48 protein-coding genes and 1 tRNA gene (2 of these 49 only partly in view) are annotated in these 57,298 nt (G+C 66.3%); 26 read left to right on the top strand and 23 right to left on the bottom strand.

Going from position 1 to position 57,298, the window contains the following annotated elements:
* The 3 genes in view from leuS to holA are tightly spaced (each overlapping or abutting the next) and all read left to right on the top strand, a layout consistent with a single transcriptional unit that may run on beyond the window.
* Positions 1-2,123 carry the 3' portion of a leucine--tRNA ligase gene (gene leuS, locus GRI42_RS10685; protein ID WP_160608478.1) on the top strand. Its footprint begins 415 nt before the window's first position, so only the last 2,123 of its 2,538 coding nucleotides appear in the window; its start codon lies beyond the left edge, outside the window; the stop codon is at positions 2,121-2,123.
* Complete coding sequence (gene lptE, locus GRI42_RS10680; protein WP_160608477.1) at positions 2,123-2,608, top strand: LPS assembly lipoprotein LptE; 486 nt, start codon at positions 2,123-2,125, stop codon at positions 2,606-2,608. Before leuS ends, lptE begins: the two co-directional genes overlap by 1 nt.
* Positions 2,605-3,642 (top strand): DNA polymerase III subunit delta, encoded by a 1,038-nt coding sequence (holA, locus tag GRI42_RS10675; RefSeq protein WP_160608476.1) that lies wholly within the window; start codon positions 2,605-2,607, stop codon positions 3,640-3,642. The genes lptE and holA overlap by 4 nt, the downstream gene beginning before the upstream one ends.
* Here holA and GRI42_RS10670 read toward each other — a convergent pair.
* From GRI42_RS10670 to GRI42_RS10655, 4 genes are read right to left on the bottom strand one after another with little or no spacing between them, the layout of a single operon-like run.
* Positions 3,639-4,784 carry a nucleotidyltransferase family protein gene (locus GRI42_RS10670; protein WP_160608475.1) on the bottom strand — a complete coding sequence of 382 codons (1,146 nt, stop codon included), beginning with the start codon at positions 4,782-4,784 and terminating at the stop codon, positions 3,639-3,641. The genes holA and GRI42_RS10670 overlap by 4 nt on opposite strands.
* On the bottom strand, positions 4,784-5,338 hold the full coding sequence (locus GRI42_RS10665; RefSeq protein WP_160608474.1) for an LptA/OstA family protein: 555 nt from the start codon (positions 5,336-5,338) through the stop codon (positions 4,784-4,786). Before GRI42_RS10665 ends, GRI42_RS10670 begins: the two co-directional genes overlap by 1 nt.
* The gene (gene lptC / locus GRI42_RS10660; RefSeq protein WP_160608473.1) at positions 5,335-6,003 is read right to left on the bottom strand and encodes an LPS export ABC transporter periplasmic protein LptC; all 669 of its coding nucleotides are present in this window, start codon (positions 6,001-6,003) and stop codon (positions 5,335-5,337) included. Before lptC ends, GRI42_RS10665 begins: the two co-directional genes overlap by 4 nt.
* An 18-nt stretch (positions 6,004-6,021) precedes the next feature.
* Positions 6,022-6,645, bottom strand: coding sequence for a ribonuclease D (locus GRI42_RS10655; protein ID WP_160608472.1), 624 nt, complete (start codon positions 6,643-6,645; stop codon positions 6,022-6,024).
* 80 nt (positions 6,646-6,725) lie between these two features.
* Between GRI42_RS10655 and GRI42_RS10650 the strand changes: the two genes are divergently transcribed.
* Positions 6,726-7,406, top strand: coding sequence for a uracil-DNA glycosylase (locus GRI42_RS10650; RefSeq protein ID WP_160608471.1), 681 nt, complete (start codon positions 6,726-6,728; stop codon positions 7,404-7,406).
* Between the two features lie 282 nt (positions 7,407-7,688).
* A complete protein-coding gene (locus GRI42_RS10645; RefSeq protein ID WP_160608470.1) occupies positions 7,689-8,009 on the top strand; it encodes a WYL domain-containing protein in 321 nt (106 codons plus the stop codon).
* A gap of 10 nt (positions 8,010-8,019) precedes the next feature.
* Here GRI42_RS10645 and GRI42_RS10640 read toward each other — a convergent pair whose 3' ends face one another.
* The 4 genes from GRI42_RS10640 to GRI42_RS10625 all read right to left on the bottom strand — a co-directional run bounded on the left by GRI42_RS10640 (position 8,020) and on the right by GRI42_RS10625 (position 16,391).
* Positions 8,020-9,456, bottom strand: a complete 1,437-nt coding sequence (locus GRI42_RS10640) for a glutamate synthase subunit beta (protein WP_160608469.1) — start codon at positions 9,454-9,456, stop codon at positions 8,020-8,022.
* Entirely contained in the window at positions 9,456-14,117 is a 4,662-nt protein-coding gene (gene gltB, locus GRI42_RS10635) for a glutamate synthase large subunit (protein ID WP_160608468.1), read from the bottom strand. Before gltB ends, GRI42_RS10640 begins: the two co-directional genes overlap by 1 nt.
* 260 nt (positions 14,118-14,377) lie before the next feature.
* Positions 14,378-15,142, bottom strand: a complete 765-nt coding sequence (locus GRI42_RS10630) for a hypothetical protein (RefSeq protein ID WP_160608467.1) — start codon at positions 15,140-15,142, stop codon at positions 14,378-14,380.
* A 22-nt stretch (positions 15,143-15,164) separates the two neighbouring features.
* Positions 15,165-16,391 carry a TIGR04063 family PEP-CTERM/XrtA system glycosyltransferase gene (locus GRI42_RS10625; RefSeq protein ID WP_160608466.1) on the bottom strand — a complete coding sequence of 409 codons (1,227 nt, stop codon included), beginning with the start codon at positions 16,389-16,391 and terminating at the stop codon, positions 15,165-15,167.
* Positions 16,392-16,494: 103 nt separating this feature from the next.
* On the opposite strand from GRI42_RS10625, the gene GRI42_RS13860 reads away from it, so the two are divergent.
* The 5 genes from GRI42_RS13860 (at position 16,495) to GRI42_RS10605 (ending at position 20,590) form a co-directional block, all read left to right on the top strand.
* The gene (locus GRI42_RS13860; RefSeq protein ID WP_170289993.1) at positions 16,495-16,683 is read left to right on the top strand and encodes a hypothetical protein; all 189 of its coding nucleotides are present in this window, start codon (positions 16,495-16,497) and stop codon (positions 16,681-16,683) included.
* A complete protein-coding gene (locus tag GRI42_RS10620; RefSeq protein WP_160608465.1) occupies positions 16,676-18,070 on the top strand; it encodes a DUF5935 domain-containing protein in 1,395 nt (464 codons plus the stop codon). The genes GRI42_RS13860 and GRI42_RS10620 overlap by 8 nt, the downstream gene beginning before the upstream one ends.
* A 114-nt stretch (positions 18,071-18,184) precedes the next feature.
* On the top strand, positions 18,185-18,634 hold the full coding sequence (locus GRI42_RS10615; protein WP_160608464.1) for a MaoC family dehydratase: 450 nt from the start codon (positions 18,185-18,187) through the stop codon (positions 18,632-18,634).
* Positions 18,635-18,728: 94 nt separating this feature from the next.
* Entirely contained in the window at positions 18,729-19,907 is a 1,179-nt protein-coding gene (locus GRI42_RS10610) for an acetyl-CoA C-acyltransferase (RefSeq protein WP_160608463.1), read from the top strand.
* Positions 19,908-19,978: 71 nt separating this feature from the next.
* Complete coding sequence (locus tag GRI42_RS10605) at positions 19,979-20,590, top strand: DUF4126 domain-containing protein (RefSeq protein WP_160608462.1); 612 nt, start codon at positions 19,979-19,981, stop codon at positions 20,588-20,590.
* On the opposite strand, the gene metW is transcribed toward GRI42_RS10605, so the two are convergent.
* Together metW and metX are read right to left on the bottom strand one after the other, a co-directional pair.
* Positions 20,580-21,167 (bottom strand): methionine biosynthesis protein MetW, encoded by a 588-nt coding sequence (metW, locus tag GRI42_RS10600; protein WP_160608461.1) that lies wholly within the window; start codon positions 21,165-21,167, stop codon positions 20,580-20,582. The genes GRI42_RS10605 and metW overlap by 11 nt on opposite strands.
* Positions 21,164-22,255 carry a homoserine O-acetyltransferase MetX gene (gene metX, locus GRI42_RS10595; protein ID WP_160608460.1) on the bottom strand — a complete coding sequence of 364 codons (1,092 nt, stop codon included), beginning with the start codon at positions 22,253-22,255 and terminating at the stop codon, positions 21,164-21,166. The genes metW and metX overlap by 4 nt, the downstream gene beginning before the upstream one ends.
* A gap of 69 nt (positions 22,256-22,324) precedes the next feature.
* Between metX and hisC the strand changes: the two genes are divergently transcribed.
* The gene (hisC, locus tag GRI42_RS10590; RefSeq protein WP_160608459.1) at positions 22,325-23,443 is read left to right on the top strand and encodes a histidinol-phosphate transaminase; all 1,119 of its coding nucleotides are present in this window, start codon (positions 22,325-22,327) and stop codon (positions 23,441-23,443) included.
* On the top strand, positions 23,440-24,345 hold the full coding sequence (locus GRI42_RS10585) for a prephenate/arogenate dehydrogenase family protein (RefSeq protein WP_160608458.1): 906 nt from the start codon (positions 23,440-23,442) through the stop codon (positions 24,343-24,345). Before hisC ends, GRI42_RS10585 begins: the two co-directional genes overlap by 4 nt.
* On the opposite strand, the gene GRI42_RS10580 is transcribed toward GRI42_RS10585, so the two are convergent.
* Genes GRI42_RS10580 through ftsE form a run of 4 tightly spaced genes read right to left on the bottom strand, consistent with a single transcriptional unit; the run spans position 24,346 to position 27,221 of the window.
* Positions 24,346-25,026, bottom strand: coding sequence for a lysophospholipid acyltransferase family protein (locus tag GRI42_RS10580; protein ID WP_160608457.1), 681 nt, complete (start codon positions 25,024-25,026; stop codon positions 24,346-24,348).
* 4 nt (positions 25,027-25,030) lie between these two features.
* The gene (locus tag GRI42_RS10575) at positions 25,031-25,561 is read right to left on the bottom strand and encodes a YdcF family protein (protein WP_160608456.1); all 531 of its coding nucleotides are present in this window, start codon (positions 25,559-25,561) and stop codon (positions 25,031-25,033) included.
* Positions 25,558-26,490: a cell division protein FtsX gene (locus GRI42_RS10570; RefSeq protein WP_160608455.1), complete on the bottom strand. Its 933-nt coding sequence runs from the start codon at positions 26,488-26,490 to the stop codon at positions 25,558-25,560. Before GRI42_RS10570 ends, GRI42_RS10575 begins: the two co-directional genes overlap by 4 nt.
* On the bottom strand, positions 26,487-27,221 hold the full coding sequence (ftsE, locus tag GRI42_RS10565) for a cell division ATP-binding protein FtsE (protein ID WP_160608454.1): 735 nt from the start codon (positions 27,219-27,221) through the stop codon (positions 26,487-26,489). The genes GRI42_RS10570 and ftsE overlap by 4 nt, the downstream gene beginning before the upstream one ends.
* Before the next feature lie 159 nt (positions 27,222-27,380).
* Between ftsE and GRI42_RS10560 the strand changes: the two genes are divergently transcribed.
* Both GRI42_RS10560 and GRI42_RS10555 read left to right on the top strand, forming a co-directional pair.
* On the top strand, positions 27,381-28,247 hold the full coding sequence (locus GRI42_RS10560; protein ID WP_160608453.1) for a zinc-ribbon domain-containing protein: 867 nt from the start codon (positions 27,381-27,383) through the stop codon (positions 28,245-28,247).
* Positions 28,248-28,360: 113 nt separating this feature from the next.
* Positions 28,361-28,447, top strand: a tRNA-Leu gene (locus tag GRI42_RS10555).
* Between the two features lie 114 nt (positions 28,448-28,561).
* On the opposite strand, the gene GRI42_RS10550 is transcribed toward GRI42_RS10555, so the two are convergent.
* Both GRI42_RS10550 and GRI42_RS10545 read right to left on the bottom strand, forming a co-directional pair.
* A complete protein-coding gene (locus GRI42_RS10550) occupies positions 28,562-29,407 on the bottom strand; it encodes a hypothetical protein (protein ID WP_160608452.1) in 846 nt (281 codons plus the stop codon).
* A 104-nt stretch (positions 29,408-29,511) separates the two neighbouring features.
* Positions 29,512-30,732, bottom strand: a complete 1,221-nt coding sequence (locus tag GRI42_RS10545) for a S8 family serine peptidase (RefSeq protein ID WP_160608451.1) — start codon at positions 30,730-30,732, stop codon at positions 29,512-29,514.
* Between the two features lie 129 nt (positions 30,733-30,861).
* On the opposite strand from GRI42_RS10545, the gene GRI42_RS10540 reads away from it, so the two are divergent.
* Together GRI42_RS10540 and GRI42_RS10535 are read left to right on the top strand one after the other, a co-directional pair.
* Complete coding sequence (locus tag GRI42_RS10540) at positions 30,862-31,305, top strand: RNA polymerase sigma factor (protein WP_234033934.1); 444 nt, start codon at positions 30,862-30,864, stop codon at positions 31,303-31,305.
* Entirely contained in the window at positions 31,302-32,000 is a 699-nt protein-coding gene (locus GRI42_RS10535; protein WP_160608450.1) for an anti-sigma factor family protein, read from the top strand. The genes GRI42_RS10540 and GRI42_RS10535 overlap by 4 nt, the downstream gene beginning before the upstream one ends.
* Positions 32,001-32,132: 132 nt before the next feature.
* On the opposite strand, the gene GRI42_RS10530 is transcribed toward GRI42_RS10535, so the two are convergent.
* Positions 32,133-32,477 carry a hypothetical protein gene (locus GRI42_RS10530; RefSeq protein ID WP_160608449.1) on the bottom strand — a complete coding sequence of 115 codons (345 nt, stop codon included), beginning with the start codon at positions 32,475-32,477 and terminating at the stop codon, positions 32,133-32,135.
* A 168-nt stretch (positions 32,478-32,645) separates the two neighbouring features.
* On the opposite strand from GRI42_RS10530, the gene GRI42_RS10525 reads away from it, so the two are divergent.
* Together GRI42_RS10525 and GRI42_RS10520 are read left to right on the top strand one after the other, a co-directional pair.
* On the top strand, positions 32,646-33,221 hold the full coding sequence (locus tag GRI42_RS10525; RefSeq protein ID WP_160608448.1) for a PAS domain-containing protein: 576 nt from the start codon (positions 32,646-32,648) through the stop codon (positions 33,219-33,221).
* On the top strand, positions 33,221-36,625 hold the full coding sequence (locus GRI42_RS10520; protein ID WP_160608447.1) for a chemotaxis protein CheB: 3,405 nt from the start codon (positions 33,221-33,223) through the stop codon (positions 36,623-36,625). Before GRI42_RS10525 ends, GRI42_RS10520 begins: the two co-directional genes overlap by 1 nt.
* Before the next feature lie 6 nt (positions 36,626-36,631).
* On the opposite strand, the gene GRI42_RS10515 is transcribed toward GRI42_RS10520, so the two are convergent.
* Both GRI42_RS10515 and GRI42_RS10510 read right to left on the bottom strand, forming a co-directional pair.
* Positions 36,632-36,988 (bottom strand): response regulator, encoded by a 357-nt coding sequence (locus GRI42_RS10515; protein WP_160608446.1) that lies wholly within the window; start codon positions 36,986-36,988, stop codon positions 36,632-36,634.
* Between the two features lie 84 nt (positions 36,989-37,072).
* On the bottom strand, positions 37,073-38,470 hold the full coding sequence (locus GRI42_RS10510) for a patatin-like phospholipase family protein (protein WP_160608445.1): 1,398 nt from the start codon (positions 38,468-38,470) through the stop codon (positions 37,073-37,075).
* A 101-nt stretch (positions 38,471-38,571) separates the two neighbouring features.
* Here GRI42_RS10510 and GRI42_RS10505 point away from each other — a divergent pair, with 101 nt between their 5' ends.
* Positions 38,572-40,167 carry an FAD-binding oxidoreductase gene (locus GRI42_RS10505; RefSeq protein WP_160608444.1) on the top strand — a complete coding sequence of 532 codons (1,596 nt, stop codon included), beginning with the start codon at positions 38,572-38,574 and terminating at the stop codon, positions 40,165-40,167.
* 3 nt (positions 40,168-40,170) lie between these two features.
* Here the strand turns inward: GRI42_RS10505 and GRI42_RS10500 are convergent, their stop codons facing one another.
* Positions 40,171-42,945, bottom strand: a complete 2,775-nt coding sequence (locus GRI42_RS10500) for a phosphoenolpyruvate carboxylase (RefSeq protein ID WP_160608443.1) — start codon at positions 42,943-42,945, stop codon at positions 40,171-40,173.
* A gap of 246 nt (positions 42,946-43,191) precedes the next feature.
* Here GRI42_RS10500 and mtnP point away from each other — a divergent pair, with 246 nt between their 5' ends.
* The 4 genes from mtnP (at position 43,192) to GRI42_RS10480 (ending at position 49,345) form a co-directional block, all read left to right on the top strand.
* Positions 43,192-44,064: an S-methyl-5'-thioadenosine phosphorylase gene (mtnP, locus tag GRI42_RS10495; RefSeq protein ID WP_160608442.1), complete on the top strand. Its 873-nt coding sequence runs from the start codon at positions 43,192-43,194 to the stop codon at positions 44,062-44,064.
* On the top strand, positions 44,061-45,545 hold the full coding sequence (gene glpD, locus GRI42_RS10490) for a glycerol-3-phosphate dehydrogenase (protein ID WP_160608441.1): 1,485 nt from the start codon (positions 44,061-44,063) through the stop codon (positions 45,543-45,545). Before mtnP ends, glpD begins: the two co-directional genes overlap by 4 nt.
* 85 nt (positions 45,546-45,630) lie before the next feature.
* A complete protein-coding gene (gene putA / locus GRI42_RS10485) occupies positions 45,631-48,768 on the top strand; it encodes a bifunctional proline dehydrogenase/L-glutamate gamma-semialdehyde dehydrogenase PutA (RefSeq protein ID WP_160608440.1) in 3,138 nt (1,045 codons plus the stop codon).
* A gap of 49 nt (positions 48,769-48,817) precedes the next feature.
* Positions 48,818-49,345 (top strand): hypothetical protein, encoded by a 528-nt coding sequence (locus GRI42_RS10480; RefSeq protein WP_160608439.1) that lies wholly within the window; start codon positions 48,818-48,820, stop codon positions 49,343-49,345.
* On the opposite strand, the gene GRI42_RS10475 is transcribed toward GRI42_RS10480, so the two are convergent.
* Positions 49,342-50,412 (bottom strand): AI-2E family transporter, encoded by a 1,071-nt coding sequence (locus tag GRI42_RS10475; protein WP_160608438.1) that lies wholly within the window; start codon positions 50,410-50,412, stop codon positions 49,342-49,344. The genes GRI42_RS10480 and GRI42_RS10475 overlap by 4 nt on opposite strands.
* Before the next feature lie 19 nt (positions 50,413-50,431).
* Positions 50,432-52,960 carry a DNA topoisomerase (ATP-hydrolyzing) subunit B gene (gene gyrB, locus GRI42_RS10470; protein ID WP_160608437.1) on the bottom strand — a complete coding sequence of 843 codons (2,529 nt, stop codon included), beginning with the start codon at positions 52,958-52,960 and terminating at the stop codon, positions 50,432-50,434.
* Positions 52,961-53,064: 104 nt separating this feature from the next.
* Between gyrB and GRI42_RS10465 the strand changes: the two genes are divergently transcribed.
* Together GRI42_RS10465 and GRI42_RS10460 are read left to right on the top strand one after the other, a co-directional pair.
* Positions 53,065-54,492 (top strand): M20/M25/M40 family metallo-hydrolase, encoded by a 1,428-nt coding sequence (locus tag GRI42_RS10465; protein WP_160609181.1) that lies wholly within the window; start codon positions 53,065-53,067, stop codon positions 54,490-54,492.
* Positions 54,493-54,540: 48 nt separating this feature from the next.
* The gene (locus GRI42_RS10460) at positions 54,541-55,926 is read left to right on the top strand and encodes an L-serine ammonia-lyase (RefSeq protein WP_160608436.1); all 1,386 of its coding nucleotides are present in this window, start codon (positions 54,541-54,543) and stop codon (positions 55,924-55,926) included.
* Between the two features lie 25 nt (positions 55,927-55,951).
* On the opposite strand, the gene GRI42_RS10455 is transcribed toward GRI42_RS10460, so the two are convergent.
* Positions 55,952-56,845, bottom strand: a complete 894-nt coding sequence (locus GRI42_RS10455) for an alpha/beta fold hydrolase (protein ID WP_325065325.1) — start codon at positions 56,843-56,845, stop codon at positions 55,952-55,954.
* A 174-nt stretch (positions 56,846-57,019) separates the two neighbouring features.
* On the opposite strand from GRI42_RS10455, the gene GRI42_RS10450 reads away from it, so the two are divergent.
* Positions 57,020-57,298: the 5' portion of a PilZ domain-containing protein gene (locus tag GRI42_RS10450; RefSeq protein ID WP_160608434.1), read on the top strand. It continues 87 nt past the right edge of the window; 279 of the gene's 366 nt are visible here — the first part of the coding sequence; its start codon is at positions 57,020-57,022; its stop codon lies beyond the right edge, outside the window.

Below are 57,298 nucleotides of genomic sequence, written 5' to 3'. Positions count from 1 at the left end.
CGCTCTTCATCGACCTGTACGAAGCGGGCCTCGTCTATCGCAAGGAAAGCGAGGTCAACTGGGACCCGGTCGACATGACCGTGCTCGCCAACGAGCAGGTGATCGACGGCAAGGGCTGGCGTTCGGGCGCGGAGGTCGAGAAGCGCAAGCTGAACCAGTGGTTCCTCAAGATCACCGACTTCGCCGAGGAACTGCTCGAAGGCCTCGGCAGCCTCGAGAACTGGCCCGACAAGGTCCGGCTGATGCAGGAAAACTGGATCGGCAAGTCCAAGGGGCTGGAATTCAGCTTCGACCTGTCGAACGGCGAGAAGCTGCCGGTCTATACCACGCGCCCCGACACGATCTTCGGGGCGAGCTTCGTCGCCGTTGCGGCCGACCATCCGGTCGCGCAGGGTATCGACAGCGCCGAGGCGCGCGCCTTCATCGCGGAATGCAAGAAGGGCGGGACCACTGCCGCCGAACTCGAAACCGCCGAAAAGCTGGGCTTCGACACCGGCATTACGGCCAGGCACCCGTTCACCGGCGCGGACCTGCCGGTCTACATCGCGAACTTCGTGCTGATGGATTACGGCACCGGTGCGATCATGGCCGTGCCGGGCCATGACCAGCGCGATTTCGAATTCGCGACCAAGTACGGCCTGCCGATCCCGCGCGTCGTCGCGGCGAGCGCCGAGGATGCCGGCAAGCCCTTCGAGGGCGAGGCCGAAGCGGGCGAGGGCGTGCTGGTGAACTCCGGCTTCCTCGACGGCATGAATGTCGAGGATGCGAAGCGCGAGATCATTGCCCGCATCGAGGCCGAGGGTCGCGGCACGGGCAAGACCGTCTGGCGCCTGCGCGACTGGGGCGTCAGCCGCCAGCGTTACTGGGGGACGCCGATCCCCTTCATCCATTGCGGCACCTGCGGCGTGGTCCCCGCGCCCAAGGACAGCCTGCCGATCACCTTGCCGGAAGATGTCGATTTCCAGACGCCCGGAAACCCGCTGCTGCGCCACCCGACCTGGAAGCATGTCGATTGCCCCAAGTGCGGCGGCAAGGCTGAGCGCGAGACCGACACGCTCGACACCTTCGTCGACAGCTCGTGGTATTTCCTGCGCTTCGCCAGCCAGCCGGCTGACCGGCCCTTCGATCCCGAAGAAGTCGCCAAGTGGATGCCGGTCGAACAGTACATCGGCGGGATCGAACATGCGATCTTGCATCTGTTGTACGCCCGTTTCTGGACCCGCGCGCTCGCCCACATGGGCCAGATCGAGGTAAAGGAGCCCTTCGCCTCGCTGTTCACACAGGGCATGGTCACGCACGAGACTTATCGAGTTTTCATTCCAGACGATAAGGGCAATACCAGTGCACCGCGTAGCTACTTTGTCTCACCTGACGAGGTCGAGCGCCGCGACGGCAAGGTGTTTGAAATCTCTAGCGGCCTTGAAGTTGACGTCGGCCGCGTCATCAAGATGTCGAAGTCGAAGAAGAACGTCGTCGACCCCGACACCATCATCGACACCTACGGCGCCGATGCGGTCCGCTGGTTCATGCTGTCCGATAGCCCGCCCGAACGCGACCTGCCGTGGTCGGAAGCGGGGATCGAGGGCTGCTCGCGCTTCGTCCACCGCCTGTGGCGCCTGTTCTCGGCCTATGAGCCGCAAGCCGGGGGCGAGGACAAGGCGCTCGATCGCAAGACGCACCAGACCATCGCCGCCGTGGCGCAGGACATCGAGGCGCTTGGCTTCAACAAGGCCGTCGCGCGCATCTACGAGCTAACCGGTGCGGTCGAGAAAGCGAAAGGCTCTGCCAGCCGCAGCCAGGCGATCCGCACGCTGGTCCAGCTTGTCGCCCCGATGATGCCGCACCTCGCCGAAGAGGCCTGGGCTGCGCTGGGCGAAGGCGGAATGGTCGCAGATGCCGCATGGCCGGCCGTCGATCCCGCCCTGCTGGTGGAGGACGAAGTTACCATCGCCGTCCAGCACATGGGCAAGCTGCGCGACACGCTGACCGCTCCCAAGGGGGCGTCTAAGGAAGACCTCGAGGCCATGGCGCTGGCGTCCGAAAAGGTACAGCGTTCGATCGACGGGGCAGAAGTACGCAAGGTCATTGTCGTGCCCGACAGATTGGTGAATATCGTCACCTGATGCGCATTCTCGCCGCCACTTTCGCCTGCCTCGCGCTGTCCGCCTGCGGCCTGGCGCCCATGTATGCGGGCGGCGGCAGCGGCGAGGTCGCGCGCGGTCTTGCCGCCGTCGACGTTCCGCCGATCGCGGGCCGGGCAGGCTGGCTGGTTCGGGGCGAACTGAACGACCGTTTCGGCGCGGCAGGAGACAGCACGCCGCGTTACCGGCTCGACGTCAGGCTCGACGACAATCTCGAAGCGCTTGGCATCCTTGCCGACGATACCGTCAGCCGCGAACGCCGCACGCTGCGCGCCCGCTACCAGCTGGTCGATGCCAGCACGGGCGAAATCCTCCTCGATGCGACCGAAGGCGCCGATGCGGGTATCGACGTGGTGTCGAGCGAATATGCGACCATTGCCGCCGAACAGACCGCGCTCGAAAACCTCGCCCGCGAAATTGCCGACAGGATCGTCACCCGCGTGGCGCTGACGCTGCGCCAGCAGTGAAGGTCAAGGGCAACGAATTCGCCGCAAAGGCACGCGGTATGGCGCAGGATTGCGCTATCTTCTTCTTCTGCGGGCAGGACGAGGCCGGGGCGAGCGCTGCAGCCAGCGATCTCGTGACCATGCTGCCCGAGCCGGGCGAACGGGTTGAAATCTCCGGCGCCGACCTCAAGGCTGATCCCGCCCGGCTGGGCGACGAGGCGCGTTCCACCTCGCTGTTCGGCGACAAGCGCCACATCTGGTGCCGCGTGGCAGGTGACGAGGCGCATGACGCGCTCCAGACGCTGATCCAGACCGGCGAAGCCGGCGCGGGCGAAGCTTGTCCCGTGATCGTCGTGGCGACCTCCGCCACCGACAAGTCGCGCACGGCCAAGCTGCTCGAAAAGCGCAAGGACGCGGTCGTCGCCATGTTCTACCCGCCGGACTTGCGTTCGGTAACCCAGGCCGTTCGCGGGATGGGCGATGCGTCCGGCATCCGGCTCGACGGTGCGGTGGCCGAGCGGATTGCCCGCGCGGCCAATCTCGACGTCCGGCTGGCGCAGAGCGAGGTGACCAAGCTCGCGACCTATCTCGATGCCTCGCCGCAGTCGCCCAAGCCGGCAACGATGGAACACCTCGACGCGATCGGCGCGGCGAGTGAGGAGGACGGCTTCGCCAGCCTCGTCAACGCGGTGCTGGGCGGTCAGGCCAACCGCGTCGGCCCCGAAATCGCGCGGATGAAGCAGATCGGCCTCAACCCGGTCGGCACCCTGCTGGCCTTCGAGCGACGCGCGGCCCAGCTGGCGCGGATTTCGGCGGCGCTGGGCAACCGGCGCTACCAAGACCTCGACAAGGGCCAGAAGGCCCGCCTCGGCATCTTCTGGAAGGAAGAGCGCGACATTGCCGAACAGCTCCAGCGCTGGCGCGGTCCGAAACTCGACCGGCTGACGCACGGCCTGACGCGCCTGCACCGCGACCTGCTGACGAACAGCCAAGCCTCGGAACTGCTGCTCGCGCAGGGCCTCACCAGCATCGCGCAGATCGCGACCCGCCGCTAGTCTCCCCGCAGCCAGCGCGCCGTGGCCGCGGTGGCTAGGCCATCGCGCCGGGTCGGTCCGTCAAGGAGGCTTCCTGCGACCGACAGGCCGCGCCGGGCCAGCTGGCCGGCACGGGCAAGGCCGCCCGCACTTCCTTCCGCCTCGTCGAGCGGGTGCTGCGCCATCCGGTCCGCCCCGCCGCCCAGCGTCAGCCCGGCAATGGCATTGATGTCCCTGCGGGCGGCGGGTTGCTGGACCAGCAACGCCTCGGCCCGCTCGACCTCCTCTGCCGGGACGGCCACCGGGCATCCGCTCGCATCCACGAGCCCCGGCCGGAACCAGCTGTCGGTAAGCGCCAGCACGAGCGCAGCGGCGCGCTCATACCCTTCGCGCTGCGCCGCTTTCCAGAACCGCGGCCAGTCGATGACGCGCTTGCGGGTGAGGTAGTCGATGTCGGCCAGTGCGAAGGGGCCGACATTGAACAGGTGCGAGCAGGCGCAATGCACCACGAGATGCGCCAGCATGTCCTGCGCTGCGGGCACCCGCATATCCAGCACCTCGTCGAAGACTGACCGCTCAAGCAGCCCCGCATCGTCGCAGCGCGGCATGTCGAGGCCTGCGAGCGGTGCGCTCGCCCAAGCACGGGCGTGCAGTTCGCACAGCACGCCGTCGGGCGAGACGAGGAGCGGCAGATGCGTTTCCTCGCACGCCAACCGGTCGAGCAGTTCCGGCGTCGCCGCCGGTCCCTGCCAGCCCGCATCGCGCAGGGCTTTGTAGGCTTCCACCGCGCGGTCCTGCGGAACCAGCAGGTCGATGTCGCGCATGACCCGTTCTGCAGGGGACGGCCAGACGCTCCACGCAAGCGCCGATCCTTTCAGCGCGACCGCCTCGATGCCGAGACCTCCAAGCAGCGTTGCCGCCTGCGCCAGGGCCCGCCGCTGCGCGAGCACGGCGATGGCGTTCGCCCGGTGCGCCGTTCGCCAGCCCTCGGCGATGTCCTGCGGCACCTCGACCGGCATCTCGCCGCGCGACAGCCGTCCGTGGAGATGCGGCCCCAGCCGGTGCGCTTCGGCGAGCGCATCCAGCGCCCGCCATTCGGTCGGCGAAAGCGCGCCCAGTTCGCCCGCGCGGCAGCCGGCCAGCGCGAGCAGGCGCGGCTGCATCAGTCCTGCGGGACGGAGAAGGTGCCGGTCACGCGTCCGCCGGACTCGCCCGTCTGGCCGGTGACCGAGGACGAGCCGCTGGCGCGCCCGTCGACGCTCGACACGCCGCTGGCGAGATCGATTACGAGACGCCCGCCATTGAGCGTGTCACTGCCGCGATTGAGGCGAACGTTGCCGGCCATGGTGATGATGCGGCGGTTGAAGTCGTAGACCGCCGTGTCGCCGCTCGCCCGCTCGTTGCCGCGCGCCACGGTCACGCCGCCGGTCGCAAGGATGCGCTGGATTTCGAGCGTGCCCTGGTCCGAATAGTCGATCACCGTGCGCGCCGCATTGAGCGTGAGGCCGGCCTGCGTGATCCGCACATTGCCCGACAGCACCACGCGGTCCTGCCGGTCCTGCAGCTCGATCCGGCCTGCGTCGAAGGAGACGGGCGCGTTCGAATTGTGGCTGGCGATCGCCTGGGCGTTCAGCTGGATGCCGCCGAGCGCCGCGCAGGTCAGCGCGAAACCGGCGACCAGCGACTTGGTCATGGCGGGCAGGTGGTGCTTGATCATGGCATTCTCAGCTTTCCGGGTTCCATGCGCAGGCGCGCATTGCCCACGAGGGTTACTGTTCGCTCGGCAAGGTCGGCTTCGAGCCGGTCGGCGCGGAACGTGCCTGCAGGCACCGCCCCTTCGACGCCGCCCGCGCCGGTGACCTGCTTGGTAGCAAGGTCGACCGACACGCCGGTGGCGCGCATGCGATAGCCGTCGGCGGCCTCCATGCGCATGGTGCCGGCCACGTCGATGCGCTGCTCGTCGATATCGTACTGCCCGCCCTCGGCGCTGATCCGCGCCGGACCATCGGCCATCAGCAGGCGGGCGACGATATCGCTCATGCGCACGATCCCTTCCGCGCTCGACCGCTGGACGGCCTCGTCGGCGGTGAGCGAGAACGGGCGGCCCTGCGCGTCCTGTCCGCGGTAAAGCGCATTGTCGACGCGCAGGCGTTCCTGGATCACGGCCACGTCGTTGCGGTCGAGCAGGAAGCTGATCTCGCCGCGCGGGCTGAGCGGGGTGATCAGCATGAGCGCGGCAATTACGCCCACGCCCATAGGCAGGGCACGGGCAAGGAAGTGGACCAGCTTGTCATGGCTCCCGCCGGGCGCGGCGAAGTGCTGGCGGCGCGAGCGGAGCTGCTGCGCCTCCTGCGTTTCGATCCTGCGCTTGCGGAACACCATGGGTGCGGATTGCCCTTCCTAGGCTGACGCGTGGCTGAAGATGTCGTGGTCGTCCCAGCCGAGGATATCGAGGTGGGCGCGTGCAGGAAGGAAATCGAAACAGGCCTGCGCCAGTTCCGTGCGGCCTTCGCGTTCCAGCCTGCGGTCGAGCTCTTCCTTGAGGCGGTGGAGGAAACGCACGTCGCTGGCAGCGTATTCGCGCTGCGCGTCGTTGAGGACCGGGCCGCCCCAGTCGCTGCTCTGCTGGACCTTCGACATGCTTTCGCCGAGCAGTTCCTCGACGAGGTTCTTGAGGCCATGGCGGTCGGTGAAGGTGCGCACCATCTTGCTGGCGATCTTGGTGCAATAGCAGGGCGCCGCGGTGACACCGAGATAGTACTCGATCGCCGCGAGGTCGAAGCGGGCGAAGTGGAACAGCTTGAGCCGTTCGGGATCGCCGAGCACCGCCTTCAGATTGGGCGCGTCATAGGTGCTTTCGGGACCGAAGCGCACGAGATGCTCGTCGCCTTTCCCGTCGCTGATCTGGACGACGCACAAACGGTCGCGAATGGTGACGAGGCCCATCGTCTCGGTATCGACTGCGATCGGCCCGTCGGCGAGGACGCCTTCGGGGAGGTCTTCTTCGTGGAAATGCACTGCCATGCCCCGCGCCTTAGGCTGATTGGGGATTGTAGGGAAGGGCGGACTGGTCCGCGCTGCGCACTCGCGGCAGGGTGGGGCGCATGAGCGAGAGCGTCCCCGAAAGCTGGAAACCGGTCCTCGACCCCGTGCTGGCCACGGCCGAGGCGCGCCAGCTGGGCGGCTGGCTGCGCGCCGAAGAGGACGCGGGCAAGACCGTCTATCCGCCGCGCGGGTGCCGGCTGAAGGCGCTGGAGCTGACCGCGCTCGAGGATGTGAAGGTCGTGATCCTCGGGCAGGATCCCTATCACGGGCCGGGCCAGGCGATGGGTCTGTGCTTTGCCGTGCCCGAAGGCGTGCGCGTGCCGCCGAGCCTGGTGAACATCTACAAGGAGCTGGAGGCCGATCTCGGCATCCCGCGCCCGGCGCATGGCGATCTCAGCAAGTGGGGCCGGCAGGGTGTGCTGCTGCTCAACAACACGCTGACGGTCGAGGCGGGACAGGCGGGCAGCCATGCCGGGCGCGGCTGGGACGCGGTGACCGATGCCTGCGTGGCGGCCGTGGCCGCGCGCGAGGAGCCTTCGGTGTTCATCCTCTGGGGCAGCCATGCACAGGCCAAGGCCAAGCGGATCGAGGGCCTGCGCAGCGGCCCCCACCATGTGATCGAGAGCCCGCACCCCAGCCCGCTGTCCGCCCATCGCGGCTTCTTCGGATCGCGGCCGTTCAGCCGGTCCAACAGCTTCCTTGCAGCGAAGGGGCGTGGGGCCATCGACTGGGCCTTGTAGGACGCGCGTTGAACCTGCCGTGGGCGGGCCTACAGGATGGAACGCTTGGAACACGGTCCAGGTGGAAATGTTCTCAGGCGGCTCGCAAGCCTCTGCATAGCTATTCAGAGTTGGAGAGTGGGGCTGCGGGCATGAGCCGGATGTGGCACGGCTAAGCTTCTGTAGGAAAACGCTTTCCCGTCCTGAGATCTGCTTTCGGCAAAGCGCTCGACGTCGCTTGGCGATTGTGACACGCGCTTTTGTCAATTTCGCGTTCAGTCGGCTGCATGCCATTATGGTGCAATGCAACACGATCTTCCCGAGAACGACGGGCGCGCGCTGATCGCCGCCGCCATCGCCTCGCGCCGCATGATCCGCGCGCGCTACAATTCGAGCGAGCTCACGCTGGCTCCGCACCAGATCATCCTGCGCAACAATGCGCTCTATCTCGGCGCGCTCAATCCGGCCAAGGCGCGGCGCTCGGACGAGCTGCCTTCGCTCGGCCATTTCAAGATCGACGGTCTTTCAGATATCGACATGACCGAAGAATCATTCGTCGCCCTGCCGCCCGAATTCTGCGTGCCGCCGCGCGAAGGCGACCAGCTGATCTTCGACGGCGGGTGAAGCGGGCCGCCTAGCGCGGCAGCTCGCTCTTGCCCATCAGCGCCTCGTCCACCGCGCGCGCCGCCTGGCGGCCTTCGCGGATGGCCCAGACGACCAGGCTCTGGCCGCGCCGCATGTCGCCGCAGGCAAAGACGTTCGGCTCGCTGGTGGCATAGCGGTTGGTGTCCGCCTTGACGTTGCCGCGCGCATCCAGCTCCACGCCCGCCCGGTCGAGCAGGCCGCGGCGCTTGGGTCCGGTGAAGCCCATGGCGAGCAGGATCAGGTCGGCCTTCAGCGTGAAGCTGCTGCCTTCCACTTCCTGCATGCGCCCGTCCTTCCATTCGACACGCACGCATTCGAGCCCGGCGACATCGCCATTCTCCTCGACCACGCGCTTGGTCAGGACGGCCCAGTCGCGGTCGACGCCTTCCTCATGGCTGGAAGAGGTGCGCAGCTTCAGCGGCCAGTCGGGCCAGGTCAGCGCCTTGTCTTCCTTTTCGGGCGGCTTGGGCATGATTTCCAGCTGGGTCACGCTGGCCGCGCCCTGCCGGTTGGACGTGCCGACGCAGTCGCTGCCGGTGTCGCCGCCGCCGATCACGATGACGTGCTTGCCGGTCGCGGTCAGGCTGCCGCGCGGGGCGGCGCGCACTTCGTCGTCGCCCGCATTGCGCTTGTTTTGCTGGGTCAGGAATTCCATTGCTAGCCTGACACCCGAAAGTTCGGAGCCGGGAATGTCCAGCTTGCGCGCTTCCTCCGCGCCGCCTGCCAGCACCACTGCGTCGAAATTCTCCTTCAGCGCCTCGAAGCTGACTTCCACGCCGACTTCCGACGAGGTGCGGAATTGCACGCCTTCAGCCTCCATCTGCACCGCGCGGCGGTTGATGAGGTGCTTTTCCATCTTGAAGTCGGGAATGCCGTAGCGAAGCAGGCCGCCGATGCGGTCGGACTTCTCGAACACGGTCACGGCATGGCCGGCGCGCGCCAGCTGCTGCGCGGCAGCCAGGCCTGCGGGGCCCGACCCGATCACGGCGACGGCCTTGCCGGTCTGCCGTTCGGGGACCTGCGGCTTGATCCAGCCTTCCTGCCACCCGCGATCGACGATGGCGCATTCGATCGACTTGATGGTGACCGGGCTGTCGACGATGTTGAGCGTGCAGGCCGCCTCGCACGGGGCGGGGCAGATGCGACCGGTGAACTCGGGGAAGTTGTTGGTCGAGTGCAGGACCTCGAGCGCGTTCTTCCAGTCGTCCTCGTAGACGAGGTGGTTCCAGTCCGGGATGATATTGTTCACCGGACAGCCGTTGTGACAATAGGGAATGCCGCAATTCATGCAGCGCGCGGCTTGCTTGCGCAGCGCCTCGCGGTCGTGCGGGACGACGAATTCCTTGTAGTTCTTCAGCCGCTCTTCCGGCGGCAGGTAGGTGCGATCCTCGCGTTCGTATTCGAGGAAGCCGGTTTCCTTGCCCATTATTCTGCAGCCTCCATTGCCGCAGCCTCGCGTTCGTCCTCGAGCGCCTTCAGCGCCCGGGCGTAGTCGCGCGGCATCACCTTGCGGAAGTTCTTCAGTTCGCCTGCCCAGTCGGCCAGCAGCGCCTTGGCGCGCGCCGAGCCGGTGTGGAGGAAGTGGCGTTCGACCAGCACCTTCAGGCGCTCGGCATCGTGGTAGAGCGGATCGCCCATGCCGGGATTGTCGACCGTCTGGGCGCGCTGCTGCGGGTGGCCCCAGCTCTTTTCCGCGCCCTCGCCGTCACCCGGCTTCACGTCGAGCAGGTCGACCTGCGCGTGGTTCACCAGCTTCTCGAACGAGCCGTCGGGATCGTAGACATAGGCGATGCCGCCGCTCATCCCGGCGGCGAAATTGCGGCCGGTCTTGCCGAGCACGCAGACCACGCCTCCGGTCATGTATTCGCAGGCATGGTCGCCCGTGCCTTCGACTACCGCGACCGCGCCCGAGTTGCGCACCGCGAAGCGTTCGCCCGCGACGCCGGCGAAATAGGCCTCGCCCGCGATCGCGCCGTAAAGGACGGTGTTGCCGACGATGATGTTCTCGGTCGGCTCGCGGCCGGTGCCCTGCGGCGGGCGCACGGCGATGCGGCCGCCCGACAGGCCCTTGCCGACATAGTCGTTGGCATCGCCCGTCAGGCTGAGCGTGACGCCGTGGGCGAGCCAGGCGCCGAAGCTCTGTCCGGCCACACCGGCAAGGTCGATGCGGATCGTGTCCTGCGGCAGGCCCGAATGGCCATAGGCTTCCGCGATCCGGCCCGACAACATGGTGCCCACGGTTCGGTTCACATTGCGGATGGTGCGGCTGATCTGGACCGCCTGACCGCTTTCGATGGCGGGCTTGCAGGCCTCGATTAGCTCGACGTCCATGGCCGAGCCCAGCGCGTGGTCCTGCTCTTCCGTGTGGTGCAGCGCCTTGCCTTCTTCCAGCGGGACCGCGTGGAGGATGCGCGACAGGTCGACGCCATGCGCCTTCCAGTGGCGGCGCACGCGGCGCATGTCGATGCGGTCCACGCGGCCGACCATTTCCTCGACCGTGCGGAAGCCCATCTCGGCCATGATCGCGCGCAGTTCCTCGGCGACGAAGAAGAAGTAATTGATGACGTGCTCGGGCGTGCCGGTGAAGCGCTTGCGCAGCACCGGGTCCTGCGTCGCCACGCCGACGGGGCAGGTGTTGAGGTGGCACTTGCGCATCATGATGCAGCCCGCCGCGATCAGCGGGGCAGTCGCGAAACCAAACTCGTCCGCGCCCAGCAGCGCGCCGATGGCGACGTCGCGGCCCGTGCGCAGGCCGCCGTCGACCTGCACCGCGATACGGCTGCGCAGATCGTTGAGCAGCAGCGTCTGCTGCGTTTCGGCAAGCCCGATTTCCCACGGGGATCCGGCATGGGTGAGGCTGGTCAGCGGCGATGCGCCGGTCCCGCCTTCATAGCCCGAAATGGTGATATGGTCGGCCTTGGACTTGGAGACGCCCGCGGCCACCGTGCCGACGCCGACTTCGGACACCAGCTTCACCGAGATGCGCGCTTCGGGCTTCACGTTCTTCAGGTCGTGGATCAGCTGCGCGAGATCTTCGATCGAATAGATGTCGTGATGCGGCGGCGGCGAGATGAGGCCCACGCCCGGCGTCGAATGGCGCACCTTGCCGATGCGCTTGTCGACCTTGTGGCCGGGCAGCTGGCCGCCTTCGCCGGGCTTTGCGCCCTGCGCCATCTTGATCTGGATATCGTCCGAATTGACGAGATATTCGGTCGTCACGCCGAAGCGGCCAGAGGCGACCTGCTTGATGCGGCTGCGCATCGAATCGCCATTGGGCAGCGGCAGGAAACGCTCCGGCTCCTCGCCGCCCTCGCCCGTGTTCGAACGGCCGCCGAGGCGGTTCATCGCGATGGCGAGGGTCGAGTGCGCCTCGTGGCTTATCGAGCCGAAGCTCATCGCGCCGGTGCTGAAGCGCTTGACGATATCGACCGCCGGTTCGACTTCGGACAGGTCGAGCGGGCGCTCGGCCTTCTTCAATTCCATCAGCCCGCGGATCGTCAGCAGGCGTTCGGACTGCTCGTTGATCGAGGCGGCGAATTCCTCGTAATTCTTCGGGTCGTTACCGCGCACCGCGTGCTGCAGGCTGGCGATGTTCTGCGGCGTCCAGGCGTGGTCTTCGCCGCGGATGCGGTACTGGTAGATGCCCCCCACATCGAGCATGCCCTTGTACAGCGGGCTGTCGCCGAAGGCCTGCGCGTGGCGGCGCACCGCTTCTTCCGCGACCTCGGCAAGGCCGATGCCCTCGATGGTGGTCGCCGTGCCGGTGAAATAGGTGTCGACGAAGTCGCTCGACAGGCCGACCGCATCGAAGATCTGCGCCCCGCAATAGGACTGGTAGGTCGAGATGCCCATCTTGGACATGACCTTGAGGATGCCCTTGCCGACCGCCTTGACGAAGTTCTTCTGCACTTCATCGGGCGTGAGGTCGGGGAACTTGCGCGCGCGCAGGTCTTCCAGCGTCTCGAAGGCGAGATAGGGGTTGATGCCTTCCGCGCCGTAACCGGCCAGCGCGCAGAAATGGTGCACTTCGCGCGCTTCGCCCGTCTCGATGACGAGGCCGGTCTGCATGCGCAGGCCCTGGCGCACCAGCTGGTGATGCACGGCGGCCGTGGCGAGCAGGGCCGGCATGGCGATCCGGCCCGGGCCCTGTTCGCGGTCCGACAGGATCAGGATGTTGGCATCGCCGAGCACCGCTTCGGTCGCCGCCCAGCACATTTCCTTCAGCGCCATGGCGAGGCCGTCGGCGCCGGTGCTGGCATCCCAGGTGATGTCGATGGTCGCGGTGCGGAATGCGCCGTCCAGCGCCACTTCGACCGAACGGATCTTCGCCAGCTCGGTATTGGTGAGGATCGGCTGCTTGACCTCGAGGCGCTTGTGCGTGCCGCCGTCACGGCCGAGCAGGTTCGGACGCGGGCCGATCATCGACAGCAGGCTCATCACCAATTCCTCGCGGATCGGATCGATCGGCGGGTTGGTGACCTGCGCGAAGTTCTGCTTGAAATAATCGTAGAGCAGGCGGCTCTTTTCGCTCAGCACCGCGATCGGCGTGTCGGTGCCCATCGAACCGATCGGGTCCTCGCCCATGGAGGCCATGGGTTCGAGGAAGCGGCTGATGTCTTCCTGCGTGTAGCCGAAGGCCTGCTGGCGGTTGAGCAGCGCGATGTCCGACTGCGGGATTTCCGACAGGTCGGGCTCGATATGGTCGAGGTCTTCCAGCTTGTACTGGGCCTTTTCGAGCCATGCCTCGTAGGGCTGGTCGGCAGCGAGGCCGGCCTTCAGTTCCTCGTCCTCGACGATGCGGCCTTCCTCGAGGTCGATCAGCAGCATCTTGCCCGGCTGGAGGCGCCACTTGCGGGTGATTTCCTCTTCCTTGAACGGCAGCACGCCGCTTTCGGAAGCGAGGACCACGAGGTCGTCCTTGGTCGTGCACCAGCGCGCAGGGCGCAGGCCGTTGCGGTCGAGGCACGCGCCGATCTGGCGGCCGTCGGTGAAGCACACGGCGGCCGGGCCGTCCCACGGCTCCATCAATGCGGCGTGGTATTCGTAGAAGGCGCGCCGGGCGGGATCCATCAGCTCGTTCTTCGCCCAGGCTTCGGGCATGAGCATCATCATCGCATGGGCAAGGCCGTATCCGCCGGTCAGCAGCAGCTCGAGCGCATTGTCGAGGCAGGCAGTGTCCGATTGCCCGTGCGGGATCAGCGGCCACATCTTGTCGAGGTCGGCGCCCAGCAGTTCGCTTTCCATCGTGCGGCGGCGCGCTTCCATCCAGTTCACATTGCCGCGAACCGTGTTGATTTCCCCGTTGTGCGCCATGAAGCGATAGGGGTGAGCGAGCCGCCAGCTGGGGAAGGTGTTGGTGCTGAAGCGCTGGTGCACGAGGCCCAGCGCCGACACGCAATCGGGATCGCGCAGATCGTCATAGAAACTGCCCACCTGGTTCGCCAGCAGCAGGCCCTTGTAGACCACGGTGCGGCTGGAGAAGCTCGGGATATAGGCTTTGCTGAGGCCCGGGATGCCGTGCTTGGCTTCCAGCGCGGCGAGCGGGTTCAGCGTCTGCTTGCGGATGACCACCAGCTTGCGCTCGAAAGCGTCGCGGTCTGCGCAGTTCGGCCCTCGCGCGATGATGCACTGGCGGATGACCGGCATGGAATCGACCACTGCCTTGCCCAGCCCGTCGAGCGTGGTCGGCACGTCGCGCCAGCCGATGACGCGCTGGCCTTCCTTGGCGGCGAAGCGTTCGAGCTGGCCTTCGACGAATTCGCGCGCTTCGTCCTGCTGCGGCAGGAAGCACATTGCGATGGCATAGTCGCCCTCGTCCGGCAGGTCGTGGCCTTCGGTCTTCGCCCACTTGCGGATCAGCGGGTCGGGGGTCTGGATCAGTATGCCCGCGCCGTCGCCCAGCAGTGGGTCCGCGCCGACCGCGCCGCGATGGTCGAGATTGGCGAGGATGGTGAGCGCCTGTTCGACGATCGCGTGGCTCTTCTTGCCCTTGATGTGCGCGACCATGCCGACGCCGCAGGCATCGTGCTCGTTGCGCGAATCATAGAGCCCCTGACGGGCCGGGTAAGAAGTATGCAGGTCCTGCATGTGCCGAGGCGTCCTCCAGTCGGACCCGCCTCGTTTGCGTGCCCGGAGGGCCAGCTGAAGACGGGTCGAAAATGCCGCAGTGCCGCATGGCCGCACTGCCAAAATTTCGCGAATGGTCCCTTTGCAGGCACGAAAGCGATTTTGCAATGGCACGGGACGGTAGCAAAATTTCACGCGACCCAAGTTTTGGCGCGTTTTGCCGCATTGCAGCATGGAAGAATTCGTATCCGCCTGTGCAAGCGCACAAGCAGCAGGCGGGGTCAGTCGGGCTTGCCGACGCGTCCCAGCTTGTCGAGCGCGCTGCGCAGTGCGGCCTGCGGGTCCTCGCTGCCCGGTCCGGCCGGCGGCGCCGCGCGGGCAGCCTCGCGGCGCAGGAAGGAGATGACCTGGTCGGGATCTTCCTCGGCAGGCGGCGTGGCGGGCGCGGCCTTGCGAGCCTCCAAGGCGGCGGCAAGCCGCGAGGTCAGCTGGTCGAGCGAGAGATCGGCGAGCGATTCGCGCGCTGTGGGCGCCGCAGGGCGCACCGGTGCCGGTTCTTCAGCCGGGGCCTCGACCTCTTCGACTTCCTCCAATTCCGCCTCGATTTCGGGCGCGGCAAGCGCCTCGGCGGTTTCGGTCACGGCAATGCCTTCCTCGCCGATATCCTCGCGGGCGGAGAATACGCGGCGGCGCGACTGGTCTTCGGCCACAGGTTCCGCTTCTTCAGTTTCGGGCGCGATCTCCACTTGCTCCACCAAGGCGGCGCGCCGCGCAAGGCGCGATGCGATTACGAGGCCGAAGAGAAAGCCGACGACGCCTGCCGCCACGGCGACGGCGGCAAAGCCCGCCATGCCCACGGGCGGCTCGAAGAAGCGGTGCAGGCCGGTCAGCCCAGCGCTCTGGAACAGGGCGTCGCGGGTATCGGCGGGGGTTACGTAGAGCACGCCAAGCGTGCCTGCGCCCACGAGCATCCCGAACCACAAGCCCACGGCAGGCCTGAACCAGGCCTTCGTGGTCAGCGTGCTGTCATTGTCCACGTAGCTCATCGGGCCTCAAATCCTTGCGGGCTCAGCGCCCTTGCCCCTGCGCTTGTAGCAGCTTGGCGTAAACGTCGCGATAACGGGAGACATTGCGTGCCCAGTCATGTTTGTCCGCGACATGGGCGCGGCCGGCATCGCGCATCGCGTCCCAGCCGGCGCGCGCATCGATGAAGCGGGCCAGCGAGGCCGCCATCGCCGCCGGATCGTCGGGCGGGAAGAGCAGGCCGGTCACCCCGTCCTCGATCAGTTCGCGGTGTCCGCCGACGTCGCTGGCCGCCACGATCCGCCGCTGGGCCATCGCCTCCAGCGGCTTCAGTGGCGTCACGAGGTCGGTGAGGCGCGATTTCTTGCGCGGATAGGCAAGTACGTCGATCAGCGAGTAATACCGTTCCACCTCGGAATGCGGCACGCGGCCGGTGAAGCGGATGGCATTTTCTGCGGGGGAGGCTTGGGCCTGCGCTCTCAGGGCCTCTTCCATCGGTCCGCCGCCGACCAGCAGCAGGCTGGCCGAGGGATGCTTTTCGCGCAGGGCGGGCATGGCGGCGATCAGGTCGTCGAGCCCCTCGTAATCGTAGAAACTGCCGATGAAGCCGATGACCGGCCCCTCGCCCATGCCGAGTTCGCTCGCCAATGCCTCGTCGCGCGGCGGCGGATCGCCGAACAGCGACAGGTCGACGCCATTGGGCGAGATCGCGATCTTGCCCGCATCCTGGCCGCGCGCGACGAGGTCGCCGCGCAAACCCTCGCAGATCGTGAAGACCGCGTCGGCGCGCTTCACCACGCGATTTTCGAGCGCGCGGGTGAGGCGGTACTTGGCCGAACCTTGCGTGCCCGTACCGTTGCCGACCGCCGCATCTTCCCAGAAGGCGCGGATTTCATAAACGAAAGGCAGGCCCAGCGCGCGGGCAGCCTTCAGCCCGGCCATGCCGCATAGTGCGGGCGAATGCGCATGGATGACGTCAGGACGCCAGTCGCGCGCAACCTCCTCGATCCGGCGGCGCAGTGCCGCCACTTCGCGCATTTCGCGCGCAACCGGCGGGCCGGAGGGCGTTCCCGGTGTGCGGTAAAAGGTTAGGCCCTCCACCTCTTCCGCGACTTCCCCGCTGTCCGCACCGCCTGCCGCGTGCCGCTGGCCGGTCACGCCCGCCACTTCGATCCCGCTCGCCTCGAGGCTCTTCAGGATGGCGCGCGTGCGGAAGGTGTAGCCCGAATGCAGGGGCAGCGAGTGGTCGAGGATATGAAGGACCCGTGTCATTGCGCGTCTCCTGTGTCACAACAGGCTTAACGGCGCGTCAACCGCGTTTCGCTATGAGGGTCATGCACGCCGCACCTGCGGCGCATTGGAAAGTCACGCGCGCTTGATCGACAATTTCGCCCTGCTGCTGACCCATGTGCTGATCGCCATCGCGCTGATCCGCCTGCTGGGCCGCGCCGATCTCGATAACGAGGACCTGCTCGAGGTCGAGGAGGAGAAGGTCGAGCGCGAAGGGCCATCGCTGCGCGAAAAGCGGCGCGCCCGCGCCCGGGCGGAGGCGCGCGATGCTTGACCTTGCGCTGTTCCTCGTCGTCATCGGGATGTTTCTGCTAGGTCTGCGCAAGCCCTTCATCTGGGTGCTGGCCTATCTCTACATCGACATCCTCGCCCCGCAGAAGATCGGCTGGTCGCTGGCGCAATTGCTGCCCGTATCGCTGATCGCCTTCCTGCTCGCCTTCGGCGGCTGGGCGGTGGCGGAAAAGAAAGATGGCTTCCGCCTGTCGATGCGGCAGGGCCTGCTGGCGGCGCTGCTGGTGTGGTGCTTCATCACCCTGCAATGGGCCGATTTCCCCGAAGCGGGGGCAGAGAAATGGGCCTGGGTGTGGAAGGCGCTGGTCTTCGCCATCTTCCTGCCGCTGACGCTGACGACCAAATTGCGGATCGAGGCGGCGATGCTGATAACCGTGCTGACGGCCGCTGCGATCATCATCTCTGCGGGCCTCAAGACCGTGGGCGGCGGGGGCGGCTACGGCAATCTCTACCTGTTCGTGAACGACAATTCGAACATCTACGAAAGCTCTACCCTGTCGACCGTGGCGATCGCGCTCATCCCGATCATCCTGTGGTTCATGCGGCACGGCACGATTTTCAAGCCCGACTGGCGGGTGAAGCTGTTCGGCGCGGCGCTGATCTTTGCCTGCTTGCTCATCCCCATCGGGACCGAAGCGCGCACGGGCCTGCTGTGCATCGCCGCGCTCGGCCTGATGCTGCTGCGCGATGTGAAGCGGCGCTTCCTTTACATCGGGGCGGCGGCTGCCATCGGCATTGCCGCGCTGCCCTTCCTGCCGTCCTCCTTCACCGAACGCATGTCGACCATCAAGGAAGCGCAGTCCGAACAATCCGCCTCGACCCGCATGCAGGTGTGGTCGTGGACGCTCGACTATGTGGAGCGCAATCCGCTCGGCGGCGGCTTCGACGTCTACCGGGGCAACAGTTTCACCTACAAGATGCCGGTCAAGGAGGTGGACGGGAATACGGTGCGCGTCACTTACCAGGACGTGACCGAAAGCGGGCGCGCGTTCCATTCCTCGTGGTTCGAGATGCTGGGCGAGCAGGGCTGGCCGGGCCTCATCCTGTGGACGCTGCTGCACGTCACCGGGCTGGTCCAGATGGAGCGCATCCGCCGCCGCTATGCCGGCCGGACCGGGCGGATCGAGGGGTGGCAGGGCCCGCTCGCCAGCGCCTTGCAGTTCGCCAATATCATCTACCTCGTCGGAGCGACCTTCCAGGGGATCGCCTACCAGCCGGTCGTGCTGATGATTGTGGGCTTGCAGATCGCGCTGGCCGATCACGTGAAACGGCGCGAGTCGGCGCTCGACAAGGCGGCCTTCAAGGAGGTCAAGGCAGCCAACCGGCGCGCCGATGCCCGGGCCGCCGCGCCCGATCCCGCCATTCCGTAGGGGCACCGCAAGCGCGGTTGCACGAGCCTTCCGCATAGGCCATGACACCGCCCGTTCGCGCGGGCGCAAACGGCTTCCCGCGCCCCCTTTTATGGCAATCGAGGAGAGACGCGCATGAGCCCCCAGGAAATCGCAGCCAAGATCGGTGAACAGGTCGGCACCAGCGAATGGGTCGAGATGAGCCAGGAGCGCATCAACCAGTTCGCTGACGCCACCGGCGACCACCAGTTCATCCACATCAACGAAGAGATGGCCAAGATGACGCCGTTCGGCGGCACCATCGCCCACGGCTTCCTCACCCTGTCGATGATCCCCTTCCTCACCGCGAACAGCGACGTGCCGCGGGTCGACGGGATCAAGATGGCCGTCAACTACGGCGGCAACAAGACGCGCTTCATCGCGCCCGTGCGTTCGGGCAAGCGTATCCGCGGCCACTGGAAGCTGCTCGAAATGAGCGAGAAGCGTCCCGGCCAGTGGCAGCAGACCATGGAAATCACCATCGAGATCGAGGGCGAGGACAAGCCGGCCCTGATCTGCGAATGGATGACCATGTATTTCGTCTGAGAATAGAATTGCGCTCCGGTCCGCGACCCGGAGCGCCTCCTCCCCGGGGGAAACCGTACCCGTTTCGCTGACCAATATTATCTAAGGAATGACCATGCGTGACGCAGTCATCGTATCCACCGCCCGCACCGCCATCGGCCGGGCCTACAAGGGCGGCTTCAACGACACCAAGGGCGCGACCCTCGGTTCCTATTCGCTGAAGCCCGCGATCGAGCGTGCCGGCATCGATGCCGGCGAAGTCGACGACGTGCTGTGGGGCGCCGCGCTCCAGCAGGGCGCGCAGGCCGGCAACCTCGGCCGCCAGGTCGCGCTGCGTGCCGGCTGCCCGATCGGCGTGTCGGGCATGACCATCGACCGCCAGTGCTCCTCGGGCCTGATGACCATCGCCACCGCGGCCAAGCAGATCATCACCGATCGTATGGATATCGTGGCGGCCGGCGGCCAGGAATCGATCAGCCTCGTCCAGACCAAGGAAATGCGGGTCATGCCCGATCCCGAACTGATGGCGATGCACGGCGCGATCTACATGCCCATGTTGCAGACCGCCGAAACGGTCGCCCAGCGTTACGGCATCAGCCGCGAAGCGCAGGACGAATACGCGCTCCAGTCGCAGCAGCGCACCGCTGCCGCACAGGAAGCCGGCAAGTTCGACGACGAGATCGTCCCCGTCACCACCACCATGAAGGTGCAGAACAAGGAAACCGGCGAGATTTCCGACCAGGAAGTCACCATCGCCAAGGACGAGGGCAACCGTCCCTCGACCACGCTCGAAGGCCTGCAGTCGCTGCAGCCGGTCATGGGTCCGGGTACCTCGATCACCGCGGGTAACGCCTCGCAGCTGTCGGACGGTTCCTCGGCCAGCGTGCTGATGGAAGCCAAGGTCGCCGAACAGCGCGGCCTCCAGCCGCTCGGCCGCTATGTCGGCATGGCGGTTGCCGGTACCGAGCCCGATGAAATGGGCATCGGCCCGGTCTTCGCGATCCCGAAGCTGCTCAAGCGCTTCGACCTCAAGGTCGAGGACATCGGCCTGTGGGAACTGAACGAGGCGTTCGCCGTGCAGGTGCTGTATTGCCGCGACAAGCTGGGCATCGACAACGACAAGCTCAACGTGAACGGCGGCTCGATCTCGATCGGCCACCCCTATGGCATGACCGGCGCGCGCTGCGTCGGCCACACGCTGATCGAAGGCAAGCGCCGCGGTGCCAAGTACGGCGTCGTCACCATGTGCGTGGGCGGCGGCATGGGTGCAGCCGGCCTGTTCGAGATCTTCTGATCCAACACCGGCTTGTTTAAGCCCCTGTAAAAGCGCATCCTCCGGCCAAAGCCGTCGGAGGATGCTTTTTTATGGGCATTATGGAAATCATCGGCGTTGCCGGAAGTGTCAGCCTGCTGGCGGGCTGGCGACTGTACCTGAGCATTTTCGCCACCGGTCTCGCCATGCGGCTGGGCGCGATCCCGCTGCCCGAACACCTCCAGAGCCTCGACATTCTGGCGAACCCCTGGATCATGGGCATCGCGGCCGTGGCAGCGCTGGCCGAATTCTTTGCCGACAAGGTCATGTGGCTCGATAGCGCGTGGGACGCGGTCCACACCTTCGTGCGGCCGATCGGCGGCGCGCTGCTGGCGCTCGCGATCATCGATCCGGCGGACCCGGCAACGCAGGTCGTCGCCTTCCTGCTCGGCGGCGGCGCGGCGCTCACCGCCCATGCGGGCAAGGCGGGCGCACGCGGCGTGGTCAATGCCAGCCCCGAACCGGTCAGCAATATCGCCGTCTCCAGCGTGGAGGACGTGGCGACCGCGGGCCTGCTCTACCTCGCTTACGAATATCCTTACGTGGCAGGCGGCATCGCGCTGGTGCTGCTGGGGCTGACGGTCTGGCTGATACTGACGGCGCGGCGGATCATCCGCAGCTTCTTCAACGGCGGCGCCAAGGCCCCTCCGCCGCCTAGCGGCTGAGCAGGAAGACCGCGAATTCGGCGCGCAGATTGGATGCGCCCGCGACCGGCCTTTCTCCGGCGAAGAACCATTCCCGTTCGATCCGCGCGCCCTTCTCGCGCGCCAGTTCGCGAAAGTCCTTCACGGTCACGTGGTGGATGTTTTGCGTCTCGTACCAGCTGACCGGAATGCTGCGCGTCACCGGCATGCGCCCGCCGAACATCAGCGCGGCGCGGGTGCGCCAGTGGGCGAAGTTCGGGAAGGAGACGAAGGCCTGCTTGCCGACGCGGAGCAGCTGGTCGAGCATGAGGTCGGGCCGGCGCGCGGTCTGCAGCGTCTGGCTGAGCACGGCGTAGTCGAACCCCTTGTCCGGATAGTCGGCCAGCGCGCTGTCGGCATCGCCCTGCACCACCGAGAGGCCCTGCGCCACGCAGCGCTCGACGCAGGCCGGGTCGATCTCGATCCCGCGCGCATCGACCTGCTTGGTCGCGCGCAGTTCGCCCAGCAGCGTGCCGTCGCCGCAGCCGATGTCGAGCACGCGGGTGCCCGGCGCAATCGCCTCGGCAATGGCGGCAAGGTCTGGGCGCAGCACGCTCATTCGAGGAACCCCTTCACCACGCGGTCGAGGGCGGGCACGTCGAGCAGGAAGCTGTCGTGGCCATGCGGGGCGCTGAGTTCGACAAAGCTGACCGCGGCGCCTGCCGCATTGAGCGCATGGACTACATGGCGGCTTTCGCTTGTCGGGTAGAGCCAGTCGGAATCGAAGCTGACGAGGCAGAAGCGCGCCGTGGTCCCGGCAAAGGCATCGGCCAGCTTGCCGCCGTGTTCTTCGGCTAGGTCGAAATAATCCATCGCGCGGGTGATATAGAGATAGCTGTTCGCATCGAAGCGGCGGGTGAAGCCGCTGCCCTGGTAGCGCAGGTAGCTTTCCACCTGGAAATCGGCATCGAAGCCGAAGCTCTTGGTCTCGCGGTCCTGGAGGTTGCGGCCGAACTTCTCGGTCAGCGCCTCTTCCGACAGATAGGTAATGTGCGCCGCCATGCGCGCCACGGCGAGGCCGGAATCGGGCTGTGCGTCGGCAGCGTAATAGTCGCCCCCGCACCAGTTCGGGTCGGCCATCACCGCCTGCCGCCCAAGCTCGTGGAAGGCGATGTTCTGGGCCGAATGCCGGCTGGTCGATGCGATGACCAGCACGCGGGTCGCACGCTCGGGCCAGTTGGCGGCGAGACTCAATGCCTGCATCCCGCCCATCGACCCGCCGACCACGGCGTGCAGCCGCTCGATCCCCAGTGCATCGAGCAGGGCGACCAGCCCGCGGACCATGTCGCGGATGGTGATGACCGGGAAGCGCATGGCATAGGGCTTGCCGTCGGCCGCGAGGCTCGCCGGGCCGCTCGAGCCCATGCAACTGCCGATGACATTGGCGCAAACGACGAAATAGCGGTCGGTGTCGATCGGCTTGCCCGGTCCGACCATACGCTCCCACCAGCCCGGCTTGCCGGTGACGGGGTGGGTGCTGGCGACATACTGGTCGCCGGTCAGCGCATGGCAGATCAGGATGGCGTTCGAGCGATCGTCCGCCAGCGTGCCATAGGTCTCGTAGGCGATCTCGACCTGCGCCAGCTCGCTCCCGCCGTCGAGCGGCAGGGGATCGGTCAATTGCAAAACTTGGGACGCCCCGGACATTCCTTGGCCTCTACAGCCAAGGCAGGTGCTTGTCGAAGGGGCGTTTTTCTTTCATGCGGCGAAGCCGCGATGACCCAGTCCAACGATAGTTCCGCCCGCCCGACGATGAAGCCCTGGATCGAGGCAATCCATGCCTATGTGCCAGGCAAGTCCAAGGGCAGCGACGGGCGCGAGCTGACCAAGCTGTCCGCCAACGAGAATCCGCTGGGGTGCAGCGCGCAGGCACTGGCTGCGCTCGGCAAGGGTGGGGATCCGGCGCGCTATCCCGATCCCGATGCGACGGCGCTGCGCGAGGCGATTGCGCAACTGCACGGCCTCGATGCGGCGCGGATCGTGTGCGGGACCGGTTCGGACGAGTTGCTCAATCTAGCCGCGCAAGGCTTCGCGGGGCCCGGGGACGAGGTCCTCTACGCCCGCTTTTCCTTCGTGGTCTACGAAATCGCCGCGCGCCGCTGCGGGGCGACGCCGGTCGAGGCGCCCGATGCCGATTACGCGACCGACGTGGACGCGTTGCTGGCTGCGGTGACGGAGCGCACGCGGGTCGTATTCCTTGCCAACCCGAACAATCCGACCGGTACCTATTTGCCGCGCGCCGAGATCGAGCGGCTGCACGCGGGCTTGCCCGCCAATGTCTTGCTGGTGGTCGACCAGGCCTATGGCGAATACCTGGACGAGGCGGAGGACGATGGCGGCATGGCCCTCGCCGCGGCGCATGACAACGTGCTGGTTACGCGCACTTTCTCCAAGATCTACGGCCTTGCGGGCGAGCGGATCGGCTGGGCGACCGGCGCGCCGCACCTGATCGATACGCTCAACCGGATCCGCGGCCCATTCAACGTCACCACCAGCGGCCAGCGCGCGGCTATCGCCGCGCTGGGCGACCAAGGCTTCGTCGAACTGTCGCGCAAGGCCAATGGCGAGGAGCGTGACCGGTTCGCCGAGGCGATTGCAGCGCTCGGCAACCACGGCCTTCGCGCCGTGCCGAGCAAGGCGAATTTCGTGCTGGTCCTGTTCGAAGGCGCGCTGACGGCGGAAATGGCGCTCGGCGCGCTGGCCGAAGGCGGTTACGCCGTGCGCCACCTGCCGGGACAGGGCCTGCCGCATGCACTGCGCATTACCGTCGGCACGCGCCAACAGATGGACGATATCGCCCGCATCCTGCGCGATGCGGCAAGGGCCGTCTCGTGACGATCGAGCGCGTCGCCATCATCGGCCTCGGCCTCATCGGCGGCTCCATCGGCCTCGCGACCGGCGAGATGCTGGGCGAGGTGGAAACGACGGGGTGGGATGCCGACTCCGAAGTGCGCCGCCGCGCTGGCGAACGCGGCCTTGTCGGCAAGGTTTGCGATACGGCGGGCGAAGCGGTGATCGATGCCGATCTCGTGATCCTTTGCGTGCCCGTCGGCGCGATGGAGGAAGCGGCCAGTGGCATCGCTGCGTCACTCAAGCCCGGCGTGATCGTCAGCGACGTCGGTTCGTCCAAGGGCAGCGTCGCCAAGGCGCTCGCCCGCGCATTGCCGGATGCGACGATCATCCCCGCGCACCCCGTCGCCGGTACCGAGCGCAGCGGGCCGGACGCAGGCTTTGCCGAGCTGTTCCGCCACCGCTGGTGCATCCTGACACCCGGCGCCGATGCGCCCGAAGCTGCCGTGGCCGATTTGTCGGCTTTCTGGGAAGGCTTGGGCGCCAAGGTCGAGATCATGGATGCCGAACATCACGACCTCGTCCTCGCCGTGACCAGCCATATCCCGCACCTCATCGCCTACACCATCGTCGGCACTGCCTCGGATCTCGAGGACGTGACGCGGGGCGAAGTGATCAAGTATTCCGCCGGCGGCTTTCGCGATTTCACGCGCATCGCCGCGTCGAACCCGGTCATGTGGCGCGACGTGTTCCTGACCAACCGCGACGCGGTGCTCGAAGTGCTGGGGCGCTTCAACGAAGACCTCACCGCGCTCCAGCGGGCGATCCGCAATGGCGACGGCGACACGCTGCACGATTTGTTCGAGCGCACGCGCACGATCCGCCGCTCGATCATCGAGGAAGGGCAGGACGACGCGCGGCCCGACTTCGGCCGCAAGGACCACTGATCAGCTGTTCAGAGCGTTGATTTCGTCGAGCACGCGCCGCTCGATCTCCTCCCGCGGCAGGCCGGCGGGAATGGGCTCGCCGAAGCGGTAGGTGATGCGTCCCCGGGCTTTCAGCGGGCGGTGGTAGAGCGGCCCGCTGTCGACCGCGACCGGCACGACCGGCAGGCCGAGCATCTTGTAGAGCCCGGCAAAACCCGATTGCAGCGGACGGCGCTCGCCATGCGGCACTCGGGTGCCTTCGGGGAAGATGACCAGCGGTCGCCCTTCTGCCGAACGCGACTTCGCAAGGCGGATCATGGCCATCAATGCCTTGGCGCCCTGGTCGCGCTGGACGAAGATCAGGCCGTATGCCGCGGCTGCCTTGCCCCAGCCCGGAATGCCGAGCAGTTCCTGCTTGGCGAAGACTGCCGGGCTGTCGAACAGGGCGGGGGCGTCGATCGCCTCGAAGAAACTCTCGTGCTTGACTGCGTAGAGCACCGGCTCGTCCAGCGGCGCGCCTTCCATCACCAGTTCGATGCCCAGCAGGTGGCGCACGCACCAGCGTTGCCATTCGCTCCAGTTCTCGACCCTTCGGCGGAAAGCGGGGCGCGAGAACGGCAGGCACGCCAGCGCCGATGCGGTCACGAAGATCGAGCCGATATAAAAAGCGAAATAGAACGCGATATTGCGCAGCAGGATCATCGCGTCAGACCGGCAGTCCCTGCGAGATCTCGGACGCCAGCAGCTTGTTGTATTCGAGGAACAGCGTCGCAAGGTCCGGGTGCGAGACGACCGCGTCCTTCACCAGTCTGATTTCCTCCGGCAGGGTCTCGGTCACTTCGGAAGAGGCGCGGGCCATGTGCCAGTCGGTCGTGACGAGGCGGGCGGAGGTGAACTCCTTCTCCTTCATCCACTGGGCGACCTCGCCGGCATTGCTGCGCGTGTCGACCGCGAGGTAGCCCAGCGTCACGCAGCAGTTCATCGTGCGGCGCGGCACATCGAATTCGGCCGCGAATTCGCCCGGCTTCACTTCCGGATCGACGCCGGAGACGAACATCTCCTTCGCTTCGCCGGTGGCGACCACTTCCAGCCCGCGGGCAATGCGCCCCGGGCCGCCGGTCAGCACGATCACCGCATCGGTCTTCGTTTCCGCCGAAGGGCCGGGCAGCGTCACTGCAAAGGCGAGGAAGCCGAATGCGTAGATCAGCACCAGGCCGGCAACGAAACGCAGGATCACAGCATTTTCCGCAAGGAGGACAGGACGGTCATGCGCGCGGTGTAGACGGCAATTCCGACCGCGAAAAGCGGGACCAGTGCAACTATCGCCCAATCGGTCGGCAACAGTGTCCCGCCTGCCACCATCCCGGAATCGAGCGCGGCGAAACGGCTCGCCACCAGCAGGATTGCGCCCGTGCCCAGCGCCAGGCCGAGCACGCCGCCTGCCAGTGCGTCGAACAGGATCGAACGCTGGAACACCCGCGCCACCTGCTCGTCGCTGCCGCCCAAGAGGTGGACGATCTCGATCGTGTCGCGATTGCCGTCGAGCGCGTTGCGCGCCGCCAGCCAGACTGCGGCGGCTCCCGTGAAGGCGAGCAGGGCGATGAGCGCGAAGGCCATGTAGCGCAGCGAGTTCAAAGCTTCGAGGACGGGGGCAAGCCAGGCCTCCTGCGCATCGATGCGGGCCGACGGCGCGGCGGCGGCAATGCGCCCTTCCAGCGCTTCGAGCTGAGCCTCGCCCGATCCTGCGGCCAGCTGCAGGTCGATCAGCGCGGGCAAGGGCACCGCCTCGATCGCCTCGCCCGTGCCGAGCCAGGGTTCGAGAAGGGCGGCAATCTCGCTTTCGGGCACGATCCGGACCGCCTCGACCGAGGCGTCCTGCCGCAGCAGCGCGGCGACGCGCTGCGTCTGTTCCGCCCGCAGGTCGGGATCAGCTTCGAGGATCTGCACGGTTGCGCTGCCGGCAAGCTCGCCTCGCGCGCTCGCCGCTAGGTTGGACAGGGCCAGCGCTCCGCCAACCGCCAGCACGGTGAGGGCTGTCATGATGGCGATGACCCAGGGCACCGGGCCGCCCAGCCGGGTGCGCGGCAACAGGTGCGCGGCGCGCCTGCCGCGAAACGGCGCAAGGCCCCGGTCGACGGCCCGGCCAAGGGTCGGGGGGCGCTTCATTCCGGCATTCCCGTGCCCGAGGTGCGCTTGGGCGGATAGCGCAGTGCGCCCGTGGGATCGGACAGCGTGCCCTTGTCGAGCCGCATGATCAGGCTTTCGGGCACCTTGCGGATCAGCTGCACGTCATGGGTGGCGACCACCACCGTCGTGCCGAGGCGATTGAGCGCCTCGAACAGGCGGATGAGCTTGAGCGCCATTTCCGGGTCGACGTTGCCGGTCGGTTCGTCGGCCACGAGGATTTCCGGCCGGGCGATGACCGCGCGGGCAATCGCGACGCGCTGCTGCTCGCCGCCCGACAGCGTGGCGGGGCGCGCATCGGCGCGGTGGCCCAGCCCGACCCATTCGAGCATGTCGTTGACCGGCCCTTCGAGATCGCTCTCGCGCACGCCCGAAACGCGCAGCGGCAGGGCGATATTGTCGAAGGCGGACAGGTGGTCGACGAGGCGGAAGTCCTGGAACACCACGCCCATCCTGCGGCGGAACTTGGGCAGCTGGTCGCGCGGCATGGTGATGACATCGGTGCCGAACATCCGCATGCCCCCGCGCGACGGGCGCTGGGCGAGGTAAAGCAGCTTCAGCAGTGAAGTCTTGCCCGCGCCGCTGGCCCCGGTGAGGAAGTAAAACCGGCCCGAAAACAGGGTGAAGGAAATATTCGAGAGGACCTCGCGCTCGGTCCCGTAGCGCAATCCGACGTTGTCGAACTGCACGATTGCGCTTTCCTGCACGCTCATCGGCCTGCAATCGCCGCGAAAAAGGGATGAATAGGAGCCGCCATCGTCCGATTGGGGCCTATAACCGTCCTTCGATGTGGAAAAAAGCCGCTTGGGCCTTTCACGCACAGATGCGCAGCTTGTCGCGATTCGCGGCAATGCGTAAGGCTTTTGTCCACCATGATTATTGCCTGTCCTGCCTGCAGCACGCGCTATGTCGTTCCCGATAGCGCAATCGGCGTGGACGGCCGCACGGTGCGCTGCGCCAAGTGCAAGCATTCCTGGTTCCAGGACGGGGCCGAAGTCGAAGGCGTCGTGGCCAGCGAAGCGGCAGCTCCACCGCCTCCTCCTCCGCCGCCGCCACCTCCCGCTCCGGTGCAGCGCGAAGATAGCTCGCCTGCGCGGCCCGGCTTCAGTTTCGCTGAAGGCGAGGCCGACGTCGCTACGGCGGAAGCCCCGCCGGTCGAGGATGCGGCAGAGGACGAAGCGCCCGATTTCGATGCGACGACGCCCCCTTCCTATGACGAGGAACAGCCGGCCCCGCCGCCGGTGAGCCGCGCCTACGAGGACGAGGACGATTTCGTCTCCAGCTTCGACCATGCGCCGCCGTTCCGCCCGCGCCGCAACATGATGAAGCTGTGGACCTGGGCGGCAGCGACCTTTGCCGTGCTGGCGCTGGGCGCAGTGGTGGCGATCACCCAGTTCGGCACGCCGTCCTGGTGGCCGGTCGACAAACCTGCCTTCGGCCAGGCGCAACCCGATCTCGAACTGCGCTTCCCGCAGGAATCGCAGAGCTGGCGCGAGCTGGAGAACAAGACCTACCTCTTCTCCGCCCGGATCGAGGTGGAAAACAAGGCGCGCGAAAGCCGCCGCCTGCCGCCGATCCAGATCGTCATGCTCAACGAGCGCGAACAGCAGGTCTTCACCTGGATCGTGCAGCCGCCGCAGCCCACGCTGGCACCGGGCGAGACGATCACCATCGACGAGGCGAGCACGCAGGTCCCGCGCAACGCGGTCTATGCCGACGTGGGCTGGGCCCCGCTCTGACCCTCGCGACAAAGGTGCTTGCGGCAGTGCAAAGGCGCTGCTAGGGGCGCGCTCCTACCGGCGGTAGCACCTGTTTCCCCTCCGCGGGATTCGCTACCGATTTCAGACTGTGTGCGGTCGTGGCGGAACTGGTAGACGCGCAACGTTGAGGTCGTTGTGGGCTAACGCCCGTGGAAGTTCGAGTCTTCTCGACCGCACCATCAGTCCCTTTCCCTGCAAATCGACGAAACCGCAGCCTGCGCATGCGCGGGCCATGCGAAAAGGCCGGGCCACCCGCATGGGCAACCCGGCCTTCGTTTCACGGTGACGGCGGCTTATTCGGTGCCGCTCGCCTCGGCGGGAGCCTCGTTGGATGCCGAGCCGCTGGCCTGGCCCGCGATGAGCGCGGTGCCGCTGGCCGTCAGGCTGCCGGCGGGAAGGGTGGTCAGGCCGTCCTTGGTGTCGACGACCAGCTGGCGGATCTCGCCGCTGCGCGTGGCAACGATGTCGCGCACGGTGCCGAGCTGTTCGCCCGAAGGCAGCTGGACCGGCATGCCCGGCGCGACGGCGAAGACGCCTTCGCCCTGGGCCGCGCCGCTACCTGCCAGCGCCAGCACGCCGTTATCGATCATGCCTGCGCCCTGTGCAGCGCCGCTTGCCGAACCGGCGAGGCTGCCGGCCTGTGCCGTTGCACCCGACAGGCGGTCGCGGGCCGAACCCACGGCGGGGGTGGCGATATTGCGGACGCTCGAGGCGGTCTCGCGCGCCCGGGCGGCAGTGCCCTGGACTGCGCCGGTCACGGCATCGGTGCCGATCAGCTGCGCATTGGCGCTGCCCGAGCCCGAGGCATTGGCAGAGCCCGAAGCATTGCCCGAAGCCTCGCCTGCCGGCGTGCCGAGCAGCTGGCTGGTGGTGGCATCGAGGCTGGTGTCGACGCTGCGGTCGATGGCGACGCTGCCGTTCTTGCGGTCGACATTCTGGTTGCCGCGCGTGGCGGCATCGCCGCGCAGCGTGCCGCGGGTGGTCGAACGCAGCGTTTCGGTCGGTGCGCGCAGGGTAGAATTGACCGTGCCATTGAGCGATCCGGTGACGCCCGACAGGCCGCCACCGCCCAGCAGCTGGGCGTGGGCAGGGGCTGCAATCAGGGTGAGTGCCGAAGCGGCAAGCATGAGGTTCTTCATCGTCAGTTCCTTTCGATCTGCGGATGCGAAGGGGGTCGGTGCATCCGCTCGAAAGGAAAACGGGTGGGCTGCGGCGCTTAATCCATAAAAGCGCGAAAAAAATTTCAGCGTCCGGTGCAACCGCCGCAGACAAGGCCCCTGCCATAGGTGTCGTCATGGCCCTTGCGTCCTAGGTCCACGGCCTCTGCATCGAGCGCGGCGCGCCAGCTGCGGCCCTGCGCCAAGGCCCGCGCCAGGCGGGCCGCGACCAGCGGGGTGGCAAAGGACGTACCGCGCAGGCCGATGCGCTTGCCCTTGGCATTGCGGCCGTAGATGTCTGCGCCCGGCGCGGCATAGTCGAGATGGAGCGCGCGGCCCGCCTCGATCAGCGCGCGACGCTTGCCGTCGACCGCAGTCACGGCAACCACGCCGTCGTAGGAGGCCGGATAGGCGGGCGGGGCGGCCGGGCCGTCATTGCCGACCGCCGCGACCACCACCACGCCCTTGCGCTGGGCTGCGCCGATCGCCCGTTCGAGCACCGCATTGCGCGGTCCTACTAGGCTGATCGTCACCACCTTGCTCCCGCGCGCAACCAGCCAGCCCAGCCCCTTGGCCATGGCGAGCGCGTTGCCGCCTGCCTTGTCGGTGCCGTACACGTCCGCCACGCGGATCGTGCCCGCGCCTGCATGGGCGAGCAGCGATGCAACCGAGCTGCCGTGGTGGCTCGGGAAGGGCGCGCCAGCGGCAAAGCCGCGCGTCTCCGTGACCTTTACCGCAGGCCCGGGCGCGCCGTCGATCATGCCGACCGGCGCCGCGCTGCCCGCGCTACCTTGCGCCGAGATGGCCAGCACCGCGCCATTGCCGGTGCCCGACTGGAAGTGGAGGTTGTCGGCGCTGACCTGGGCCTGCGGCAGGAGGAGGGCGAGCGCCGCTTGCGCTTCTGCAAGGTCCATCCCCTCGGGCACGCCGAGGCGCATGAGCGAGAGATCCAGCCCCTCGACCTCTTCGCGCGAAAGGACGGTAAAGCCTGCCTCCAGGGCCGGGCTGAGTGCATTGGCGGAAACGTCCATCACCAGCAGCTCGCCGCGCCGCGCGGGTGCGCCTGCCGCATCGTACTCGATCGCATCGGCATTGCGGCGCACCAGCCGGTCTATCGTGCGCAGGCGGTCGCGCGCGAGCCGTTCGACCGTGCGCTGCACTCCGGCGCGCGCCTCGTCGAGCGTGTCGAGCGTTTCGCCCACAACCGGCCCCACCTGCGGCAGCTGGACACGCGGCAGCGCGACCTGCGCGGCCAGCGGCGCGGTAACCAGTGCCAGTACGGCGCAAAGCAGGGAAAAAACTCGCATCGTCCTCTCGTTCTTCGACTAAAACGCATTAAGCATGGATGAAACGCACGCGCTCGTCCGTTTAATCCCTGGAAGGCAGAGACGCTGAACACATCGTTCGAGAAAGACTTGCTGGCCCTGCTGCCCCGGTTGCGCCGTTTCGCAATCGGGCTGTCCGGCAATCCGTCCGACGGTGACGATCTCTGCCAGATGACCATTGAGCGCGCGCTGGCCAACCGGTCCCGCTGGGAAGAAGGCACGCGGCTCGACAGCTGGATGTATCGGATCATGCGCAATATCTGGATCGACGAGGGCCGTAAGGCGACGCGCAGCCTGCAGACCTTCGTGGCCGAGGAGGCCGGCGTCGGCGTCGGCGGCGATGGCGCGCAGGAAGCCGCGGTCGAACTGTCCAACGTCGATCGCGCCATGCAGAAACTGCCGGAAGACCAGCGCGAGGCCGTGCTGCTCGTGATGGTCGAAGGCTATGCCTACAAGGAGGCGGCCGAAATCGTCGGCTGCCCGGTCGGCACGCTCAATTCCCGCCTCGTGCGCGGCCGCGACGCGCTGATGGCAATGCTCGGAGAAGCATCGTGACGATTACCCCCGAAGACATCGCCGCGTTTGCCGATGGCGAACTGTCGGGCGAACGCGAGGCGCAGGTCGCCGCTGCGATTAAGGCCGATCCCGAACTGGCGCAGCAGGTGGCACGGCACAAATCGCTGAAGGCCATGCTGGCCGGCCATTATTCGCCTGTCCTCGACCAGCCCGTGCCCGACCGGCTGGCTGCCATGCTGTCCCGGCCGCAACCGGCCGAGGTGGTCGACTTCGCCGCGGCCCGCGAGCGGCGCGAGAGCAGGCGGCGCCTGCCGCACTGGGGCTGGATCGCCGGACCGGCGCTTGCCGCATCGCTGGCGCTTGCGGTGTTCCTGCCGGGCCAGGGCAGCGAAGCACCGGCCTATGCCGACACCCAGCTTGCCGGAGTGCTCGACGACCGGCTCGTCGCCGACCAGTCGCCGGGAGACGAAACCCGCGTGCTCCTGTCGTTCCGCACCGAGGAAGGCCGCTATTGCCGTGCCTTCAGCGCCAGCGCGGGCGGCGGGATTGCCTGCCGCGACGAGGCGGGGTGGAAGCTGGAGGCACTTGGCGAGGGCAGCGAAGGCGCCTCGACCGATTACCGCATGGCCGGCGCAGGCGATGCCGAGATCCTGGCCCTGGCACAGGAGATGGCAGCGGGACCGGCGCTCGATGCACAGGGCGAGCAGGCAGCGCGCGAGCAGGGCTGGCGTTGAGCTACTGCCCGGCGGGTCATCTCCCCTCCACCATTCACGCACGAAAAAAGGAAGGACCGGCGGGTCTTCCGGTCCTTCCTTCGGGGGATGGCCGCGCCGAGGGACTGGCGCGGCCCGGGACGTTGCTGTCGGTCAGTCGACGAAGATGACCTGGCCCATGCGGTATCCGCGCTCGGCCATTTCCTCGATGTAGTCGATCCGCTCGTGCTTCAGTTCGTGGGCGTATTCCTCCCACGCATCACGGCGGTCCTCGATATCGCTGGCGCGGCGCAGGTCGCTGGTCAGCTCCTTCTGCGCCTCGGTGATGTCGATGCGGTAATCGAACCACAGGCTGTTCTCGATCCCGGCGATCGGCGTGGTGATGATCAGCGCTTCCTCGGCGCGGGCGACCTGTTCCTCGTGCAGCATCGGCACGGCGGCGGTCGCGGCTGTGGCGAGGCCGAGGGCGAAGAGCGGCAGGGTGGCAAGCTTGTTCATGTGTCGTTTCTCCTTTTGGCGCGCACGGCGATGCCGGTCGCTTGAAAGGGAAACGGACGCCGGTGCGCGCTTAATCCATCGACCGGCAAATTTTTCGCAGGCGGGCAGCTTTGGCGAGATTTCTTGTGAATTCGCGGGGCCTTGCATAGGCTTCAGGGCCAAGGGGGAGTGAGCGAGTCGGGCTCTATGTACTGGTGGAAGGAAGACAGCGAACCCGCGCCCGGGTTCGGTGACCTGATGCAGCGCAGCAAGGTGCCGCTGACGCTGGCCGACGTGCGCCTGCCCGACGCGCCGCTCATCGGGGTCAACGAAGCCTTCTGCCAGGTAACCCAGTATGCGCCGGAGCTGTGCCTCGGACGCAATTGCCGCTTCCTGCAGCCGCCAGGCGGGGCCGGTCCGGTTCGCCAGCGGATGCGCGATTTCATCGCCAATGACAGAATAGAGGACGGCAAGTTCCTCGTGCCCAATGTCAGGGCCGACGGTTCGCCCTTTCTCAACCTCGTCTACATGACCAAGTTGCAATACAGGAATGAAATCGCTTACATATTCGGGTCGCAGTTCGAAATCAGAAGGCACGGCGAAGAAGCCCTGCAAATCTACGAAACGGCGCTGAAACAGGATATCCGCCAGCTCGGTTCGATTGCCGGCGAGATGGGGATCGTCATGCTCGGTACTTACGAGCAGCTGGCATCGAGCCACTCGATCATCGCGAAACTGCGGATGTCGGGGCTGAAGGGGGACTGATGAGCGAAGAGAAAGACAGCCTGCCCCCGGTCGTCGCCATCGGCGCATCAGCAGGCGGGCTCGAGGCCATTCGCGAACTCTTCGCCGGAAATAGCGGCGATACCGGCATGTCTTTCGTTGTCGTCCAGCATCTCGATCCGACCCACGAATCGCTGATGGCGCAGCTGCTCGAACGCTACACCGAGATGAAAGTGACGCAGGCGGAAGGCGGCGAAGCGCTCGAACCCGATCACATTTACGTGATCCCGCCTGCGCACGGGCTTGCTATCCATGACAACACGCTGGAGCTGACCGAGTTCGCCGACCCCCGCGGCCAGCGCCGCCCGATCGACGATTTCTTCGACAGCCTCGCCCAGGATCGGCAGCACAAGGCCGCATGCGTCATCCTCTCGGGGACGGGCGCCGACGGCAGCCGCGGCCTGCGCGCTATCAAGGAAAATGGCGGCCTGGCCGTGGCGCAGCAGCCGGACACGGCGCGCTATGACGGGATGCCAGTCTCGGCCATCGGTACCGGCCTCGTCGATATCGTCGCACCGCCATCCGACATGATCGGGGCCATCTGGGAATTCTTCTCCCGGCATTCGCACGACGGGCTGGAGGACGAGGCCCAGGAAGTCGCCGACCGGCTGGACGAATTGTGCGAGGTGCTGCGCGAAACCGTCGGGCATGACTTTTCGCGCTACAAGCGCTCGACACTGGTGCGCCGCGTGGCACGCCGGATGCAGGTCCTCTCGATCGAGGATGCGGGGCAATACATCGCCCGGATGCGCAGCGACGACGATGAATGCCAGGCGCTGTTCCAGGACCTGCTGATCAACGTCACGCAGTTCTTCCGCGATGCGAACGATTTCGAGGCGCTCAACGCACTCGTGATTTCCGAACTGGTGCGCAAGTCGCGCGACGGGCAGGAACTGCGTGTCTGGGTGCCGGGCTGTTCCAGCGGCGAGGAAGCCTATTCGATCGCCATGCTTTTTGCCGAAGCGATGCGACGGTACGAGAAGCGCCCCTACCTGCAGATCTTCGCCACCGATATCGACGACAAGATGCTCGATATCGCGCGCAGTGCGACTTATCCGGTGTCCGCGCTGGTCGACATTCCGAACGAGTACCAGCACCGCTATGTCATCGGCGGAACGGACACCTTTTCCGTCACACCGCAAATCCGCGACCTGGTCCGCTTCAGCCTGCACAACGTCGTGCGCGATCCGCCCTTCTCCAAGGTGGACCTCATTTCCTGCCGCAACCTCCTCATCTATTTCGACGAGGACCTGCAGCGGCACGTCCTGCCGCTGTTCCATTTTTCCCTGCGCGACAGCGGCTACCTCTTCCTCGGGACATCGGAAGGTATCGGCCGGTTCGAGGACCTGTTCGAAACGCTCAACCAGGGAGCGCGGCTGTTCCGGCGCAGGAACGTCAAGAGCAACTATAATTTGCAGATGGGGCGGGGCCAGTCCCCGACTTATGTCCGCCGCCGCGAAAGCAGCATGGCAGGTGGCACCGCGATCCAGTCGGGCTCGGCCGAAGTGGCGGCGCTGCGGCGCATCGCCGAACGCTATGCGCCGGTAACCTTCCTGGTCGATGGCGAAGGCACGCTGCTGCAGAAATGGGGAGCGGCCGGACGCTATCTCGAATTCCCCGACCGGCTCGAACGCACGGTGCACGTTCCCACGCTCGCCCGGCCGGGCCTGCGCGAAATCATCGGCCCGATGTTGCGCCAGGTGTCGGAGGGGCAAGGCCGGATCATCAAGCGGGACCTTGCGATCAGTACCGAATTCGGGCGGATTACCGCATCGGTGCTGGTGGAACCGGTGGCGCCGGGCGGCTACCTGATCGTCATCCGCGAGACCGGTGCGCTGGAACCGTTCACGGACGAGGAGCTGGACGAATTCGAGGTCGGCGACGGCCAGCTGCAGTTCCTCGAGGAAGAGCTGCAAGCCACGCGCCATCGCCTGCGCTCGACGGTCGAGGAGCTCGAAACGACCAACGAGGAGCTGAAGAGCTCCAACGAAGAAATGATGTCGATGAACGAGGAGCTCCAGTCCACCAATGAGGAGCTGACTACGGTCAATGACGAGCTGAAGACCAAGGTCGACCAGGTCACCGTCGCTAACGCCGACCTCAAGAATTTCGTCGATTCCACGCAGCTGATGGTCCTGGTGGTGGACGAGAAACTCAATCTGCGCAGCTTCACCGATGCAGTGAAAGCGATATTCGGGATCGACGAACGCGATCTGGGTCGCCCAATCGATCAGTTGCCCAAAAGTCTGGCCGAAGACAATTTCGTCGCGCTCACCCGCGCTGCGGCAGAGCAAGGGCTGACCGAAGAATACCGTGCGTCGTCGAAGGACGGTTCGCGCGAATATATCATCAGGGCCATCCCTTATCGCCAGATCGACGGGGCCATCGATGGCGCCACCCTAGTTTTCACCGATGTGACCGAAGCCCTGTCGATGGAACAGAACCTGCGCGAGGAACGCGAACGCCTGCGCCTCGCGCTGGAAGTCGCAAAGATCGGCGTGTGGGAATACGAGCCTACCTCGGACAAGACCGTTCTCGACAAGACCGAGCGCGAGCTGCTCGATCTCGACGAGGACGAGGGCAACACCATGGAGCCGATCCTTGCCCGCCTGCCGTCGGAGGACCGCGACCGGGTCAACAATGCGCTTCGCCGCGCGATGGACGGCGAGAGCGATTACGACGAGGTCTTCGCCCTTCCGCTGAAGGACGGTGGCACCCGCTACCTGCACGGACTTGGCCGCCGCATCATGAGCAGCGAGGGCGCCAAGTTCATAGGCGTCACCTACGATATCACCAGCGAGCGCGAGACGCTGGCCCAGCGCGAAATCCTGCTGCGCGAAATGAACCACCGCGTGAAGAACCTGTTTGCGATCATCGCAGCCATGGTGTCGATCTCGCGCCGCGAGGCGACCGATCTCGACAGTTTCGCCGAAGACCTGCGCGACCGGATCCATGCGCTCGGCCGGTCGCATTCGCTGACTTCGCGGCAGACGGACGGGCCGTCGGTTACCTTGCGCGAACTGCTCGATACGGTGCTGGCGCCCTCCCATAACCAACAGGAAATGGGTTTCGAGGGTCCGGACGTGGAAGTGCCCACTTCCAAGCTCACTTCGCTGGCGCTCATCCTGCACGAATGGGCGACCAATGCGGCCAAGCATGGCGGGTTGCGGGACCAGGACGGGGCGGTTCACGTCCGCTGGGAACGGGATGGCGAGAATCTGCGGATCGACTGGGAAGAGAGCAGCGTGGTGTCAGAGAACGACACCGGCGTTGGTTTCGGCACGCGCCTGCTCGAGGTTACGGCCCGCCAGCTATCGGGGACGATTTCTGGTGAGGTGGTCGATACTGGCTACCGGCGCACCCTGACCTTCCCGATCGACAGCTAAGCGGCTTCAGGCGAAGGCGGGGCGCAGGGCGGCAAGCAGGTCCTTGCCGCTGACCGGCTTGTCGAGCCGCTTTTCCTGCTCGAATTCGCTGCGCAGTTCCTCGTGGTGCAGATTGGCGCTGACGAAGACGATATAGGTGCCGTTGCTGCGCAGCTGGCGGGCCAGAGGCCAGACCGGGTTCTGGTTCACATCAATGTCGAGGATGGCAGCACGCGGCATTTCGTTGCCGACCATGGAGAATGCCTCGTCGAGCGAAGTCGCGGGGCCCATCACGTCATAGCCTGCCGATTCCAGAGTCATCTCGAAATCGAAGGCAATCAATGCCTCGTCATCGACGATCAGGACCTTGCTGCATGGCGACACGAGTGAAACTTCCCCTTCTTGAAAGGAGGAATTCGCCAATCGCCATTTGGTTTCGCACCGAAGCGAAGAATCTGCGCGCCGTTCCTAGCGTGCGTCGATCGGGCTGAGCGGCCACCACGGGCCGCCACTGCGCTGCGCCTTGTGCCGGCCCAGATCGCGCAGGCAGGCCATGAAGCCGGGCTTGAACATCTCCCCCTCCTTCTTGCAGTCCGCCTCGGGGCAGGTGCATTCGAAGCTGTCCCACTGGTCCGCCGTGGTGACGTAGATGTCGCCATAAGGATTGAGCAGGCGCAGGCCCGCGATCGCACCGACCTCGCTTTCGTTGACGAGCAGGTCGTAGCCGCGCTTGCCGTTGAGGATGGGGTCGTCCTTGCTGTCGAGGTCGGGGTCGGCGATGCGCACGGTCGGCCCGTTGCGCACCACGAAGAAGGCGGGCGTGACCGCGGCACGGTCCGCACCTGCCGGGTGATGGTCTTCGGGCAGGCCGGCGTGCTTGCACACGTGGTCGTGCATCCGCTCCATCGAGCGTTCGAAGAAGACCGAGCGGCGCACCCCGCCATCGTACAGCACGCGTGATCCCTTGCTCGACCCGGTGACGCGCAACTGCTGGTGAAACACCGGCATGGCGGAGGAGGCCATGGCTGCTGCGCACAGGGCATCGACTGCCCTCTCGTTGTCCGGCTCGTCGCGGACGAGGCCGCGCACGTCGACATAGTGGAACTGGCCGCAATTCGCCTCGACGAAGCCGATATAGCCCGCGATGCTCGACTGGCGCAGCGCATCGAGCAGCGTACCGTCGCCGTTCTCGTAGATCGCGTCGCGGATCCGGCGGCGCAGCGGCGTGGTCCCGGCCTGGGCGCCGCGAAAGGGGAGCATCTTGAGGCCTGTGTTGAGGACGACCTCGCTCTCCTTTTTCGGCGAATAGCCCCATTCGAGCCGTTCCATCGCGTAGCGGCGCGTCTCGGGCCGAGCCTTTTCGTCGAGCGCCACCATCAGCAGCAGGGTCTGCAGCGATCCGGTCGAAATGCCGGTGATGATACGCACCCCGCGCATGGCGAGGTCGTTGCCGCTGGCATCGTGCAGCGTGCGGAACAGGCCTGCACCGTAAGCGCCCCATTGCCCGCCGCCCGACAGCATCAGGACTTTCTCGCCATGTGCTTTTTCGGGCTTGGCCGGATCGTGCGCCAGCTTCAGCTCGCCGGCCGAATGGCCGTGCAGCGCGCATTCTTCGACCAGCTTTTCCAACTCGCGGCCCAGCGGGTCGGGTTCGTGGTCGTTCTCGTCGAACAGATGGTCGTGCGAGACGGGCGCATCGCGCTGGATATCGCGCACGAAGCGGCTGGGGGCGGCATCGTGGACGTGGTCGTGGAAGTGCGAGCAGGGCACATCGTGCGCGCCCCAGTTCAGGAGCTTGCGGCCGACGAAGAAGATGACGAAGGGCAGGCAGAAGCCGATGACGAGGTAGACAAGATTTTCCAGCATCGGCACATCCCCCCTTGGCTGGCCCGCGCGGTCGGTTTTTACCAATAGGCCCGCGGGTTACAACTCTATTGGAGAGGGCCGACATTGGGAGGGGGCAAGCGATGCGCATCGAACGCAAGGGCGGCGGACCGTGGCTGAACGAGCACCGCTCGATCGCCACTTTCATGCGCCGCACCGTGGAAATCCACCAGGACGGCGAGCAGGACTTGGTCGACGCCCTGCGCCAGCGGCGCGCGGTGATGGGCGACCTCATCGCCTACGAGGCGGAGCGTGACCGCGAATTGTGCGTGACCGGCTCCGGCTGGTCGCAGAGCAAGGTCTTCCACGGCTTCTCCAGTCACGTCGAAACCGACGAGGATCACGGCATCTGGCCAGTTCCGGACAGCGCTTTCCGCGACGGGGTCGAGGGGCGCCAGCGCTATGTCATCGTCACCGGCGGGACCAAGATTTTCCGCCTGATGGACTGGCTCGGCAAGCCCGGCCGCGACCTGTCGCTGCGCACGGCAGGCTCGCACAAGGGACAGAGCATAGCCGGGCTGGCGGGCACCGGATCGCACGGCTCGACGCTGGGCGAGACGGGCTGCGAGGGTCATGTGCGCGCTGTCTTGCTCTCGACGGGAACGGGCGAGGCGGTGTGGCTGGCCGATCCTGCGCGGCCGGTATTGCGGGACGAATGGGTGGCGCAGTTCGCCAGCCTCGGCGATCCGGCGCACTTCGCTGCGGTGCAGGTCCACTTGGGCGGCATGGGCTTCGTCTCCGCCTATCTCCTCGAGGCGGTGGACGAGTTCTACTGCGGCCTCGTCAAGCGCGCCCGCCGCCTGCCCGCCGATTGGGGCGCGCTAGTCGCGCAGGGGCGCTTTGCCGAAGCCATGGGCGACATCGCGGAAGGCCGCGTGCCGCATTACTACGAGCTCACCTTCGACCCCTTCGCCAAGGACGGGCACGAGGTGCTCGAGACGATCTGGCTCAGGATCGATGCCGATGCCAAGCCCGCACTCGATGCGGAACCGGTCAGCCGCACCGGCTTCGAGGCGCTGGGCGAGCGCGCGGCCAAGGGACTGAAGGAAGCGAGCGAGAACCCGCTTGCGCACTTCATGATCGAGGCCAAGCTGCGCGACCTGATCGATGTGCCGGGCATGCTGTTCGAAGATTTCAAGGAACACGCCTGCGACGAGCGCGACGTGCCGCGCACGCTGTCCCAGCTGACGGCCGAATGGAAACCGCACCGCCTCTTCGGCCTGCGGGTCGACGTTTACAATGCGGCTTTCGCCTTGCCGCTCGATCGCTTGCCCGAAGCGCTGAAGATCGCGCGCGAAATGGCAGCCGGGACCGAAGAGAACATCCGCCATTTCAGCAAGGACTTCGTCTATACCGTGCGCTTTGCGAAGAAGAGCCCGGCGGCGATAGGCTTCCTGCGGTTCGAGGACAATGCCATCATCAATATCGACGGCCTGCCCAAGAATTTCCCGCTCGGCACCGATGCCCATGTGGCGGCGCAGCGCCTCCAGTACCTGCTCGGCAAGGCGGGCATCCCCTTCTCCATGCACTGGGGCAAGGATGCGCAGATGGATGCAAGCGCTATCGCTGCGCAGTACGGACCCGGCGTTGCCGCCTATCGCGCCGCGCGCACAGAATTGCTCGGCACCGACGCGGAGGTGTTCATCTCCCCTGCGCTTGAACGCTGGGGCCTTGCCTGACTATCAGCCGTGCGCGCCGAACAGGTTGGCGATCGCGGTCGAAATGCGCAGCGAGAGGCCGTGCGCCTGCTCGATCGGGTCGATGTAATTCGTGCGGATCGCATCGTAGCCTTCGCCCGCGCCGCGCGGATATTCACCGCCCTCGTCCATCGCGAAGTCGCTCTTTTGCGGAAAGCTGGTGGGATAGGCGCGGCGTAGCTGGGCGAGGGCCTCGTCCACCCGCAGGGTGAAGACCATCTCCAGCACGTCGGTCCGGCTGATGTCGTTGGCGCGGCTGAAGACCGGCACCGAGACGACTTTCAGGAACATGTGCTGCATCAGCGCAAGGCGCAGCGATTGCAGCACGCCGATGGTCCGGCGCACGCCTTCGCGTTCGGGATGCGGCTCCTCGTCGGGGACGAGGTCGAACAGGCGGTGCAGTTTCAGCGCATCGACCCTCAGGCGCGAGGCAAGGCGGCGGAAGACGCCGTTGCGGTCGTCCTGGATGAGATACTCCGCCAGCGTCTCGCAGGCGCGGGCGAGGTGGTCTTCCGTGCCGCGATAGGGGCGGCTGGCCCAGTATGCGGAATTGAACAGTTCGCCATAGGCGGCGACCGTCTTGATGCTGGCCAGCGCGTTGGAGGCGCGCACCAGTCGCATGATCTGCCGTCCGCGCGGGCTTTCGCGCAGCAGTTCGGCAATATCCTCGTAATTACTTTCCGCCGCGCTGCCGATGCCGGCGATGATGTTCACCGGATAGCCCAGCTGCTGGAGGATCGCGTTATGCGGGATGGCGCGGATCTGGCGCAGGCTCATCTCGCGGTCGGCATTGATGTCGCTCTGGCGGCGCGAAACGCGGCTGCCGGTCGTGTTGAGCAGGCCAAGGCCGAAGGCCGTGATCGCGCGGCTGTAGGTCCGGCTCTCAAGGTGTTCCTGCTGGTGGTCTTTGATCGCGCGGTAGAAATCGAGGCTGAGATCGGTGCGGCGGTAAAAGGCGTCCGCCGGAGCTTCGAGATCGCCGGTCGCAGGAGCCCGCTCGGCAATCTCCGACAGCGTCGCAAGCGCCAATTCGGGCGTCGAGAAGAACAGGTAGCCATCGCCCCCCTGGAAGCTCGCCTCGGGTTCGATGCGGATGCCTGCGCGGGCGAAACGGCGGCGCGCCCATGGGCTGAGCGGCCATTCGAGGCGGTCTTTGAAGCTCGCGGGATGCGCGCCGCGGCCCATGCCTTCGCCATGCGTGTTGAACACCAATGCGGCGACATCGGTTAGCCCGTTCGCGGCCATTGCTTCGGCGAGGCGGCCCTGCAGGCGCTCGATCGCGAGGCTGGCCGGGATCTGCCCGACGAACCGGCCGGCATCGGAAAAGCCGGTCTGGATGGCCACGCGTCCGCGTTTCCTTGCGTAGGCGCGGTAGTCCTCTTCCGCGAGCAGCGCGTCGAGGAAGCGGCCGCCATGTTCCAGAGCGCTTTCCGTCTCGAACAGGGGCGAGACATCGACCTTGTCCTCGATCCCGAACAGGCGCGCGAAGTAGAGCGCCGACAGCACGGTCGCGGGCTGTTCGCATTCGGCGACCAGCATGCGGATCGGTGCATCGGCGTCCACATGCTTGAGGATCTGCGCCATGGCGAGGAACTGGCGCACCGCGGTCGAGCTTTCGATCGCGAGCGAGGCAAAATTGGCCGACAGCGGCTTTGCCTCCGCCAGCAGGTCGCGCAGGGCACCCAGCGCGCCCTGGCTGCCGATATCCAGCTCCTCGCCATTCTCGATCCGCGTGCGGATGGCGTTGTGGAGCTGCTTGGCGTTCACGCGGAAATGGATATTCCCCATGCCAAGGCCATCGGCGCGCATCGCGGCGGCCAGCGTCTTCAATGCGACGGCCTCGTCGCCATCCGCCCCTGCGGCTTCCTCCTCGAGCTGCGCGATGACCGGCGCAAGGCTCAGCAGCTTGTCGGGGTCGCCCGCGGTCAGGCGGTTGGCGGCGGCAGACAGGTCCGCCGGCTTGCCGAGATCGCCGGCGAAATCCGCTGCGCTGCGCTCGGTATGCGTCTGGGCTGCGCGCAGCTTGCCGACCAGGCCGTGGCCTGCATCGATCGCGGCAAGGCTGTCGGCATAGCGACCGAGCCGCTCGGCCTTTTCGGCCAGGCGGAAACGGATCGAGGTATACCACTTGATGTCGGTGCGCCCGTCCATGTCGTAGCCGACCCAGCTGGCGAAACGGAACGGCAGCGGCTCGAGCTCGCGCCAGCGGTCCGGCCACTTCTTCGCTGCGCAGGACAGCAGCGAGGATACGAGCCGGTCGCGCGCATTCTGCGCATGGGCGAGCGCCTGCATCGCTTCGCCATGTTCATAGTCGAGCGTGATCGCGGTGCGCGTCCCGTCCGCTGCCTCGATGGTCCGGCCCGTGCTTGCCGCCTGCGCCACCGCGCGGGTCTGGCCGGGCGAGAGCAGGAAGGTCGGGTGCGCAGTAAAGACGACGTGCAGCTGCGGATTGGCCCAGTACGCCGCGAAATCCTCGAAACTGCCGGAGTCGCTGCAAAAGCCGTCGAGCCTGCTCGCCGCAGCGTCGGGCGTGACGAGACAGCGCAGCCGTTCGGCCCGTGCACCGAGCGATTCCGCCTCGAGCTCGCCCACCAGCTGCGCCACGTCCTCCAGCGACACGTCGCCCGCTTCCAGAGTGCGCGAGATATCGTGCGCCAGCTGGAAGACCGGGTTGAACAGCGGCGTTTCCTGCGTGCGCACGTGCAATTCGCGCAGGCGGTCGGCCAGCCGGTCGAAGGATAGCGGGGCAAGGTCGGTCAAACGCGAATTCTCCTGTCGTCTTTCAACTCACGAATGCGCGGCAAAGCGGTTCCCGAGTCAAGCGAAGGCGGCAAATGGCGGCATGAATAGGTTTGCGTTCGCGCAGATGTGCCAAGCGGGTGCTTCGCCCTTTACACCTGCCGCGTCATTCTCCACCCATTCCGGCACGTTAACCGCAAGCGCCAACCTTCCTGTCACGGCTTGCGGGCGATGCGTGGCCTCTGGGGCAGGAAACGGGATTTTATCATGAGCGACTGGACCATCGGCATCATCGGCGGATCGGGCCTTTATGCAATCGACGAGCTCGAGGATGCGCAGTGGATCGAGGTGAACTCGCCCTGGGGCGAGCCGTCCGACCAGATCCTGTGCGGCACGATCGGCCATGTGCGGGTGCGCTTCCTGCCGCGGCACGGGCGCGGGCATCCGATCATCCCTTCGAAGATCGAGGCGCGCGCCAATATCGATGCACTGAAGCGCGCAGGCTGTACCGATCTCCTCGCCATCAGTGCGGTCGGATCGCTGGCGGAAGACCTGCCGCCGGGCCGCTTCGTCACGGTCGACCAGTTCATCGACAATACCAAGGGCCGCCCGTCCACCTTCTTCGACAACGGCTTCGTCGCCCATGTGCCCTTCGGCGACCCGGTCTGCCCCCGCCTGTCGAAGCACATTGCCAAGGCGGTCGAAAAGGCCGGCGGCGATGTGACGCAGGGCGCGACCTATCTCGCCATGGAAGGCCCGCAGTTTTCCACCCGCGCGGAAAGCAAGCTCTACCGCCACTGGGGCGCCGAAGTGATCGGCATGACCGGCATGCCCGAGGCCAAGCTCGCCCGCGAGGCGGAGCTACCCTATGCCCTGCTCGCCATGGTGACCGACTGGGACAGCTGGCGTGATAACGAGGCGACCGTCGACGTGGCGGAGATCGTTGCGCAGATGCAGAAGAATTCCGAACTGGCGAAGAAGGCGCTGGTCGCATTCTGCAAGGGCCTGCCGAAAAAGCGCAATCCCTCGCCCATCGACCGCACGCTCGACGATGCGGTGATCACCGCACCTGCCCACCACGACAAGGAATTGATGGCCAAGCTCGACGCAGTCGCGGGCCGCCTGTTCCGCGCCCGATGAGCGAGCGCTTCGACCTCCTCGTCATCGGCGGCGGGATTAACGGCGCAGGCATCGCGCGCGATGCCGCCGGGCGCGGCCTGTCGGTGGCGCTGGTGGAGAAGGACGATCTCGCCTCCCACACCTCGTCGGCCAGCACCAAGCTGGTCCACGGCGGCCTGCGCTATCTCGAGAATTACGAATTTCGCCTTGTTGCGGAGAGCCTGCGCGAGCGCGAGGTGCTGCTTGCCAATGCGCCTCACATCATCTGGCCGCTGCGCTTCGTCCTGCCGCACGAGCCCGGCATGCGGCCCAAGTGGATGCTGCGCGCAGGCCTGTTCCTCTATGACCGGCTGGGCGGGCGGAAGACGCTGCCCAGCTCGCACCGGATCGATTTGCGCAAGGCCCCGCACCGCTCGATCCTGCAGGAACACCTGGTCGCAGGGTTCGAATATTCGGACTGCTGGGTGGAGGATTCGCGCCTTGTCGTGCTGACGGCGATGGACGCGCAGGAACGCGGCGCGAAGGTCTGGACGCGCACCGAATGCACCGCGCTCGACAGGCATGCCGACCACTGGGTGGCAACGCTCGTGGACGAAAACGGGGAGCGCAAAGTAGAGGCGCGGGCCGTGGTCAATGCCGCCGGCCCCTTCGTCGACCGCGTGGCGAAGCGCGCTCTCGGCAGCGGGACGCCCGCCCATCTGCGGCTGGTGAAGGGCAGCCACATCATCGTGCCGCGCGCCTATCCGGGCGACCATGCCTACATCTTCCAGCAGGCCGACGGGCGGATCGTCTTCGCCATCCCCTACGAGCGCGATTTCACGCTGATCGGCACGACCGACATGCTCTACGAAGGCGATCTGGACCGCGTTGAGATCAGCGAGGAAGAGAAGGCCTACCTGCGTGAGGCGGCGACCCAATACCTCAAGAGCGGGATCACCGAGGAAGACATCGTCCACACCTATGCCGGTGTCCGCCCGCTCTACGAGGACAATTCGAAGAGCAATTCGACCGTCACGCGCGATTACGTGTTCGAGCTGGAAACCGATGGCGGGGCGCCGATCCTGTCGGTCTATGGCGGCAAGATCACCACCTATCGCAAGCTCGCCGAACACGCGCTGGCCAAGCTCGGGCGGCACCTCCCGCTGCCATCCGGCCTGTGGACGCAAGACGCACCCCTGCCCGGCGGCGACATGGAGCGCGCCGACTTCGCCCGCTATCTGTGGAGCGCGAGCGAGCGCTATCCCTGGCTCCCGCCCGAAATGCTGCTGCGCCTTGCCCGCGCCTACGGGACGCGCCTCGACCGCGTGATCGGGTCCGCCACCTCGCTGGGCGAACTGGGCGAGCATTTCGGCGGCGATCTCTATGAGGCGGAGCTGCGCTACCTGCGTGATTTCGAATACGCCCGCAGCGCCGAAGACGTGCTGTGGCGCCGCAGCAAGCTGGGCCTGCACCTCCCTGCCGAAAGCGCCCCTGCCGTAGCGGAATGGTTCGCGCAGGCCTGAGGTCCGCAGGCACGGTTCACAAAGCTTGAAAGCGCCTGCGCGCGGGTCCAAGGGGCGCACGTCCACCCAAGCCCAACGGAGTCGCATGGCCTTGCACGATCCTGCCCGCCTTTCCCCCATCTCCCGCCAGTCGCTGCGCGAGGCCTATCGCGCAGAAGAAAACGCCTGCGTGGCAGAGCGTCTCGGCCAGGCCGGAAGGGCGAGCGAGAAGCATGGCGAGGCGGCTGCTCTGGCGGCAAAGCTGATCGAGGGCGCGCGGCGCCGCAAGGCGAGCGGGATCGACGCTTTCCTCCAGCAGTACGGCCTCGCAACCGAAGAAGGCGTGGCGCTGATGTGCCTTGCCGAAGCCCTGCTGCGCGTACCCGATGCCGCCACCGCCGACGCGCTGATCCGCGACAAGATCGGCGATATCGACTGGTCCGAACATCTCGGCGAAAGCTCCTCCACCTTCGTCAATGCGGCGACCTTCTCGCTGATGCTGACCGGCGAGGTGCTGGAACGCCCCGAAGAAGCGCAGAAAGGCATGCGCCGCACGCTCAAGAACGCCGTCACGCGGCTGGGCGAACCGGTCATCCGCAAGGCGACCTTGCAGGCCATGCGCATCCTCGGCGGCCAGTTCGTATACGGCCGCACGATCGACGAATCGCTCAAGCGAGCCGCACCCGAACGCGCCAAGGGGCTGACCCACAGCTTCGACATGCTCGGCGAAGGCGCGATGACTTTCGATGATGCCAAACGCTACCGCGCCAGCTACGAGCGCGCGATCGACCGGCTTGCGCGCGAAGGCACGGGCGATCCCCGGACCTCCCCCGGCATTTCGGTCAAGCTGTCGGCGTTGCATCCGAAATACACCTTCTTCCACGGCGAGAAGGCCGTGGCGGACCTGGTGCCGATGCTGCGCCCGCTGATCGCAAAGGCGCGCGATGCGAACATCCATTTCACCATCGATGCCGAGGAAGCCGACCGGCTGGAGCTGTCGATGGATATCATCGAGGCGCTGGCGCAGGATGATGCGCTGTTCATGCGCGCCGACGGCAGCCGCTACGAAGGCTTCGGCCTCGCCATCCAGGCCTACCAGAAGCGCGGTGTGCCGATGTGCGAATGGGTCGCCCGCCTTGCGCGCAAGTACGACCGCAAGTTCTTCGTCCGGCTGGTGAAGGGCGCTTACTGGGACACCGAGATCAAGGTGAGCCACGTGGGCGGCTTCACCGATTTTCCGGTTTTTACACGCAAGCTGGCGACCGACGTCAGCTACCTGGCCTGCGCGGACACGCTGTTTTCGGCAAGCGACGTGATCTATCCCGCCTTTGCCACGCACAACGCCTATACGGTGGGCGCGATCAAGGCGCTGGCAGGCAGCAAGCCGTTCGAATTCCAGCGCCTCCACGGCATGGGCGAGGACGTCTATGACGCGCTCGCTCAGGTTGAGGGCAACGCGCGCACCACCGTGCGGATCTATGCACCGACCGGCACGCACAAGGACCTACTCGCCTATCTGGTGAGGCGCCTACTGGAGAACGGGGCGAACAGCAGCTTCGTCAACCGCATGGCCGATGCCGAAGTGCCGGTGGCCGATCTCGTCACCGATCCGTGCGCCGACCTCAAGGCGCTGAAGCCTTATCGCAATCCGGCCATCGCGCTGCCGAAGGACATTTTCCCCAACCGCAAGAACTCGGCCGGGGTCGACTTGTCGGATCCGCTGGTGCGCGAGCCACTGCTCGACCGGCTCAATGCGCTGTCCACCCGCCACTGGCATGCCGAGCCGACCTTCGTGTCGGGTGCCGAGGGCGAGGTTGCCCCGATCAACAAGCCGCACGATCTGACTGCCGAAGTCGGCACGAGGCGGGATTCGCTCGACTTCGAGGTCGAGGAAGCGATCACCCGCGCGCTCGATATCCAGCCTGGCTGGAATGCACTGGGCGGCGAGAAGCGTGCCCTGCTCCTGGAAGAGGCAGCCGACCTGTTCGAGGCGCATACGGAGGAGTTCCTCTCGCTGTGCCAGCGCGAAGCCGGCAAGACCTTGCAGGATGCGGTGCTCGAACTGCGCGAGGCGGTCGACTTCCTGCGCTATTACGCGGTCGAGGCGCGGCGCCTGTTCTCGGCCCCGATCCCGCTGCCCGGCCCCACGGGCGAGGAAAACCGCCTGACCATGGCAGGGCGCGGCGTGTTCGCCACGATCAGCCCATGGAACTTCCCGCTCGCCATCTTCATCGGCCCGGCCGCAGCGGCGCTGGCAGCGGGCAATGCCGTCGTCGCCAAGCCTGCCGAACAGACCCCGCTGATCGCGGCGCTGGCCGTCAGGTTGTGTCACGAGGCGGGCATTCCGGAAGAAGCCTTCCAGATCCTGCCGGGCGCAGGCGATGTGGGCGAGATGATTACCTCCGACCCGCGAATCGCTGGCGTGGCCTTCACCGGCTCGAGCCAGACCGCGCAGGCGATCAACCGCAGCCTCGCCTCGCGCGACGGGCCGATCGCGACCTTCATCGCCGAGACCGGCGGGCAGAATGCGATGATCGTCGATTCCACCGCGCTGCCTGAACAGGTCACGCGCGATGTCGTTGCCTCTGCTTTCCAGAGCGCGGGCCAGCGCTGTTCGGCGCTGCGCGTCCTGCACATCCAGGACGAGGTCTACGATTCCATGCTGCACATGATCCGCGGCGCGTTCGAGGCGCTGACCGTGGGGGATCCGGAAGATCTGGCGACCGATGTCGGCCCGGTCATCGACCCTGACGCCAAGGCCGCGCTCGAACGCCATGTCGCCCGCCGCAAGAAGGCCGGGCGGCAGGTCTGGCGCCGCCGCCTGCACAAGGGCGCGAGTGCCGGTTGCTATGTCGCGCCCACCATCATCGAGATGGATTCGATCCTCGACCTGAAGCGCGAGAACTTCGGGCCCGTACTGCATGTCGTGCGCTACAAGGCGGTGGACCTCGGCCGCGTGGTCGAGGAAATCAATGCCACCGGTTATGGCCTCACACTCGGCCTCCACAGCCGCAACGACGATACGCGCGCCTTCGTCGAAGCGCGGGCGCGGGTCGGCAATTTCTACGTCAACCGCAACCAGATCGGCGCGGTGGTGGAAAGCCAGCCCTTCGGAGGAGAGGGCCTGTCAGGCACCGGTCCCAAGGCGGGCGGTCCGCACTATGTCGCCCGGTTCGCGACCGAACGGGTGGTCTGCATCGACACGACCGCGGCAGGCGGCAACGCCACCCTGCTGGCGAGCTGAGCGACACAAGCCATTGCGAAACCATGGCGGGCTGGCATAAACCGCCCCCATGGTTCGCACCCTCCGGCATTTCCTCGTCCTGCTCGCGCTTGCCTGGTCCTCGCTCGCCGCGGCGGAAGTCCAGATCACCTTCCATTCCTTCAACGGGTCGGTGATCGCGGGGCGCTATCCGCATACTTTCATCTCGATGGAAGGGACGCTGGAAGACGGCACCGCGGTCAAGGAGAACTACGGTTTTTCGGCCAAGCGCGCGTCGATTGCCGTGCTGCGCGGGCCGGTCGAACACATCATCATGACCGAGAAGGAGAAGTGGCTGACCAAGACCAACCGCCATTTCACCCTGACCATGAATGATGCCCAGTACTGGAAGGTGCGCAAGCTGGTGTCCGAATGGCGCGATGCGCCGGGCAAGTTCTACGATCTCGACACGCGCAACTGCATACATTTCGTAGGCGAGATCGGCCGGATCCTCGGTTTGAAGGTCGCCTATCCGGAAGACATGCTGCGCAAGCCCAAGGCATGGCTCAACCACATCACGAAAATGAACCCGGTGCTGCGCGCCAAGGTGATCGACTAGGCCGCTGCGGCCTGTGCGCGTTGTTCCGACAATATGCCCCAGCCGGCCAGGAACAGGCCTGCCACCAGCGGTCCGATGACGATGCCCGATAGCCCGAACAATGCGATCCCGCCGAGCGTGGTGACAAGGATCAGCCAGTCCGGAATGCCCGTGTCGCGGCCCACGAGGATCGGGCGCAGGACATTGTCGATCATGCCGATCAGCGCGACGCCGGACACAATCACGACGATACCCTGCCAGATCGCGCCGGTCGCTAGCAGGTAGATTGCGGCCGGCACCCAGACGATGGCCGGGCCGACTGCCGGCAGCAGCGAAGCGATCGCCATGATCACGCCCAGCAGCAGCACGGACGGGATACCGACGATCGAGAATGTGATTGCGCCCAGCGCGCCCTGCACGAGGCCGACGACGACCGAACCCTTAATCGTGGCGCGCACGATGCCGAGGAACCGTGCTGCCAGCCGGTCGGCAATGCCGCGTTCGAAGGGAAGCGCGTCCAGCACGCTTTCCCCGATCGCACGTCCGTCGCGCAGCAGGAAGAAGGTCACGTAGAGCCCGATGGCAAGGGCCAACACGAAGCCGAACACGCTGCCGCCGATGGCCAGCGCCTGCTGCGCGATGAGGCCGAGACTGGCCTGCGCGAATTCCTGTGCACGCTGCTGCAGCGCGCCGAGATTGCCCCAGCCCGAGGCTTCGAGCGAGGCCTGGATATTGGCAGGCAGGGCGGCGAACACCTGGTCGAACCACATGCTGACGTCGATCCGGCCTTCCTGAAAGGCGACGACCAGCCCGGCGGCCTCGTCCACCACGGCACTGCCGATCCAGAAGGTCGGCAGGATCACCGCCACGAAGATGACGCCCAACGTCAGCAGCGTCGCCAGCGTGTCTCGGCCCGGCAGGCGGGCGAGGAACCAGCGCAGCAGCGGCTGGAACATGATCGCCGCCAGCGCTGCCCACAGCAGCGGCTGGAAAAACGGCAGGACGATGACGAGCAGCGCCAGCGTGACCAGCGCGAGGAACAGCAGGAAGCCGCCCTCCTCGATCGAACCCTTGCCCGGCTGTTCCATTCCGCCCCCTGCGACCGGCCTAAACGTCGAGGTTGGCGACGTTGAGCGCGTTCGCCTGGATGAATTCGCGGCGCGGTTCGACCACGTCGCCCATCAGGCGGGTGAAGATCTCGTCGGTCACGTCGGCATCCTCGACCTTGACCTGCAGCAGCGCACGGTTGTCGGGATCGAGCGTGGTCTCCCACAGCTGCTCGGCGTTCATTTCGCCAAGGCCTTTGTAGCGCTGGATCTTCTGGCCCTTGCGCCCGGCGGCCATGACCGTGTCGAGCAGTTGGGTGGGCAGGGTGATCGCATCGCTGCCGGCAAAAGCGGGTGCCTCATTGTCGCCATCATCGCCGCTGTCGGCATCGACGGCGTCCGCATCGTCGCTCTCGCCCTTCACGAGGCGGATGGGAGCGGCATAGACCTCGGCGTGTTCGCCTGCGACGCGGTGCAGCTTGCGCGCCTCGGCGCTTTCGAGGAAGGCCGGCTCGATCTCGTGCACGTCGGTGACGCCGCGCCACAGGCGGCTGAAACGCACGATGCCGTCGCTGCCGATCTCGGCTGACCACTTCGCTTCCGGATCGCCCATCTGCAGGTGCGCGGCCGCACGGGTCAGCGCGTCGGCGCGGTTGCCGGCCGGGTCGAGCGCGCCGGTCAGTGCCATCGCCTCGATCAGTTCCGGCTTGTACTTGCGCGGCACGAAGGCGAACAGATTGCGCATGCGCAGGCCGTGTTCGACCAGCTGGTGCATGCCGGTTGCAGGGATCGTGCCCTCGCGCGTTTCGAGATAGTGGCCGGACAGCCCCTGGTCGATCAGGTAGCGGTCGTAGGCAGCCTGGTCCTTCAGGTAGACCTCGCTCTTGCCGCGCGTCACCTTGTAGAGCGGCGGTTGCGCGATGAAGAGGTGCCCGGCTTTCACGATTTCCGGCATCTGGCGGTGGAAGAACGTCAGTAGCAGCGTGCGGATATGCGCGCCGTCGACGTCTGCGTCGGTCATGATGACGATCTTGTGGTAGCGCAGCTTTTCGAGGTTGAACTCGTCGCGCAGGCCCGTGCCCATCGCCTGGATCAGCGTGCCCACTTCCTTGGACGAGATGATCCGGTCGAAGCGCGCGCGTTCAACGTTCAGGATTTTGCCCTTCAGCGGCAGGATCGCCTGCGTCTTGCGGTCGCGGCCCTGCTTGGCGCTGCCGCCTGCCGAATCACCCTCGACCAGGAAGAGTTCGCAGTTCTCGGGATTGCGGTCCTGGCAGTCGGCGAGCTTGCCCGGCAGCGAGGCCACGCTCATCGCGCCCTTGCGGCTCATCTCGCGGGCGCGGCGCGCGGCTTCGCGGGCGGCGGCGGCATCGATGACCTTCTGGACGATGGCCTTCGCCTCGTTCGGGTTTTCCTCCAGCCATTCGCCCATCTTCTCGCCCATCAGGCTTTCGAGCGGCTGGCGCACTTCGGAGGAGACCAGCTTGTCCTTGGTCTGGCTGGAGAACTTGGGATCGGGCAGCTTGACCGACACGATGGCGGTCAGGCCTTCGCGCATGTCCTCGCCCGACAGGCTCACCTTTTCCTTCTTCATGAGGCCCGAAGAGGTGGCGTAATTGTTCAGCGTGCGGGTCAGCGCCGCGCGGAAAGCCGCAAGGTGGGTGCCGCCGTCACGCTGCGGGATGTTGTTGGTGAAGCACAGGACGTTCTCGTAATAGCTGTCGTTCCATTCGAGAGCCACGTCGATGCCGATGCCGTCCTTCTCCGCGCTCACCGCGATCGGGTCGGACACCAGCGCCTGCTTGTTGCGGTCGAGCCATTTCACGAAGGCCGCGATGCCGCCTTCGTAGAACAGATCGTGCTGCTGCACTTCCTCGTGGCGCTTGTCGCGCAGCAGGATGCGCACGCCCGAATTGAGGAAGGCGAGTTCGCGGTAGCGGTGTTCCAGCTTGTCGAAATCGAACTCGATGACGTTCTTGAAGGTCTCTTCCGAGGCCTTGAAGGTGACGCGCGTGCCCTTTTTGAGGCCGTTGTCGTCGCCGTTCGAATTTACCGGCGGCGCGTCGCCCACGATGCGCAGGCTTTCCACGGCATCGCCGTGTTCGAAGCGCATCCAGTGTTCCTTGCCGTCGCGCCAGATGGTCAGTTCGAGCCATTCCGACAGCGCGTTGACGACCGAGACGCCCACGCCGTGGAGGCCGCCCGACACCTTGTAGGCATTGTCGTCCGAGGTGTTCTCGAACTTACCACCCGCGTGTAGCTGGGTCATGATGACCTCGGCTGCCGAGACTCCTTCTTCCTTGTGCATGTCGACCGGGATACCGCGGCCGTTGTCTTCCACGCTGACGGAGCCATCGGGGTTGAGTTCGATCAGCACGAGGTCGCAGTGGCCCGCCAGAGCTTCGTCGATGGCGTTGTCGGACACCTCGAAAACCATGTGGTGCAGGCCCGATCCGTCATCGGTGTCGCCGATGTACATGCCGGGGCGTTTGCGCACGGCGTCGAGGCCCTTGAGGACCTTGATCGAATCCGCGCCGTATTCGCCGTTCTGGCGCTTTTTTTCGGGGGTTGCCGGGGTGTCGTTTTCCATGCCGATTATATAGGCGCGAGGGGCAAAAACCGAAAGGTGCCGCCCTGTCTTTCTTCCACAGGCAATTGCGCTAGGATGCGGGCCGAAACAGGGGGAGAATGACGATGCGCGGGATGGTCCTTGCAGGGGTTGGCGCGGGTCTTGCGGTACTGGCGGCGCCCATGCCCGCAGAGGCGCAGGAAGCAGGCGGGCTGCGGCCCGACCAGAAGGAATTCCGCGACCTGTTCGAAGAGCTGGTCGAAACCGACACCTCGCTCAGCAACGGCAGCTGCACGCTGGCAGCGGAGCGCATGGCCGATCGGCTGCGCAAGGCAGGCTTTCCCGAAGACCGGCTGACCCTGTTCGCTACGGCCGAGGCGCCGCGCGAAGGCGGGCTTGTGGCAGTTTATCCGGGCACCTCGGATACGCTCAAGCCGCTGCTCGCCATTGCCCATATCGACGTGGTCGAGGCCAAGCGCGAAGATTGGCAGCGTGATCCCTTCACCCTGTTCGAGGAGGACGGCTACCTCTATGCGCGCGGCGTGTCCGACGACAAGGCGATGGCAGCCACGCTGGTCGATACACTGATCCGTTTCCAGAAAACGGGCTACAAGCCGCAGCGCACGGTCAAGATCGCGCTGACCTGCGGCGAGGAAACCAACGGTGCCTTCAACGGCGTGGAATGGCTGGTGAACAACCGGCGCGAGCTGATCGACGCCGAATTCGCCATCAACGAAGGCGGCGGCGGCACGGCGGACGAAAACGGCAATGTCGTCGAGCAGACCATCCAAGTGGGCGAGAAGATCTTCGCCAATTACGTCCTCGAATTCGCCAATCCGGGCGGCCACAGCTCGGTCCCGCGGCCGGACAATGCCATCACCCAGCTGGCCCATGCGCTGGTGAGGATCGGCGAGCACCGCTTCCCGCTCGAATTCAACGAGACCAACCGGACCTATTTCCGCCTCGCGGGTGCCGGACGCGGGGATGCGATCGGCGATGCCATGGTGGCTTTGGCCAACGACCCGACCAATGCCGAGGCGGAAGCCGTGGTCAATGCCGACCCCTTCCTCCATTCGAACCTGCGCACGACCTGCGTTGCGACCATGCTGGACGCCGGCCACGCCCGCAATGCGCTGGCGCAGCGGGCGCTGGCGAACGTCAACTGCCGCATCTTCCCCGGCAACACGATCGAGGCGGTCGGCGAGGAACTGGCGCGGATCGCTGGCGAGGAAGGAATGAAGATAACCATCCTCGAACCGCGCCGGCCCGCCCCGCCGCAGCCGCCGATGGACGAGCGCATCCTCGGGCCCTCGCGCGAACTGGTCGAACGGTATTTCCCGGGCGTCCCGCTCGTACCGGTTATGTCCAACGGTTACACCGATTCCACCTTCCTGACCGCGACCGGCATCCCGAGCTACGGCGTGCCCGGTGGATGGGGCGATCCGGACGGCAACGGGGTTCACGGGCTGAACGAGCGCATCAGCGTGCGCTCGCTCTATGTCGGGCGCGATTTCCTGTTCGACCTCGTCAAGGCGCTGGCGAATCCGGACTGACCGGCATCGCCGCTTGACGCTACGGCAGCGGCAGCGCAGGGCGCGACTATGCTTTCTGTGCTCGATATTTTCCGGATCGGCATCGGTCCGTCCTCTTCGCACACCGTGGGTCCGATGCGGATCGGTGCGCTCTTCGTGCGCGCGCTGGCCAAGCGCGGAAAACTCGAGGACGTCGCGCGGATCGCGGTCGAACTCCAGGGCTCGCTGGCGCTGACGGGAGTCGGGCACGGCACTGTCGATGCGAGCGTGCTCGGCCTTGCCGGTTTCGTGCCCGATCGGACCTGTCCGGACGAAGCGGCGGCGACGTTGGCGCAGATCCGCGCCGAGATGCGCCTCATGCTGGGCGGCAGGCACGCCATCGCCTTCGATCCGGCAAAGGATATCGATCTCGCCGGTCACATCATTCCCGACCTCCATCCCAACGGCATGAAGCTGGTGGCGCGCGATGCTGCGGGCGCGGCCTTGCTGGAGCGGACCTATTATTCGACCGGCGGGGGTTTCGTCGCGTCCGAAGCGCAGCTCAAGCGCAAGCCCCGCAACGACCGCGTGGAAACCGGCACCAGCGTGCCACACGATTTCGGCTCGGCAGAGGAATTGCTGGCCCGCTGCGATCAGGAAGGCCTCTCGGTCGCCGAGCTGGTGCTGGCCAACGAGGATGCCTTCCGTCCGCGCGAGAAGACGCTGGCGGGCATCGACCTGATTGCCCAGGCGATGGACCAGTGCATCGACCGCGGCCTTGCCCAGCGCGGCATCCTGCCCGGCGGGCTCAAGGTCGAACGCCGCGCACCGGACCTGTGGGACAAGCTGTCGGCCAATCCCCAGTCCAACGAGCGCGAGCAATTGTTCGACTGGCTCAACTGCTTCGCCATGGCGGTGAACGAGGAAAATGCGGCAGGCGGCCGCGTCGTCACCGCGCCGACCAATGGCGCGGCAGGGATCATCCCCGCGGTCATCCGCTTCTACTGCGTGACCTCTGACGAGAGCCCTTGCCGCGACAGCCGCCGGACCTTCCTGCTGACCGCAGGGGCCATCGGCCTGCTCTACAAGCAGCGCGCCAGTATTTCGGGCGCGGAAATGGGCTGCCAGGGCGAGGTGGGCGTCGCTTGCTCCATGGCAGCGGGTGGCCTTGCCGCGCTGTGGGGCGCATCGCCCGCGCAGGTCGCGAGCGCGGCGGAAATCGGGATGGAACACAATCTCGGCCTGACCTGCGATCCCGTAGGCGGTCTGGTGCAGGTCCCCTGTATCGAGCGCAATGCCATCGGCGCGGTGAAGGCGGTGAACGCCGCGCGCCTCGCGCTACACCGGACCGGCGCGGAAAGCTGCGTCAGCCTCGATCAGGTGATCGAGACGATGCGTCAGACCGGCATCGACATGTCGAGCAAGTACAAGGAAACCAGCCAGGGCGGGCTGGCCGTGAACGTCATCGAATGCTGACCGCCGCGCTGGGCGGTTCTGCAGGCTAGGCGGCGACGCTTTCGCGTGCGTGACCGGCGATCTCGGCGGCGAGTTCGTCGATGAGGTCGAGCGGGAGGTCATGGCCCCAGCCCGGGATCGTCTTCAGTTTCGCGTCGGGAATGCATTCCGCCGTGTGGCGCCCACCTTCGCACGGGACCAGGGGATCGTCCTCGCCGTGGAGCACCAGCGTCGGCACGCGCACGTCGCGCAGCATCGTGCTGCGGTCGCCGTCGGCAACGATGGCGGACAGGTGCCGGGTCGGGCCTTCGGGGTAGAAGCTGCGCCTGACGCTGGCGAGCGTGCGTTCGCGCAGCCGTTCCTCGGGCGAAGGATAGCCGGGCGAGCCGATGGTGCGCGCCAGCATGATGCCGTGCGCGACCAGCGCTTCTTCCTCGGTGCTCTTGGGCCGCGTTACCAGCGCCTGCAGCGCTTCCTTGCGCGCCGGCGGCAGCTTGGCATGGCCGGTGGTGGAGAAGACCTGCGTGAAGCTGAGGCAGCGGTCGGGATACTTGTGCGCGACGTGCTGGGCGATCATGCCGCCCATGCTGGCCCCGACGATGTGCGCGCGCTCGATTTCCAGCGCGTCGAGCAGGCCCACGCCGTCGGCCGCCATGTCGGCCAGCGTATAGGGGACGCGCGGAGTAAGGCCGAGCTTGCCCATCAGCGTCATCTTGACGAGGCCGGGCGCCTTCACGCCGTCGAACTTGTGGCTGAGGCCGATGTCGCGATTGTCGTAGCGGATGACGCGGTAACCGTGCCCTGCAAGCGCCTCGACCAGTTCGTCCGGCCACAGGGTCAGCTGTGCGCCGAAGCCCATGATGAGCAGCATGGCGGGATCATTGCTGTTGCCATGCTCTTCGTAATGGATGTCGATCCCGTTGGCCTTGGTGATGGGCACGCCTGCGCTCTCCTTCGCTAGTGCAATCCTGTTGCTGCACATGACCGCATTCCGGCCCGCTTGTCTATCGCTGGAAAGGTGCGCCGGAAGGCCGGGGAATGGGGTGTCGTAAACTTACAAGACGAAATCCGGCAATTTGCTATGTATTTACGCGAATTTCGGGGGGGTGCTTGGATGGAACGGCGGGGCGCAGAGCGCTACGAAGCGTCTTCCACAGTCGAATATTCGTCGGCCGAATGTCGCGGTGAAGCGCAGATCCTGGATCTGTCGCTCGCTGGTTGCCGCCTGCGCGGCCTGGGCGAAGGCATCTCTCGCGGGGACGAGGTCGAACTGCAGCTTCCGGCCGGCATGACGGCTACCGGCACCGTCTGCTGGATCGAGGACAGTCTTGCCGGTGTAAAGTTCGCCGTTCCCATCAGCATGGCGACGCTCGACTATTTCCGTTTCGCCGAC

This window comes from Qipengyuania gaetbuli (assembly GCF_009827315.1).
GTDB lineage: Bacteria > Pseudomonadota > Alphaproteobacteria > Sphingomonadales > Sphingomonadaceae > Qipengyuania > Qipengyuania gaetbuli.
The sequence above is the reverse complement of the archived record's forward strand: the minus strand, read 5'-3'. Positions and strand labels throughout refer to the sequence as shown.

Coding starts and splice junctions, on each gene's coding strand:
- lptE (WP_160608477.1), top strand. CDS start 2,123: ATGCGCATTCTCGCCGCCACTTTCGCCTGCCTCGCGCTGTCCGCCTGC.
- GRI42_RS10670 (WP_160608475.1), bottom strand. CDS start 4,784: ATGCAGCCGCGCCTGCTCGCGCTGGCCGGCTGCCGCGCGGGCGAACTG.
- GRI42_RS10665 (WP_160608474.1), bottom strand. CDS start 5,338: ATGATCAAGCACCACCTGCCCGCCATGACCAAGTCGCTGGTCGCCGGT.
- lptC (WP_160608473.1), bottom strand. CDS start 6,003: ATGGTGTTCCGCAAGCGCAGGATCGAAACGCAGGAGGCGCAGCAGCTC.
- GRI42_RS10655 (WP_160608472.1), bottom strand. CDS start 6,645: ATGGCAGTGCATTTCCACGAAGAAGACCTCCCCGAAGGCGTCCTCGCC.
- GRI42_RS10650 (WP_160608471.1), top strand. CDS start 6,726: ATGAGCGAGAGCGTCCCCGAAAGCTGGAAACCGGTCCTCGACCCCGTG.
- GRI42_RS10645 (WP_160608470.1), top strand. CDS start 7,689: ATGCAACACGATCTTCCCGAGAACGACGGGCGCGCGCTGATCGCCGCC.
- GRI42_RS10640 (WP_160608469.1), bottom strand. CDS start 9,456: ATGGGCAAGGAAACCGGCTTCCTCGAATACGAACGCGAGGATCGCACC.
- gltB (WP_160608468.1), bottom strand. CDS start 14,117: ATGCAGGACCTGCATACTTCTTACCCGGCCCGTCAGGGGCTCTATGAT.
- GRI42_RS10630 (WP_160608467.1), bottom strand. CDS start 15,142: ATGAGCTACGTGGACAATGACAGCACGCTGACCACGAAGGCCTGGTTC.
- GRI42_RS10625 (WP_160608466.1), bottom strand. CDS start 16,391: ATGACACGGGTCCTTCATATCCTCGACCACTCGCTGCCCCTGCATTCG.
- GRI42_RS10620 (WP_160608465.1), top strand. CDS start 16,676: ATGCTTGACCTTGCGCTGTTCCTCGTCGTCATCGGGATGTTTCTGCTA.
- GRI42_RS10615 (WP_160608464.1), top strand. CDS start 18,185: ATGAGCCCCCAGGAAATCGCAGCCAAGATCGGTGAACAGGTCGGCACC.
- GRI42_RS10610 (WP_160608463.1), top strand. CDS start 18,729: ATGCGTGACGCAGTCATCGTATCCACCGCCCGCACCGCCATCGGCCGG.
- GRI42_RS10605 (WP_160608462.1), top strand. CDS start 19,979: ATGGGCATTATGGAAATCATCGGCGTTGCCGGAAGTGTCAGCCTGCTG.
- metW (WP_160608461.1), bottom strand. CDS start 21,167: ATGAGCGTGCTGCGCCCAGACCTTGCCGCCATTGCCGAGGCGATTGCG.
- metX (WP_160608460.1), bottom strand. CDS start 22,255: ATGTCCGGGGCGTCCCAAGTTTTGCAATTGACCGATCCCCTGCCGCTC.
- hisC (WP_160608459.1), top strand. CDS start 22,325: ATGACCCAGTCCAACGATAGTTCCGCCCGCCCGACGATGAAGCCCTGG.
- GRI42_RS10580 (WP_160608457.1), bottom strand. CDS start 25,026: ATGATCCTGCTGCGCAATATCGCGTTCTATTTCGCTTTTTATATCGGC.
- GRI42_RS10570 (WP_160608455.1), bottom strand. CDS start 26,490: ATGAAGCGCCCCCCGACCCTTGGCCGGGCCGTCGACCGGGGCCTTGCG.
- ftsE (WP_160608454.1), bottom strand. CDS start 27,221: ATGAGCGTGCAGGAAAGCGCAATCGTGCAGTTCGACAACGTCGGATTG.
- GRI42_RS10560 (WP_160608453.1), top strand. CDS start 27,381: ATGATTATTGCCTGTCCTGCCTGCAGCACGCGCTATGTCGTTCCCGAT.
- GRI42_RS10550 (WP_160608452.1), bottom strand. CDS start 29,407: ATGAAGAACCTCATGCTTGCCGCTTCGGCACTCACCCTGATTGCAGCC.
- GRI42_RS10545 (WP_160608451.1), bottom strand. CDS start 30,732: ATGCGAGTTTTTTCCCTGCTTTGCGCCGTACTGGCACTGGTTACCGCG.
- GRI42_RS10530 (WP_160608449.1), bottom strand. CDS start 32,477: ATGAACAAGCTTGCCACCCTGCCGCTCTTCGCCCTCGGCCTCGCCACA.
- GRI42_RS10520 (WP_160608447.1), top strand. CDS start 33,221: ATGAGCGAAGAGAAAGACAGCCTGCCCCCGGTCGTCGCCATCGGCGCA.
- GRI42_RS10510 (WP_160608445.1), bottom strand. CDS start 38,470: ATGCTGGAAAATCTTGTCTACCTCGTCATCGGCTTCTGCCTGCCCTTC.
- GRI42_RS10505 (WP_160608444.1), top strand. CDS start 38,572: ATGCGCATCGAACGCAAGGGCGGCGGACCGTGGCTGAACGAGCACCGC.
- mtnP (WP_160608442.1), top strand. CDS start 43,192: ATGAGCGACTGGACCATCGGCATCATCGGCGGATCGGGCCTTTATGCA.
- glpD (WP_160608441.1), top strand. CDS start 44,061: ATGAGCGAGCGCTTCGACCTCCTCGTCATCGGCGGCGGGATTAACGGC.
- putA (WP_160608440.1), top strand. CDS start 45,631: ATGGCCTTGCACGATCCTGCCCGCCTTTCCCCCATCTCCCGCCAGTCG.
- GRI42_RS10480 (WP_160608439.1), top strand. CDS start 48,818: ATGGTTCGCACCCTCCGGCATTTCCTCGTCCTGCTCGCGCTTGCCTGG.
- GRI42_RS10475 (WP_160608438.1), bottom strand. CDS start 50,412: ATGGAACAGCCGGGCAAGGGTTCGATCGAGGAGGGCGGCTTCCTGCTG.
- gyrB (WP_160608437.1), bottom strand. CDS start 52,960: ATGGAAAACGACACCCCGGCAACCCCCGAAAAAAAGCGCCAGAACGGC.
- GRI42_RS10465 (WP_160609181.1), top strand. CDS start 53,065: ATGCGCGGGATGGTCCTTGCAGGGGTTGGCGCGGGTCTTGCGGTACTG.
- GRI42_RS10460 (WP_160608436.1), top strand. CDS start 54,541: ATGCTTTCTGTGCTCGATATTTTCCGGATCGGCATCGGTCCGTCCTCT.